Source organism: Devosia sp. Root105, assembly GCF_001424865.1.
Taxonomy (GTDB): domain Bacteria; phylum Pseudomonadota; class Alphaproteobacteria; order Rhizobiales; family Devosiaceae; genus Devosia_A.
The window spans coordinates 45,737-103,407 of sequence record NZ_LMCR01000004.1; the positions used below are offsets into that span (position 1 = coordinate 45,737).

Sequence of the window (57,671 nt, forward strand, 5' to 3'; positions counted from 1 at the left end):
CCTCACCCCGGCCCTCTCCCCAGAGGGGCGAGGGGGCGGTGGGGCACCGCCAGCTCAAGACCCGACATAAAGTGCGAAGGGCTCCTTCCGGAGCCCTTCTTACATTTCATCGTCGCAGCCAGTGCCCTACTTCGCGATAATCATCGCCTCAAGCTTGGTCACATCCGTCGGCAGCTCCGTATCCCCTGCCGGGAGGCCGTTGACCGAGAGGATGTAGGCGACGAGGTCGGCGTAGGTTTCGTCGCCCAGTTCGTCCGGCCGCGAGGGCGGCATGCGGTCGTGGACGTGGGTGTAGAGCGCGGCGACGGTCTGGCCCACCCATTTGCCTTCGAAATAGGGGCCGGCCAGCGGCGGGCCGTAATTGGCGCTCACCAGGTCGGGGCCGTGGCAGGAGACGCAGTTGGCATCGTAAGCGGTCTTGCCGCGCGCCGCCTGCGCGGCGGTGAAGGTCGCCGGTTCGCCGGCCGCAGCAGTGGTGGCCGCCTCGGCAGCCGGAGCCGCCTCGGTGGTGGTCGCTGCCGCCGCGCCGTCACCCTCGCCGGTATAGGTGTAGACGAGGATGGCGCCGGGGTTCTTGAGCGTGGTGCCGGCGCCGCCGTCCATGGTGCCGACGAGGCCGCTGACGTCGGTGGCTACGTACATGGTCTTCATGTCGGGGCTCAGCGCCATGTCGCGCAGCCGGTTCTCGGATTGGAAGTAGCGCTCGATCGGGCCGGCGGCGGTCTTGCCGTCGGGCCCAAGCGGCACGCGATAGATCGAGCCACGCTTCAGCGTGGTGACCAGCAGCGAGTTCTCCCAGCCCGGGATGCCTTCGCCGGCCCCCGGGAAGTAGGCCTGCATCGACGAGGTGGCGACGGTCGGCCAGCAGATGAAGTCGAGGCCGCCGCAGGCCGGGTCGGTGAAATTCCAGTCGCTGGGGACGGTGAAGAGCGTCGCCAGCGGGTCGTGCTGCTGGTCCGGCCAATCGGTTTCGTTCTCGACCGGCACCGAGGGGTCGATGGTGATGTCGGAGAAGGTCAGCTGCGCACACGGCGTGGTGGCCAGATCCCAGCGGGCCATCTGGTAGGCCTTGTCGTCCTTGAAGCCGACGACATGCGGCCAGCCATAATTGTCGCCACCGACCAAAACGTTGACCTCGTCGTCGGTCTTCGGCCCCTGCTCGGAGGCATAGAGCGTGCCGTCCGGGCCGAAGTCGATGCCCTGCATGTTGCGGTGGCCGTAGGTGAAGACGTGGCTTCTGATGCCGCTGATCTCCGGGTTGTCCTCGGGGATCGAGCCGTCGAGGTTCAGCCGCAGCGATTTGCCCTGATAGGCGATCCAGTTGTTGGCGGCGAGCTCATCGGCGGTCGGCAGGCGCTGCGCCTCGATCGGAATGCACCAGTTGCCGAGCTGACCCTTACCGCCATCGCCGATGGTGTAATAGAGCTTGCCGTCGGGGCCGAATTTCAGCCGGCCGGAATTGTGGTCGTTCTGGCCGGGCATGCCGGAGATGATCACCTGCGGATCGCTGAGCGTGCCGGTCGCTTTGTCGTAGGTCAGCCGGACGATCTTGGCGAACAGGAAGGCGTAAGGACTGAACTTGTCCTTGACCCATTCATGCTGCGGCAGGGATTTGTCGACATAGGTGTAGGCGGCGTAGACATAGTCGTTGCCGGTGCCCTGCAGCAGGCCAGGATCGAGCGCCAGGCCGAGCAGGCCGTCCTGGCCGCCGGGGGCAGAGACCTCGCCAATGTCGATCGCCACCTGCTTGGTGCCGTCGGCCGGGTTGACGCGGGTGATCTTGCCGCCGACGCGCTCGGTGACCCACAGCCAGTCATCGGGGCCCCAGGTGATCTCCCAAGGGCCCTCGAAGCCATTGGCGAGTTCCTTCATCTCGAACTGCTTGGTGCCTGTCACGGCGGTGTCCGGCGTACCTTGTGCCAGGGCGGGGGCCGCGGCGCCGGCGATCAGTGCGGCGAGGGCGAACGTTGCGAACAGTCTCATGGCGTTGCTCCAGTGATGAACCGGCCGAACCAACCCGCGGCGAGCAGGTTGGTTCAGGTGTCGACAGATCGTAGCGAAAGCACCGTGTGGCGGGCGTTACCCGCCGAGCGCATCACGGCTGGTCGTGCTTCCAGCCGAGGATGCGCTCGGCCTTTGACGAGTTGAAGAAGGCTTTGCGACCGCTGAGGTCGCCCTTGATCGGGATGCCGGGGAAGTACTTGGCGGCGGCCTCGAGGCTGGGCATGTCGAGGGTAGTGTCGGGGGCGACGATGTAGAACGCCTCGTGCCCCCTGAACTTGCCTTCGAGGCTTAACAGGCAGGCCCGCGCCGCGGCGTCGAAGCGCGTATAGGCGAAGAGGTGCTTTTTGGGCGAGGCCGAGTTGGGGGTGAAGTTGCGGGCGGCGAGCTCGCGTTCCGGCACCACCCAGTGGAAGCGCATCGAGGCGATGGAGATATCCTCCCAGCGGCGGGCGAAGGCGTCGGCCTGGGCTTCGCAGATCCATTTCGAGAGGCTGTAGGGCTCCTCGGAATAGTTGGCGTGCTCCTCGTCGATCGGCAGGTAGTCGTAATGCGGGTCGCGGCTGTAGGAGTGGCCGATGGCATTGACGCTCGAGGCCTGGCAGATGCGCATGATGCCGTTCTCGACGGCCGCCTGCAGCGCGTTGTAGCTGCCCACCACATTGTTGTTGTGCACGACATGATCGGGGTGCCGGCCCGGGGAGGGGATGGCGGCCATGTGGATCACCGCGTCGCAGCCGGCAAAGGCCGAAACGAGCTTGTCATATTCATCCATGTCGGCCTGGATGAAGTGCAGGTCTTTGGTTTCTTCGGTCTCGGGCGCCGCGACGCGGTCGATGCAGACCAGGTCGTGGCCTTGCTTGCGCGCTTCGGTGATGATGGCGCGGCCGACGCCGCCGGACGAACCGGTGAGTGCGATCTTCATTTCGTTCTGTCTCAGCTCGAATAGACGGCTTCGTGGAGGCCGCGGATATAGCCGATGGCGTAGAGCCGGCCGAAGGCGGAATAGCCGGCGTTCTCGTTGCTGTCGCCCTCCACCGTCGGGACATGGTCGGGGCGCAGCACGCCGTCGAAATCGATGTCCTTATAGGCGCGCATGGTGGCGAGCATGTCGGTCTTGCCGGCGTCGTGCCAGGTTTCGTGGAAATTGGTCGGCACGCCCTCGACATCGCGGAAGTGGACGAAGCTGATCTTTTTCTTGCCGAAGCCGCGGATCACCTTGGGCAGATCGTCGGTCATCAGGGTGAAGTTGCCCTGGCAGAGCGTGATGGTGTTGTAGTCGGACGGCAGCATGTCGACGAGCCGCTGGAAGTTCGGCACGGTGCGCATGATGCGGGAGACGCCCTTGATCGGGGTGATCGGCGGATCATCGGGGTGCATGGACAGTTTGACGCCGGCCTTCTCGGCCACCGGCAGCACGCGGCGGAGGAAATACTCCAGCGTCTCCCAGAGCTTTTCCTCCGAGATCGGCGGGTTCGAGGTGATGCTGTCGGGCACGTCGTTGACGTTGAAAGCGGTGACCACCGAACCGCCGCGGCTGGGCAGCGCCATGTTGGTGCGCACCCAGTTGAAATCGGTCATCCACTCGTAGCACCAGACCGGGATGCCGAGCTTGCCCATATTGGTGATCAGCTCGCAGACCACGTCGATCTCGGCGTCGCGGCCCTCGAGGCCACGCTTGGCGAGATTCAGCGGCGGCCGGCTCTCGATGACGCGGATCTCGTAGCCGCCCCTCTCGTACTCGTCCTTCATCCGCTGCAGCGCCGAGAGCGAGGACACGCGCTCATTCGCCTGCAGGCTGTCGAAGGGCAGGCCGGCCACGGCGAGATCGACGCCGCACTGCTTGGCGAGCTTCCAGACGGGGGAGTATTTCGGAGGGATGACCTCAGCGATTTCGAGCATGTCGACACGATCTCAAAAGTTGGTGCGGCAAATATCGGGCCGCGGTGGATGTAACTATGCCGGCCGCTGCGAACGGCCGGCGCTGTGGCTTTACAGCCCCCGCCTTGGCGGGGACGGGCCTTTGAAGGCGCTCCGGGGCGCCGATGCCTAGGCGTGGAACTCGGCTTGCGACTCCTTGGAGCGGACCGAGTGCTGGCCCCATTTCTGATCGAGGTTGGGCCACGGGATCGAGTCGACCAGGAGCCGGGTGTAGGCGTGCTGCGGGTTGCGGATCACTGTCTCGACGTCGCCCTTTTCCACCACGTCGCCGCGATAGAGCACCGTGATGGTGTCGGCAACGTGGTAGGCGGTGGTCAGGTCGTGGGTGATGTAGATGATGGTCACGCCATGGTCGCGGTGCAGGTTCTTCAGCGACTCGAGGATGTTGGCGCGCAACGAGGCGTCCACCATCGATACCGGCTCGTCGGCGATCAGCAGCTTGGGCTTGAGCAGCAGCGCACGGGCGACGTTGATGCGCTGGCGCTGGCCACCCGAGAGCTGATGCGGGAAGCGGCCGAGCACGTCCTCGGGGCGGAGGCCCACGGCGGTTAGCGCCTCGTCCATTTTGTTGCGCGCGTCCTTGCCGGATTTGGCCAGCTTGAACTGCTTGATCGGCACGGTCAGCAGGTGGTCGACGGTGTAGAACGGGTTGAACACCGCGAACGGATCCTGGAACACCGCCTGCACTTCACGGCGATAGGCCATGCGCTCGGCGCCACGGAGCGTCGTGATGTTCTTGCCGCGATAGAGGATCTCGCCTGTCGTGGGGGTGATGAAGCCCAGCACCAGCATGGCGAGGGTGGTCTTGCCCGAGCCGGACTCGCCGGCGACGGTCAGAATGGAGGGATCGTTTTCCGGCAGGATCAGGTTGAACTCTTTGAGCGCAACCTTGGCGTGCGCGGACAACAGCCCGCGCTGGTAGACCTTGGTGACGTTGCGGATTTCCAAGAGGTTGGACACGGGCTCAGCTCTCCTGGTCGTAGATATGGCAGGCGACGAGACGTCCGCCCGGAAGCACATTCACTTTGGGCTTTTCGGAGCGCGAGCGATCCGATGCCAGCGGGCAGCGCGGATGGAAGGCGCAGCCGGACGGCAGGCGGAGCAGCGAGGGGGCGAGCCCCGGAATGCCCTTGAACTGACCGCGGTTTTCGAGGGTGGGCAGGCTGGAGATCAGCGCCTGCGAGTAGGGGTGCTTGGGATCGGTGAACATCTCGCGCACCGTCGCCACCTCGACCAGCCGGCCGGCATACATCACCGCCACCCGGTCCATGGTCTGGGCCATCAGGCCCATGTCGTGGCCGATCAGGATGACGGCCGAGTTCAGCTCGTCCTGCACCTTGTCGATGGTTTCCATCACCTGGCGCTGGGTGACCACGTCGAGCGCGCTGGTCGGCTCGTCCGCGATGATCACCTCGGGCCTGAGCAGGATGCCGATGGCGATACAGACGCGCTGCTTCATGCCGCCCGAGAGCTCGTGGGCGTACATGTGGAAGACGCCGGGATCGAGATCCACCGACTTCAGCGCCCAGACGCAGCGATCGTTGATCGCCTGGCGGCTCTCGCCCGACAGATGCGACTTGATGGCGTCGACCATCTGCTCGCCGATCCGGGTGACCGGGTTGAGCGAGTTCATGGCGCCCTGCGGGATATAGGCGATCTTACTCAGCCGCGCCTTGCGCATGCCTTCGTCGTTGAGCGATTGCAGGTCAGTGCCGCCGACCCACACATGGCCGCCTTCGATCCGCCCGGGGGGCTTGATCATGCGCATCATGGCAAGGGCCAGGGTGGATTTGCCCGAGCCGGACTCTCCCACCATGCCCATCTTCATACCGGCTTCGAGGGTGAAGCTGACGTTGTCGAGGGCGCGGGCGCGACCGAGGTCGGTGTAGTAGGTGACCACCAGGTCCTCAACCCGCAGGATGGGGCCCGCCGCCGCGGCCGCGTTGCGGCTCGAGGCGTTTTCCGTGGTTGCAAGGTTCATCGTCATTACTCCGTCTTGCGCACGCGCGGATTGGCCAGTTCGTCGAGGCCCATATTGATGAGGGCGAGCGAGGCGAGGATCAGGATCATCCCGATGGACGGGGCGATCGGCCACCACCACCAGCCGTTAAAGAAGGCGCCCTGCAACTGCGCCGCCCAGATGATGTTGCCGAGCAGAGGCTCGCGCAGCGGCCCGAGCCCGAGCACGGCGAGGTAGAACGAGGCGAACACCGCCGAGAACACCTGGCCGACGAAGGCCGCAGCGATGAACGGCAAGAGGTTGGGCAGGATCTCCTTGAAGATGATGGCGATATCGCCGACGCCAGAGAGCTTCGCCACCGAGACGAACTGTCGCTCCTTCATGGTCAGCACCTGGGCGCGGATCACCAGCGTTGGCCCCATCCAGGCCAGCATCACCACGATCAGCGCCATGGTGAAGATGGTGACGTCGCGCTTGTCGAGCGAACCGGCGACGACCACCTGGATCAGCAGCACCGGGATCGGCGTGAGGATCTGGCAGACGGTGCGGATGGTCGAGTCGATCCAGCCGCCGAAATAGGCCGAGGTAAAGCCGAGCACGACGCCGATCAAAGTGCCCAGCCCGCCGGCGATGACGCCGATGACAGCGGTCTGCCACATGCCGACGACCATGGCCGCCAACAGGTTACGGCCGAAGAAGTCGGTACCGAAGGGGTACTTCAGGCTAGGCGGTTGCTTGGTCGCCACCGAGAGCGGATAGGCCTGCTTGGGGTTGATGGTGATCAGGCCGATGACGGTGAACAGCACCAGCGCAATCAGAATGACCACGCCGACGGCGAGACCCCGGTTGCGGTTGAGGTAGCGCAGGAACAGCGTGAGGCCGCTCGGCTGCTCCATCGAGGTGTCTGCGGTCGCCGGTGAGGTTGCGGTAACGGTCGTCAATTTTCCGGTTCCTACTGGTTGCGGACGCGGGGGTCGAGCAGCGGATAGATGAACTCGAGCACGGCCATCAGCACGGCGATGGCGATGGTGATGAACAGCACGATCCCGTAGATGACAGGGAAGTCATTGGACCGGATGGCGTTGTTGAGCACTTGCCCCAACCCCGGAAGGCCGAACAGCTGCTCGACGACAAGCGCCGAGGTGACCAGCGTGCCCAACGCCAGCGCGAGACCGGTGACCTGCGGCAGCAGGGTGTTCCTGAGGTAGTAGTCGCGGAAGATACGCCCACCGGTCAGGCCCTTGTGCTCGGCGAAGTTGACGTAGTCCTCGCCCTGGATGGTAACGCCCATGCCGCGCATCGACAGCACCCAGCCGCCGACCGAGCCGAGGATCAGCGCCAGCGCGGGAAGCATCTGGTGGCGCAGCACGTCGAGGGCAAACTCCCAGGACCAGTTGGGGACGATGCCGATCGAATAGGGGCCGCCGAGCGGCAGGAGCTTCAGACGGAAGCCGATGAAGAACAGCAGCAGCACGCCCATGATGACGGGCGGCACGCCGGTCAGCAGCACGAAGGGGGTGGCAATACCGCGCAGCCAGCGTGGCGACTTGGGCCAGGCCGAGATGGCGCCCAGGAGGTTGCCGATGATGAAGCTGAGAATGGTGGTGAACAGTAGGAGGAAGAAGGTCCAGGGCAGAGCCTGGCTGATGATGTCGGTGACAGTCGCGGGATAGCGGTTCAGCGAATAGCCGAAATCCATCCGCACGATGTTGCCGAGATAGGTCCAGTACTGCTCGAGCAGCGGCTTATCGAGGCCGAACTGCTGATTCATGTTGGCGATGAGTTTTTCGATATCGCCCGGAGCAAAACCGCCGGAGCGCGCCAGTTCGGCGAAGCGTTCGCGCAGCGCGTTGCGGGGGCTGAGGCGGGGGACGAAGAATACAATCGTGGATGCGGCCCAGATGACCAGAACCAGGAAGGACAGGCGCTTGGCAATCAGCTTGAAGTTCACTCGGGTCATCTCCGGCACGGTGAGTAGTGGAGGGATGCGCGCGGACGCGCACCCCGATAGCGGAGCTTCAGCTTACTGCGCGCCGGACGGCTGCAGCGAGGTGATGACCAGGAGGCCAGTGTGGGCCCAGAACGCGCCGTTGGTGCCCATTGCGGGGTTCGCGGCGGTCGGCCAGTTCTTCCAGTAGTGCTGGTTGTAGGCGATGCGGTGCAGCCACTGGATGATCGGGATATCGATCTGGTCACGCCAGTAGATGCCCAGAGCCTTGGCGGCGCCTTCCTGGAACTTCGGATCGTCCGACGAGAGCGGGGCGATCGAGTCGAGGATTTCGTCGTACTCGGGGTTCTTGTAGCGCGAGAACCGGTTGTTGCCGGCCGAGGTGCCGATGGCTTCGCTGTACTTGCCGTGGAAGAGGTTCAGAGCCTCGAACGGGTCGTAGAGCGAGGCGCCGTGGCCGAACATGTAGAGGCCGGCCTTGCCGTCCGCCATGTTCTGGTACGCATCGGGACCGAAGTTGATCGCGGCGTCGAAGCCGCCCTGGCGGAGCATTTCAACCAGGATCGGCACGATGTCGGAGTGGATGCCTTCGAAGCCCTGGATGGTGGCGTCGATGGTCTTGCCGTCCTTTTCCCACAGGCCGTCGCCGTTCAGCGTGAAGCCGGCCTCGCCCATGAGCTTGGCGCTCTCTTCAGTGTCGAACTTGCGCGGCTGGTACTGCTCCTCGAGCGCCTTGACGGCGGGCGAGTCAGCAAAGGCCTGCAGGTTCGGGTAGAGCGGGAACGGATAGATCGTCGCGATCGGAGCGCCTTCATACAGGATGTCGTTGATGACATCGCGGTTGATGACGAGGCTCATCGCACGACGGACCTTGGGGTCGCTGTAGGGCTCGAGCTGGGTGTTCATCCAGAGCGAGTTCGGCCACCAGTCGAGGTAACCAAACGGCGATTCCGAACCGGTATGCGTGGTGATTTCCGGGTTCTGGGCAAGGATGTTGCCGATAACCGAGGAACGCATGTCGAGGGCGGAGTCGAACTCGTTGTTCACGACGCGCTGGGCGACGGTGTCCATCGAGACGCCGGTGATGTTGGCGATGATGACGCGCTTGACCGCCGGCTCGGCGATACGGCCGGCCTTAACGGCCCACCAGTCGGGACGGTAGTCGAAGATCTTCTGGTTGCCGTTCCACGCCTTCAGGTCATAGGGACCGGAGTGCGGGATATCGATGGAGCCGGGTTCCATGTTCACGTCGGGCTTGGACGACAGGTAGTCGGCCGGGACGATCGGGATACCGGTATCGAACTTTTCGGTCAGCACTTCGAACTTGAAGCGCGGCGCCGGGGCCTTGAAGTTCACCTTCACGGTCAGGTCGTCGACGATATCGGTCGAGGCGACGAACTGGGTGAAGTGCGCGTTGTAGGGCAGCTTGGAGTTGTTCAGCTGGCCATCGAAGGTGAACTTGACGTCCTTGGAGGTGACGGGAGTACCGTCGGACCACTTGGCGTCCTTGTTCAGCTTGATCTCAAGCGCAGTGAAGGTGTCGTCGGTGTATTCCATGCTGTCGGCCAGCCAAGGAACATACTCGCCCTTGAAGATGGCGAAGTACATCAGCGGCTCCCACATGAAGGCGTTGCCTTCCTGGTGGGTGTAGCCGGGCAGGGCCCACGGGTTGGTGACGCCGATCGGCGAAGACAGCGCAACACCCCAGCCGAGAACGACGGTCTGGTTGCGCGGCACTTCGGGAAGCGGAGTCGCCGGAGCGATTTCCTTTGGTGCTGTGGCAGCAAGCGGGCTTTGCGCCAGCGCTGCCAGCGGCGATGCCATGACGCCAAGCGCCAGCAGTGCCGCTGTGATTGTTCTACGTTTGACCATGTGACAGAGTCTCCCTTGACTGTCGACGAAAGCTGAAGGTCGCCTTGAGGCGACAAATGTTTGAATTGTGGGTCCCATCGACCCGGTTAAGCCCCCACACCTCCCCAAGATAATCTTGTTATCCTGCGATCGCTCTCTGGGTGGTGAGGTTCGCCGGCCGGCGGATGGCAGGCACCAGTGGCGCCATCGATCCACGTTGCTGCGCGACAGGGCTCGAATGTTCGCCGATCTCCTTTCTCGGAAGATCGCGGGCCATACGAGCCTTCGCCATGGACGCCGAGCCGCGATGTCGCGGTTTTCGGCGCGTAGTCGCTCGTCGGCTGCCCGAGGTCAGGAAGCCGTTCCGCCACTCATCGCGTTACGCTGGTACTGCCCATCGGACAGTCAGATCTTGCCCTGCGGCATTGGCTTGGCGTCTCCCCCACCAGAGCCGGCAACTCCCTCCAGAGCGCCCGGCTATTTCTCCCAATATTCTCAAGCGTTAGACGCGCATGGGGGTTGAGTCAACAGCTGGAATGGTAGTTCAGACAGCCCCTGGCGCGGGAAATTCGCTCGACATCTCGAAGCGCTTTGAATGTGCGGGGTTTTTTGGATCGGTGCAAGCTGTGTATCAATCTGCAAAAATAATGTGCGATCGGCAACGACAGCGTGCATCGAGGTGGGAATCTCGTCGTTTGCTGATGGTGGGCGGTCAAACGATCGGCAAAACCGGTCAGGTGAAGCTGACGATGAGCCGCTGTTCGGTGCGTCCGGTGACCTGGCAAGGCCACTCGGCGCCGTCGGAGCGGATCTGCAGGTCGAACGTGTCGGGGATATCGAGGGTCGAGCTCAACGCCAGTTCGGCGCCGTTCTCCCAGAGCGAGCGCACCGTGCAGTCGGTCACGGCGTGGCGGTTCATGAAGATGATGCGGCCGGCCTTCAGCACCCGGCGGCGCTCGGTCTGCATCACGGTGTTAGAGGGCTGCCACAAGGCACTGCGGTTGCGGCCGGCGCGCTTGGCGGCATAGAGCGCTTCGTCGGCCTTCTGCAGCAGGCTGTCGATATCGTCGCCGACCGGATCGAGGGTGGCGACGCCCAGGCTGACGCCCACGGCAATCGGCGGATGGCTGCCGGGGATCTTCAGCGTGCGGATGGCGGTGCGCAGCTTCTCGGCCGCCTCGTGGGCGCGGTGCTGGTCGGTGTGGGGCAGCAGCACGGCGAATTCTTCGCCGCCGAGCCGACCGAACAGGTCGGTGCGACGCAGCTGGCCGGTGACCAGTTGCGACACGGCCGACAGCACCTGGTCGCCGGCGGCGTGGCCATAGGTGTCGTTGACCGATTTGAAGTGGTCGAGGTCGAAGGCGATACAGCTCAGCGCGCTGCGATGCCGGCGGGCGAGGGCGACGAACTTGCCGGCTTCGTCCTTGAAGGCGCGGCGGCTCGAGACCCCGGTCAGCGCGTCGGTAGAAGCAAGACGCCGCAGCTCCAGCTCGTTCATGGCGACATGCGCCAATTCGGTCAGGATGGCCCTCTCGCGCGGTCCGAAATGGCGGGCGGCGGAATCGATGGCGCAGACCGAACCGATATGGAAGCCGTCGCTGGTGGTCAGCGGCGCCCCGGCATAAAAGCGCACATGCGGGTCACCGGTGACGTAGGGGTTGTCGCGGAAGCGGTCGTCGAGCCGTGCATCCGGCACGACGATCGGGGTGGGGTCGGCCAACAGGTAGCGACAGAAGGCGCTCTGCAGCGGCACCTCATCGGTCGAGAAACCGTCGACCGCCTTGTACCACTGCCGGTGCGCATCCATCAGCGAGACGATGCCGACCTCGACGCCGAGGGTCAGCTTGATCAGCCGCGCGATGCGGTCGAACGCCTCCTCGCGCCCGGTATCGAGCACGTCGTAGCGATCGAGGGCCGCGAGCCGCTGGCGGTCCGCAGCGGGTTCGTACTCGTCGTTGAGAAGCGCCTGACCCATAGCGAACCCGTTGCCAGTGACATCGTTATCGAAGGGAGGCGGTTAAGCGTTTCTTAACCCTGGCCATGCGGCGTGATCACATTCTCAAACGAAGAGGGCGCCGGCTATACCGACGCCCCCGTTATGCGTACGTGCGGCGAAGGTCAGCCCTTGATGCCGGCCGACAGCATGATCGCTTCGGTGACCTTGCGCTGGAAGATCAGGTAGACGATCGCCACCGGCAGGCCGGCGAGGATGGCGCTGCCGAGGTCGCGGGCATATTTCACGCCGAAGGCATCGGTGACCTGGGTGATGCCAACGGTGACGTTCATCATCTTCTCGTCGGTGACGGCGAGGAAGGGCCACAGGAACTGGTTCCAGGCGCCGATGAAGGTGATGATCGCCAGCGCAGTGGTGATGCCCCAGTTCATCGGCAGATAGAGCTTGAAGAACATCTGGAACTCGTTGGCGTTGTCGATCTTGGCCGCCTCGCGCAGCTCCTTGGGCACCGAGTCGAAGAACTGCTTGTAGATGATGACGGTCACCGGCCCATAGACCAGCTGCGGCAGGATCACCCCGAGCCAGGTGTTGAACAGCTTGAACTGACTGATCAGGACGAAGTGGTTCACGATCAGCGCCGGGATCGGGATCATGAAGCTCGCAAGGATGATCCACCAGAGGATGCGGCGGCCGGGGAATTTCAGCTGGCTGATGGCGTAGCCGGCGAGCGCCGACATCATCACCACCAGCACCGTCACCGACACCGCAGTCACCAGCGAGTTGATGTACCAGGTGCCGATCTTGGTGTTGAACAGCACGTGGGTATAGGCGTCGAGCGTGAAGCGCCGGGGCCAGAGGTCGATGCCCGGCTGCACGATGTCGTTTTCGACCTTCAGGGTCGTCACCACCGCCCAGTAGAGCGGGAAGGCCCAGAAGATGGCGCCCAGCACGGTGATGACAGTGGCGATCAGCCCGACGATGTCGAGCGTCCTGATGAGCCGCCGTTTGCGCGGGCTCATGCCCACGACTTCGCCGGCAGCCGGGGTGGTGGCGACGGAGCTCATTTTTCACCTCGGGCGCGGAGCATCTGGAACTGCAGCACGGAGAACACCACGATGATGAGGAACAGCACGACCGCGACGGTGGCACCGTAGCCGCCATTGTTCTTCTGGAAGGCGCTCCGGTAGATCAGTTGCACCAGCCCCATGGTGGCGTCCGAACGGCCGCCATTACCGAACAGGTAGACCTGATCGAAGATCTTGAACTGGGCAATCAGCTGGATGGTCAGCACCAGCACGGTCACCGGCCAGATCAGCGGCCAGGTGATGCGCGTGAACTGGCGCCATTTCGAGGTGCCGTCGAGCGCCGCCGCCTCGTAGATCTCGGGCGAGATGTTCCTGAGACCGGCGATGAACAACAGGATGTTGAAGCCGATGGTCCACCACACGGTGATGAAGGCGACCGTCGGCATGAACAGCGGCAGGGTGCGGAACACCGGCACGTTGTCGCCGGCCACCAGCGCGATCAGCGGCTGCAGCACGCCGAACTGGCTGTCGAACATCCAGCCCCAGACGCGGAACACCACCGAGACCGGCAGAATGTAGGGAATGAAGAAACAGGCGAGGATCAGCGACTGCATCCAGCCCTTCAGGCGGTTGACGCCGACGGCGATGGCGAGCGCCGTTAGGGTGGCCGGCACCACGGTGAGCACCACGAAATAGACGGTGTTCCAGAACGCCACGCCGAACAGCTTGTCCTTGAACAGCTTGGCGTAATTATCCAGGCCGATAAAGGTGCCCGGGCCGATCAGCGGCGCCTTGTGGAAGCTGAGCCAGATCATCTGCAGCGTCGGGTAGATGAACAGCACGGCATAGACGACGACAAAGGGCAGAACGAAGATCAGCGCCGCCAGCACCTCGTTGCGGTTGAAGCGTTTCTTGCGCGCCGGTAGCGGCACGTCGGTGGCGGTATCAGTGGCTGACATCGGTTCTGGCCTCCCCAGTGGTGCATTTCACCGTTCGCTGAACGGCGAAATGCGCCAAGCCTTTGAATTGTCGCGCTTTCGAACCGGAAAAGTCTGCAACTTTTCCTGAAAACGCTCCGAGCAAAATCCGGCCGGCGCCCGGGTGGGCGCCGACCGGTTGGATTACTCCACCTGACCCTGCAGATCGTCGCGCATCTGTTCCATGGCGGACTGCGGATCGATTTCACCGTTGACGGCGGGCATCAGGTAATTGCCGGCAGCGTCGTAGACCGGGGAGGCAACGCCGGCGAGCACCGACGAGGGGTCGAACACGGCGGTGTCGGCGAGGATCGAGTAGGTGGCGTTCGGCTGCTTGGTCTTGAACTCTTCGCTGTCGCGGACCGGCGAGTAGGCCGGGATGTGGCCGGCGTCAGCCCAGGCGAGGGAGTTCTTGTTCATCCAGGCAATGACCTGGAGCACGGCGGCGCGGCGGGCGGCCGGGACTTCGTTGCCGACGCGATTGGGAATGGCGAAGGCGTGCGAGTCAGCCCAGGTGGCCGGATGGTCGAAGAAGGTCGGCAGGGCAATCGCGCCCCATTCGAAGCCGAGCTCACCCTTGGCGCTCAGGTCGGTCATGGTCGGGACTTCCCACACGCCATTGATGTGCAGCGGCGCCTTGCCGCCGGTGAACAGCGCGATCGAGGCCGGGTACTCGGTGGCGGCCGGAGCGAGGCCATCCTTCACCCAGTCGGCAACCACAGTGGTCGCCTTGACGGCCTTGTCGAGGTTGTCGCCCGACAGGAAGTTGCCGTCGGCATCGAGGAACTGACCGTCCTGCTGGCCGAGCAGCGAGTAGAAAATGCGCCACTGGCTGTCGCCGGCGGCGGAGTGGATCGAGATGCCGTACTCGGAACCACCATCCTTCAGCTTCTGCAGCGCCGCCTTGAAGTTGTCGACGCCGTCGAGGCCGGTGGGCAGGCCGTTGTCGCCGATCAGACCGGCAGCGGCCAGCTTGTCCTTGTTGTAGTAGAGGACGACCGAGTGGATATCGAACGGCACGGCATACTGCTTGCCGTCGACCTGGGCGGCTTTCCAGTTGGACTCGGCGAAGTCAGCGCCCGAGAGACCGGCGGCGGTCAGCTCGTCGGTGGTGATCTCGCTGAGGGCGCCCGAGGAGACGCCGAGCGGCAGGCGCGACAGATGATAAGTCATCACGTCCGGGCCTTCGCCAATGGCGGCCGAGGTCTGGACCTTGGTGTAGAACGGGGTGCCCCACTCGAGCGTGGTAGCCTGGATTTCGATCTTGCCGGCGTTCTCGGCGTTGAACTTCTCGATCAGCGCCTTCATGCGGACGCCGTCACCGCCGCCGAGGAAGTCCCACCAGGTCACGACTTCCTGGGCCTGCGCCACGGCCGGCATCAGCAGGGCCGTCGACAGCAGCGCCATCTTCAGAAACGATTTCATCATTGCATTTCCTCCCATCGGGTTAGCTCCATGCGCAGGCGTTGCGGATCGGTGCGGACCGTCCCTGTCCCGGGCCCTGCGCATTGAGCAGTGGGGTGGCCGTTCGGGACATTATTGCTGACCTATCTTGTGATATGGATCAGAAATTCGGATGCATAAGGGCGTATCTTCCCTATTGATGGATACGAGTTTCAGCCGGCGCTGTAGGCGACGTCCCTCACGTCAAACAGGTGCGAAGAGGCGCCGTCGAAATCGAGCTTCACCTGGTCGCCGACATTGATGCGCGACTGGCCTTCGTCCTCGGCGATCACCACCGAATTGTCTGACAGACGCACATAGGCGAGGGTGCGCTCGCCCAGCCGCTCGACCACATCGGCCTTGCCGCTGACCGCGCCATTGGCCGACACCTTCACCGATTCCGGCCGGATGCCGAAGGTCACCTGGCCGTCACTGGGCAGGCGGGATGAGGCGATGCCGGTGAGGATTTCCGAGTTGTCGGGAAGCCGGATCAACGCCTTGCCGTCACGATCGGAGAGCTGCTGCACCGGCAGGAAGTTCATCGAGGGTGAGCCGACGAAAGCGGCGACGAAGCGCGAGGCCGGCCGGGAGTAGATCTCCATCGGCGTGCCGATCTGTTCGATCTTGCGATTGTTCATCACCACGATCCGGTCGGCCAGCGTCATGGCCTCGATCTGGTCGTGCGTCACGAAGATCATGGTGGTCTTGAGGCGTTGATGCAGTTGAGCAAATTCGATGCGGGTGCGGGCGCGCAGGCCCGCGTCGAGGTTAGACAGCGGCTCGTCGAACAGGAACGCCTTGGGGTCACGCACGATGGCACGGCCGATGGCGACGCGCTGGCGCTGGCCGCCCGAGAGCTGCCCGGGCTTCCTATCGATCAGGTGTTCGAGCTCGAGGGTTTTGGCCGCGGCGGCGACGCGTTTCGCAATCTCCTGCTTGGGCGTGCGGATGTTCTGCAGCCCGAACGACATGTTCTCGCGCACCGTCATGTGCGGGTAGAGCGCGTAGTTCTGGAACACCATGGCGACGCCGCGCTCGGCGGGCGGCAGCTCGTCGACGCGCCTATCGCCGATATGGATTTCGCCGCCGTCGATGTCCTCGAGGCCCGCGATCATCCGCAGCAGCGTGGACTTGCCGCAACCCGATGGGCCGAGAAAGACCATGAACTCGCCGGAGCCGATGGTCATCGAAACGTTCTCGATGACCCGGACCTGACCGAAGTGCTTGCTGACGTTTACGAGCCTGATATCGGCCAAATCGCGTTCCTCCCGGGTCGTCCCCGGCCCGCGCGTCCCTTGGGGATCTCGCGGACCGGTGCTGATGCTATTGCGGCTGACAATATTGTCAATCCTGTATCAAAAGAAAGCGGAAAATTCATCTTAAGTTTCAGATAGTTAGAGGAAATCATCATCCGATGATGACGCGTTTCCTGTGTTTCCTACCCGAAAAGCTGATTCAGTTTCCTTCAGTCCGTCTCCAGATTTGCCGTGGTGGTGACAAGGCCGTCGAACAGTGCCGCCGCGACCGGATCAACGCCCGGCGCGTCATTGGTCAGGCGGAAGGTGGTGACCACCAGGCCGCCTTTGCCGACGGTGCGGCGGGCGATGGTGGCGGCCGGCTTGTTGATCCAGCCGATGACCACGCCGGCATCGATCAGCCCCTCATATTCCCAGGAGCGGAAGCCGGTCAGCACGTGGTGCGGCACGACGCGATCGAACGAGATATCGAGCAGCGGGCCGCCGGGCAGGTTGGCGAATGCCCCTGTCCGCTTGATCCAGGAGAAGTTGGCGATCCAGTCGCCGCGCCACAGCGTGCCATCGCGCAGCACCAGCCCGATATTGGGGAGCTGGGTTTCCGAGCCGAGATGACGGGCTCGCTCCTTGCCTGCCGGCATGGTCGGCGGCTCGGCGCGGGGTGGGTCGGTGCGGAGGTTCCGGTGCGTCTCGGCCGAACCGTCGGCCAGCACCAGGTAGCGGGCGCCGTGGCGCATCGCTTCGATGTCGTCGGCGCCGAGCGCATGGGTGAGCACCAGGTCAGCGGCAGCGGTATCGGTGGTCACCGTATAGCCGAGACCCTTGGCGAAGGCTGCGAGTTCGGGGCTGGCGGCGGCGATCCTTGCCGGGCCGGCCGTGCGCTTCGAGTAGACCGAGACCTGGATCTCGTTTTTGGCCAGCAGCTTGCCGCCGGCTTCGAGCTTCAGCGCAATACTGGCGACGCGCGCCTCACCGCCCAGCGTGATCGTGGCGGCGCCGAGGTCGGCGACCGCGAGGCCTGCCGTCGCCGGCACGTCGAGCTTGCCGCTCGTGCCCTCGACCGACCAGCTCAGCGTCGCGCCTGCCGGCACCGCCTTGCCGCCGGTCGCCACCTTGAGGCTCAGCGCGATGCTGTCGCCCGAAGTGATGGCGTGATGGGCCAGCTGCGGCACGATCACCGTGTCGTTGTTGATCTCGGCGAAGCGATCGTGGAAGGCGCGCGGGTTGCGGTTGATGTCGAGCAGGCCGTTGGCCTCCCAATGCACGTCCGTCATCTCGGTGATGACGTAGCCCTGGATCGGTGCGTGGGCGCGCATCGACTCGATCTCGTATTTGAGATTGGCGAACTGGTACCACTGCACGTTGGTGATGAAGTCGCCGAAGCTCTGGAACACCTTGTCGAGGTGGTAGGTGGCGAAGCGGTTCTGGATACCGTGCGGATAGGCCGCGCCGTCGCCCCAGTTGCCGCCGGTCTCGGCCCACCAGGGCTCCGCGCCGGCAGGGGTCTTCACCTGGTCGGGATGGGGCAGACCCCAGACGCCGAACTCGGACACCACCAGCGGCTCGTCGCCGCGACGCTCGCCATCGCCAAAGGGCGTCCAGGTCCAGTCGGCGGCGCCGGCGAACTCCTCGGTCAGCTTCTCCCACTCGGCGCGGCGTTCCGGCACCGAGCGGTAATAGTGGTAGTCGTTGATGTCGGTCTTGACGTGGAAGTTCGGGATGCAGGCCGAGTTGTCGACGACAAGCCGGCGCGGGTCCTTCTGCTTCAGCCAGTCATAGGTATCCTTAAGCCACTGGCGGTGATCGGCGTTCTCGATCAGCCGGGTGCCCCAATCCTCGTTGATGATGGTCCAGGCGATGATCGAGGGGTGGTTGCCATCCCTCGCGATAATGCCGGCCATGGTGTCGCGCATGCGCTGCGCGGCGGCGGCAGTGAAGTACTGGACATTGGGGATTTCGGTCCAGATCAGCACACCCAGCCGGTCGGCGACTTCGTAGTAGCGCGGATCCGGCACCTTGATGTGGACGCGCAGCAGGTTGAGGCCGAGATGCTTGGCCTTCTGCAACTGGTCCTCGAGGAATTCCAGCGAGGGCGGGGTGCAGATGCCATCCGGGTAATAATCCTGGTCGAGCGCGCCACGCAGGTAGAGCGGCTGGCCGTTGAGGAAGAACTTGCCGTCGCGGGTCTCGATCTTCCTGAACCCAAAGCTATGCGTGGTGCTGTCGACCACTTCGCCGCTGGCGATCAGTTCGAGCTTCAGGGAATGCAGGTTCGGCGTGTCGGTCGACCACAGGGCCGGGGCGTTGAGCTTCAAAGTGAGCGAAGTGCCGGTGGTCTCGGCGGAAACCCCACCCACCGTGGCGCGCACCGTGGCGCCGGCGCCGGCGGCCGAGCGGGTCAGCGTCAGCGCAACTTCGCCGCTGTCCGGGTTGGCGTCGATCGCCACATGCGCGACGTGCCGCTTATCGCGCGACAAGAGCTTCACCGACTGCCAGATGCCGCCGAGCGGGCCATACCAGCTCTGCTTGCCGTGCGGGATTTCACCGAACGGATAGTCCGGATAGGCCTCGGCGTCGCCGCTGGGCAGGGTCACGTGCACTTCCAGCGCGCTCTCGGCCGGGGTGCCCGCGGGGATGACGAACTCGAAGGGCAGGTAGCCGCCTTCATGGGTGCCGAGCACGCGGCCATTGAGGCGGACTTCGGAGAAATAGTTCACCGCGCCGAAGCGGATGGCGATCTCGCGGCCCTGCCAGGCGGCCGGGATCGACAGCTGGCGGGCGTAGATGGCCTTGCCGGCGGCGTGACGGAGATCGGCGAATTCGGCCTGCCAGGGGCCGGGAACGGTAGCATTGCGCCAGTCGCCATGGCCATCGAGCCGGAAGCGCCAAGCGCCATCGAGCGAGATCTCCTCGCGTGCGTTTGCGCCAGCCTTGGTGGCCGTAGTCTCGCCGATCATATAGTCCTCCCACCACGCTAATAATTATTAGCAGTTTCGTTATGGCTACCGGCTTTCCAGCGGTCTGGCAAGCGTTGCGGTTGCTAATGAGTTTAGCAAGCGAAGTTGCGCACACGGCTCGAAGCCTGATAATGCTGCGCTTTGAAGACGTTAAACGAACGCTTTAGACGTGTTGGGGGAAGTGGTGGCAAAGCGGCCGACCATGATCGAGATCGGTGAGCGTGCGGGGGTCTCGCAGGCCACGGTGTCGCTCGTGTTGAACCGGGTGCCGAATGCGCGTGTCGCCGAAGCGACCCGGGCCAGGGTGCTCGAAGCCGCGGACGCGCTGGGCTATCGCAAGGGGCCACAGCACCACGTGCCCGAGAACAAGACCCGGGTGATCGGCCTGCTCATCGACGAAGTCACCACCACGCCGTTCGCCACGCCGTTCATCGAGGGCGCGCGCGAGGAGGCGGCACTGCAGGATGTGGTGGTCGCGACCTTCTCGACCCGCTCCGATCCCAAGCTCGAAAGCCTGGCGCTCGACATGCTGCTCAGCAACCAGATCATCGGCGTGCTCTATGCCAGCCTCGTCACCCGGCCGGTCGAAGTGCCGGAGCGGCTACGCGACGTGCCGACCGTGCTGCTCAACTGCTACGACAAGCAGCGCTACTACCCCTCGGTGGTGCCGGCCGACGTCACCGGCGGCTATGCCGCCACCGAAGCGCTGCTGAAGGCCGGCCATCGCCGCATCGCGCATCTCGCTGGCGAAAGCTGGATCCAGGCGGCCGACGACCGCGAGCGCGGCTATCGCCAGGCGCTCGCCTCATGGGACGTGCCTGTCGACGAAGAGCTGATCATGCGCGGTGGCTGGACCATCCATGGCGGGCGCGACCTGACCACGCGGCTGCTCGATATGCCCAACCCGCCCACCGGCATCTTCGCCTTCAACGACCGCATGGCCGTGGGCGCCTATGGCGCATTGCAGGCGCGCGGGCTGCGGGTGCCGGACGATATGTCGGTGGTCGGCTTCGATGACGAAGACACCAGCATGTACATGAATCCGCCGCTCTCGACGGTGGTGCTGCCGCACGAGGAGATGGCGCGCTGGGCGGTCGGCACGCTGCTCGACGAACAACTCCCCGCCGCCTCGCCGCGGCGGGTGAAGATCGAGTGCCCGCTGATCAGCCGCGGCTCTATCGGGCCGGTGCCGGTGCGGGCTGCGGCCGAGTAGCTTTCCGCAGCCGCTCCCAAGAGTACCAGCCCGCCGACAGCAGCACGAGCACGCCAACCGTCACCAGCGCCGCGGTCAGCGAGCTGCGCACGGGCTTCCCCATGAAATAGCGGGTGGCGAAGAAGCCGATATTGGAGAGCACGAGGAAGCTCAGCACATGCCGGCCGGGCGTCAGCAGCAGGGCAGGGATACTGACCCGCGCTGCGATGAAGCGGCAGAGCCAGAGGTAGGCGATCAGGATCGCGGCCGGGCCGACGATCCACAGGATGGTCGGGGGGAAGCGGTAGGGGAACTGGCCGGTCTGGAGCGTCACCCAGTAAAGGTAGCCGGTGACCGCCAGCGCTGGCACGAAGTGCCAGGCCCGCACCGGATGGCTGCCGTACCAGATGCCGAGGAGGAACCACGGCAGGTAGCAGAGCAGCGGGAAATTGGCGAAGCCGGTATGGCTGACCAGGGTCGGCAGCAGCGGGACGATCGCGCCGGTGGTGTAGAGGGTCGTAGCGAGGCAGGCGAGCGTCGCGACGACCAGCAGCCACGGGTTGCGGCCGATGGCGAGCAACGCCGGGCGCGCCACCAGCGCCAGCAGCGACAGCATGAAGAAGGTGGCGAGGAACTCGCTCCAGCCGAACAGCCGCTGCATGCTGACCACGTCGAGGATCAGCTGCGGATCGAGCTTCCTGCGGTCGACCAGCAAAGCGAAGGCGAAGGACGACGCATAGACGGCCAGCAACAGCAGCAGCGAGGGCCGCAGCTGCCGCCAGAGGCTGCGCTTTCGCCCCTCCGGGTTGGGCAGGCCGAGACCGATGCCGAAGGCGAACAGGAAGCCCGGGAAGCTGACGAGGTTGGCATACTCGGCGAAGATCGCCGCCTCGGGCCTGGCGCGGAAGGTGATGAGCTGGACGACATGGGCGCCGACCATGCCGATGACCAAGAGGGTCTTGAGCAGGTCGAGGTCGGCGGCGCGGTTGGAACTGGGGTTCTTCATGATTGTTTGCGTTCCTCTAGCCGCTCACCGGCCGTGAGCTCCCCTCCCCCTTGAGGGGAGGGGTTGGGGGTGGGGGTCCATCGGTGATCACAGAACCAACCCCCCCCCCCCCCCCCCCCCCCCCCCCGCGGCCGGCGGCCCGGCCCGCTCTACTCCGGTAATGCATCGAGCTCGGGCCAGCCATCAGCGGTCCATCGGAGGGGCGAGAACTGGAGTTTCGACACGCCGAGGTCGTCACCGTCGTAATAGTGGTAGGCGAGCATCTCGCCCTTTGAGGTGACGATGGCTTCCTGCCCGCCGGGACCGATGAAGCGGCCGGTCTTGCCCAGAAGCAGGGTGCCGCCGCCCGCGAGCATCGGCTTGCCGTCGCGATCGAGATAGGGACCGGTCACTGCGTCGGCGCGGCCGACGCGCATGTTGTAGGTGCTGTCGAGCTGCTTGCAGCACTGGTCGAACGACACGAACAGGTAGAACCGCCCCTCGTGCTCGAGAATGCTGGCCGCTTCGATGCCGGCGCCCTGGCGTGAGGCGAGGTCATGGGTCGGGGTATCCGGCGTGAGCAGCTTGCCAGAGGCCGGATCGAGCTCCCGCATTTTGATGCCGTCCCAGAACGAGCCATAGGCAAGGAAGGCGCGGCCGTCGCTGAGGTCGATGCGCCAGGGGTCGATGGCGTTCCAGCTGTCCTTGCCGTTGGATTTGAGCACCAGGCCCTGATCCTCCCAGCCCTCGCCGGGTTTCTCGAGGTCGAGCGCGGCATTGGTCATCAGCCCGATGGCGCTGGTGTTGATGCCGAACGAGGACACCGAATAGTAGAGGTTCCAGGTCTCGCCGTGCCTGCTGACCGATGGCGCCCAGATGTTGAGCGACTGGTAGCCGAGTTCCTTCCGCTCCCATTTGGGGACGCCCTTGCCGATCGATCCGGCGTCGGTCCAGGCAATGCCATCCGGCGAGGTCTTGGCGCGAATGGCGCCGCGATAGAGCCCGCCCTCCTGTCCGGTCTGGAAGGCGACGAATTTGCCGTCGACCTCGATCACCGTGGGGTCATGGATCCTGATGTCGCCGGTCAGCGTCGGCTGCACATCGGCGGCCAGCGCCGGCGACACGAGGCCGCAGAGCAGCGTGGCCACCGCAAGGGATCGAAACATCGCACTCCTCCGACGCGATGAAAGGGGCGAAGGCATCCCAGAGATTGGCGGCGGGTGTCAACCGATCACGCGATCGGGAACACGTGGGTAACGCGATCTTAATTTCGTTCAGGAGAATAGACGAGAAACCGTCGGCCAATTGTGCCGGCAGATCGGCCCAGCGTTCTATCCGGGCCGCCCCTCTTGTGCAGAGGCGCCTTCATGTACCGCGTAAACAAGCCCATCGAATTCTCTGTTTCCCGTCGTAGTTTCGGTATTGGCGCTGCTGCGCTGATCGCTTCGTCGGCGTTCACGCCGGCCTTTGCCAGCGTCGGTGGCTTCGTCGACCAGACCTGGCAGCGGGCCAAGGCGCGCGGCGTGTCGAAGCGGGTGTTCGACATCGCGATGGGCGATTTCAAGCCGATCGGCTCGGTGCTCGAGCTCAGCAAGAAGCAGCCGGAATTCGTCTCCACCGCCGCCGACTATGTGGTGAAGCGGGTCAGCGACGCGCGCATCGGCACCGGGCACGAGATGCGCGGCGAATGGGCCGAGACGCTGAAGGCAGTGAGCGAGCGCTACGGCGTGCAGGGCGAGATCATCCTCGCCATCTGGGGCATCGAGACCAATTTCGGCGGGTTCCTGGGCGGCACCAACACGGTGCATGCGCTGGCGACGCTGGCCTATGGCGGCTATCGCACCGATTTCTTCGGCTCCGAGCTGATCACCTCGCTCGAGATCCTCGAGGGCGGGCATGTGCGCGCCAAGGACATGGTCGGCTCGTGGGCCGGCGCCATGGGCCTGCCGCAGTTCATGCCGTCGAGCTTCATGAAGTATGCCGTCGACTTCAAGGGCGATGGCCACAAGGACATCTGGGGCTCGGTGCCCGACGCGCAGGCTTCGATCGCCAACTACCTGAAGTCGTTCGGCTGGCGAGCAGGGGAAACCTGGGGTTACGAGGTAAAGCTCGCGCGCGACTTCAACTACCAGAATGTCTGGCAAGGCCTCACCGCGACCCTGGGCGACTGGCGCGGCGTCGGCGTCGTCCGCGCCAACGGCAAGCCGTTCCCGCGCGACAGCGATACCGCCCGGCTCTACATGCCGATGGGCGGCAACGGCCCGGTGTTCGCCGTGCTGCCGAATTTCGGGGTGATCAAGCGCTACAACAATTCCGACAGCTATGCGCTGGCCGTCGGCCACCTCGCCGACCGGATCCTCGGCGGCAAGGGCTTTTCGGTCGCCTGGCCGAAGGACACGGCGCTCAACGCCGATGGCCGGAAGCAGGTGCAGGCGAAGCTCTTGAAGAAGGGCTATGAGATCGGCAAGCCCGATGGCGAGATCGGGCCGAAGACGCGCGCGGCAGTGATCGACTGGCAGACGCGGGCGGGGCTGCTGCCGGATGGGCATGTGTCGGGGAATCTGCTGAACGCGTTGAGCTGAGGCGGTTTTCGACTAGATGGCCGGTGCGGGCTGACCCCCACCCCTGTCCCCTCCCCGCAAGGGGGAGGGTGACCAAAACACTGGCCTAGCAGTCTGCGTCTCCCTCCCCCTTGCGGGGAGGGATTAAGGGTGGGGGTCAGCCCGCGCCGGCCTTTCAGTAAACCCCTCAAATCACCTCAAGATAATCCGGCCCCGGCAGCGCTTCGAACGGCGCCGTCGGCAGGGTCTGGTACCAGAACGCCACCGAGGCGATGTCGTCCTGCAGCGGCAGGTAGCGGCGGGTGTTGCGGTTTTCGGTGCGCCAGCCGAGCGCCTGGATGGTGACCTTCAAATCGCTCTCGAAGCGGATCGGGTCGCTCAGGTGCCAGCGATACATGCCGAAGCGGGTTTGGCTGCGATAGGTGCCGTCGGGCCGCAGCACCTGTGGCAGGCCGGCATAGGGGGTGGAGAACTCGCGATAGCGGCTGTCCATGGTGGCATCGACCACGCCGCCATCGAAATTATAGGCGCCGCAGAAATAGTCCTCGGTGCCGGTGCCGCAGATGGTGGGGAACTGCTTGTCCCCATCCATGAAGAACTTGATCTCGCCTTCACCCCACCAGCCGGAATTGTTCACCCCCCAGGCCATGTAGGTGCCGACATAGTGGCCCCGCCCCTTGATGCCATCGAGGATGGTGTAATCGGTGCCGTAGGGCAGGGGGTTGGTGCGACGGAACTTGGCGTGGAAATAGGCCGCGTCCTCGGGCACCTCGGTCAGGGTGTAGTTGATCTGGTAGTAGATGATGCCGAAATCGTCGGGGTCGGTGTTCTCGATCTCGATGCGCGCGGCCTTGCGGAACGGCATTTCCCAGTAGCAGTTGAAGGCGCGGCCGGGGTTGACGCAGACGGCGAGCGAGTTGATCTGGGCGAACTGGCCCCAGCCCATGCAGAAGAAATCGCCGAGCGGCGCCTCGACCGAGGGGTTCTCCTGATCGTCCCACCACATGCGGATGATGAGGCTCCGCCAGCGCAGGTTCGCCGTGGTCAGCCAGATCTGCTGGATGGCGCCCATGCCCTCGATATCGGCAAGGACGCGGGTTTCGCCCGGTTCGATCCGGATCGAGGGCGATACCTTCCAGCCCTGGCCATTGCCGTCGGGGCCGAGCCCCTTGGCGTGCACGGCGCCGGTGCCTTCGGTGGCCATGCCGCCCTTACCCTTCTCGCCGGTGAAATTCTCGGGCGAGATCGAGCGGGTCCTGGCCGGCGACAGCCGGTAGAGGTTCGAGAGGTTGACGCCAAGTCCGTTGAACGGCGTAGTCATTTTCATTGTCCCTGGAATGGATAGCGGAAATGGGGGATGCGCTCGGCAACCGGGGGTAGCGGATCGAACGGCTTGTGCGGCTCGGCCTGATACCAGAACGCCACCGACGAGATGTCGTCGGAGCGGCCATTGGCGTGGCCGTGCTCGATGCTGACCTTGATGCGCTCCTTGAAGATCAAGGGGTCCTCGATGTGCCAGCGATAGAGCGTCACCGGCTCGGTCCAGTTCGGGCCGCCGGCGGCGATGATGCCGTGATAGGGCGCCGAGTATTCTTCAGTGGGGCACCAGGCGGTGTTGAAATAATCCTCGGTGCCGGTGCCATGCAGGGTCGGCGGCCACTGGTCGTTGGCGCCAGGGGCGCTTTCCGGGCGCGGCTCGATCAGCGCGGCTTTCGAGCCGATGCGCGGATCGGGCTTGCGCACCGTGTCGGGCACCGAGAGGCCGGGGGCGCCGTCGATCCAGATCATGTCGTCGCCTTCGCCGTACCAATCCCAGGACCGCGACAGGCGCTGCGACTGGACCGAGAACAGCACGCCGACATAGTGGCCGTGGCCTTCGGCATCGAGGATCAGGTAGTTGCGCTTGCCGTCGACATTCTCGCCGCCGAACAGATGCTGCTCGTTGGTCTTGCCGGCCTCGCTGACTCCCGCCGGCCGATCCTGCCGATACTGGGCGTGGAAGCGCCCCATGCCGTCTTCGAGCCGATCGTGCAGCTCGAGATCGACATAGTAGTAGAACAGCAGGTCGACCTCGGACTCGTTGGTGATGGTGAGCCGCATCGAGCTGCCGAACGGCATCGGGAAGTAGCAGTTGAAAGCCTTGCCATCCTGAGGGCTCGCCTGCACCGGCAGCGAGGCGAAGTTCCTGGTTTTGGCGTGGCCCATGCCGAAGAAATCGCCGATCGGGGTCTCGACGCTCGGTTCGGTCTCGCCGTCCCAATAGGCGCGCAGCACGATCTTTCTCAGATAGTGGTCGGCCGACGAGGCGAGGGTGGCCCAGATATGGGTGATGATGCCGGCGCCCTGGTGCTCGGCGATCACGACGGTCTTCCCCGGTTCGATATGCAGCCGGTCATCATTGCCGCCGGTGCGGTCGTAGCTCGAAAAGCGCCGGCTCTGCGCCTCGCGCAGCTTGGCTAGTCCCCGTAGCGGCGAGAGGCCCGCATTGGTCATAGAGATCTCCTTGGGACCTATTTGAGGCCGCTGGTCTTGATCGAGTCCATGATCTGCTTCTGGAAGATCACGAACAGCACCAGCATCGGCACCGCGACGATGGTCGAGGCGGCCATGGTGTAGTTCCAGCTGGCGGCGTACTGGCTCTTGAAGTTGGCGATGGCCACCTGCACGACCCACAGGTTCTGGTCGGAGGCGACGGTGAGCGGCCAGAGGAACGAGTTCCAATTGGCGAGGAAGAACAGTATCGCCAGCGCCGCGATGATCGGCCGGCTCAAGGGCAGGATGACGCTGGTGTAGATGCGCCAATAGCCGGCGCCATCGATCACCGCGGCTTCCTCGAGCTCCTTGGGCAGCGACAGGTAGTATTGGCGGAGCAGGAATATGCCGAAGGCGTTGAAGATCGCCGGGACGATCAGCCCGGCATAGGAGTTCAGCATGCCCATCGAGCGCACCAGGATGAACAGCGGCACGATGATCACCGGCAGCGACACGAGGAAGGTCGAGAACATGGCGAGGAACACTGCCTCGCGGCCCGGGAACTTCAGCCGCGCCAGGGCGTAGCCGGCCATGGTGTGGAAGAACAAAGCCACCACCGTCACCACGGCGGAGATGATGAAGGTGTTGATCAGGTAGCGCCAGAACGGCACCTCGGTCAGCACGTAGATGAAGTTGTCGAGCACGGGTTTCGATGGAATGAGGTTCGACTTGAACACCTCGGTCGGGCCCTTGAAGGCGATCGACAGCATGTAGAGCAGCGGGAAGATCGCCATCACGGCGAGCACCACTGTCACCAGCATCCAGACCAGCCGGACGACATTGGCCTGCGAACGGGAAAGGCTTGCGCTACTCATAATCGAACCGTCCGCCCCGGGTGAGGAAGAAGAAGAACACCGTGACCACCATCAGCAGCACCACGAGGAGCGTCGCCAGCGCCGCGGCATAGCCGAAGGCGGAGTACTGGAAGGCCTGCTGGTAGATGTAGCTGATCAGGAGCGCCGTCGAATTGGCCGGCCCGCCCTTGGTCATCACGTAGATCAGGTCGAAGGCCTGCGCGCCGGTGATGGCGGCGACGGCCGAGACCAGCAGCACGAAGAAGCTGGTGGGGCGCAGCAAGGGCAGGGTGATGAACCAGAAGCTCTGCGTGGCGCTCGCGCCATCGATGCGCGCCGCCTCGTAATACTCCTTGGGGATGTCCTGCAGGCCGCCCAAAAAGATCAGCATGTAAAAGCCCATCAGGAACCACACCGCGGCGAGCGTCACGGTGAACAGGGCCAGGTTCGGGTCGCCGAGGAAAGAAATGCCGCCGAGCCCGATCGAGGCGGCGAAGCGGGTGAGGACGCCGAGCTTGTCGACCACCATCAGCTGCCAGACCAGGGCCACGACGACGAGGCTGACCATCTGCGGCGCGAAGAACATCGAGCGCATCACGGTGTTGAACTTGCTGGTGCGCTGCACCAGCAACGCCAGGCCCAGCCCGCTGACATAGAGCAGGGGCACCAGCATGAGGGTGAACTGCCCGGTGACGCGCAGCGACGACCAGAACAGCGGGTCACCCCACATCTTCAAGTAGTTGGCGAGCCCGACGAACTTGAAGCCGCCGAAGCCGTCGACCTCGAACACCGAGATGCCGAGCGCCAGGAGCATCGGCAGGCCGATGAACAGCATCAGGCCGATGGCGTCGGGCGCGACGAACAGCACGCCGGCAATGGCCTCGCGCTGCCTCGTGGTGAGCCGGATGGCAGCGGGCTTGTCGCCCGCCGCCGTAGTTGTGATCTCAGTCACTGGTCACTCCGAACACAGGATCATGTGGCTGTCGCCTCCCTCCCCCCGCGGCGCTACCGCGTCCGCTAGGAGGGGAGGGATTGAGGGAGGGGGTGGTTCAGTGATCACCGATGGACCCCCACCCCCCACCCCTCCCCTCAAGGGGAGGGGAGCGAAGCCGTCGTGGCTTCCCTTACAGGATCGGTGCGCCCGAGTAAGACGCGAGGAAGGCGTCGAGCTGCTGGCTGGCGGCGGTGGCCGTTGCCTGCGGGTCGGCGCCGCCGAGCTGGCTCTGCTGGATGGCGTCGGAGATGATCTTGTAGACCTCCGGCGGCACCCGCGGCTCGGCCCGGGTTCCCGGATGGATCTGGGTGCCGAAGATCCCCATATTGCCCTTGTTGAAGGCATCGCCACCGGCAGCCAGCGCCGAGTTGCGCGGCGGCATGTCGGACTTCGCCACCGTGCACCAATCGACCACGCGCTGCACCGAATCCGGCGCCATCGAGGCCAGCGCCCAGGCGATGAACTTTGCCGCGGCTTCCGGGTTCTTGCCCTTGGAATTGGCGACGAAGGCCCAGCCGCCACCGACCGTGACGTACTTGCCGCCAGTCGGTACCGGCAGCTTGAAGATGCCGTAGGGAACGTCGGGGGCGTTGTTGTCCATCGCCGAGATGCCCCAGATGCCGACATTCTGCATGGCGCAGTAGCCGGAGCCGAGGTTGGCGACGATATCGCCGCCGCCACCGCCGAGCATCTGGCGCGGCGCGGCGCCGGAATTGACCGCATCCTGCCAGAGCTTCAGCGCTGCGACGGTTGCCGGCGAGTCGAAGGCGGACTTGCCTTCAGCCGACTGGAATTCGCCGCCGCCCTGCCACATGAAGGGGTACCAGGTGAAGTTCTGGTAGTAGCCCGGGTTGGTCTCGAACAGCACGCCATAGCGCTCTGCCGTGGTCAGTTTCTTCCCCACTTCGAGCAACTGGTCCCAGGTGGTGGGCACATCGTTCTCGTTGAGCCCGGCCTCCTCGAACGCCTTGACCGAGTAGTAGAAGGCCATCGGCTCGACTTCCATCGGCACGCCGAAGATCTTGCCGTCGACCATGCGGTTGGCGATGACGCTTTCGGGGAAATCGGCGCGGGCCGCTTCCTCGATTGCCGGGGTCAGGTCCTGCAGCACGCCGCCATTGTAGTAGCGCAGGAAATCGCCGGGCGAGATGATGAAGATATCCGGCCCCTGGCCCGAGGCGAACGAGGTCGCGAGCTTGGTGCCGCCGATATATTCGGAGCCCACCACATATTCGAGCGCGACCTGCTCGGATTGGGTGGCGTTCCAATCGGCCACCATCTTCACGAACCAGTCGACTTGTGGCTTCACATCGCCGCCGGGGGCATAGAACTGCCAGAAGCTGAGCGTGTTGTCCTGAGCGAACGCCTTGCCGGCGAACGGCAGGGCAAGGCCGGCAGCGCCCAGTGCGGCGCCGCCCTTGAGGATGGACCGGCGGGACCATCCCGACGGCATGTTGGACGTAAGAGTCATCTCACTCCTCCCTGGAGCTTTGGTGTTGTCGTCCGGGACGCGGCCACCTCCCCCGAAACGGCCGCGCTTGGTTATTCTTCGTCCGGCTAGGCCGACTCGAAGGTGCGCAGCGCACAGGGGATGACCTCGGTGCGCGGCGGGCCGTCGAACTTGCCGTTGAGGCGGTCGAGCAGCATTTCAACGGCGCGCCGAGCCAGCGCGCCTGGGTTTTCGCCGGCTCGGGTGAGGTTGGGCCTCACATATTCGAGCTGCGGCAGGTCGCCGAAAATGGCGACGGCAATATCGTCGGGGACGCGGACGCCCTGGTCGTGGAACTCGGCCAGCGCACCCATCGCCATCAGGTAATTGCCAATGAACACGGCGCTCGGCTTGTCCTCGCCGCTCAGTTGCGCGATCCACTGCGCTGCCTCGCGACCGGAGGGCGGCAGGTAGGTGCCGGTGTAGCGCTGGGCCTTCTTGACCTTGACCTTGTGGTCCCTGAGGGCCTGTTCGAAGCCATCGGCGCGGGCCATGGCGGACTCGAAATTCTCAGGCCCGGTGATCTGCACCACCGTCTTGTGCCCGCGTTCGGCAAAGTGCTTGCCGACCATGTAGCCGCCGCCGTAATCGTCGACTTTGACGCTGTCGACGGCGTGGCTGGCGAGCTGGCCGATGAACACCGTCGGGGTGTCGAGCTTCAAGAGCTCCTCGTTGATGCCGTGCAGGGCGAAATCGCCGACCAGCAGGCCATCGACGCGCTTCTTGTTGAGCTGGCGCAGGTAATCGCGGCCATGCGTCTGCCAGTTTCCGCCCGGCACGTCGGTATTGTAGATCAGCGCGTCGAGCCCGGCCTCCTCGAGTGCCGCCTGCGCCGCCTTCACCATCTCGGTGTAGAACGGGTTGCCGATATCGGGGATCAGCATGGCGATCAGGTTGGTGCGCCCCGTCCGCAAACTCTTGGCCTGCGGATTGGGCGAATAGCCGAGCTCATCGATCGCCGCCTGCACCTTTTCGCGCAGCGGCTTCGACACCCGATTGGCGTGGTTGATCACATGCGAGACCGTGGTCCGCGACACGCCTGCCCGTTCGGCAACCTTTGAGATCGTGCTCATGGCGGCAACGGCTAGCACCAAACGAAAGACGCATGCAAATGGATTTGTGAATGCATTTGCAAATCCATTCACAGCTGTTACGTTCGCTCTCGCCAGAAGACGGGGACAACCCCGCGATGGGAGAAATACCTGAACGATCACAATGGTTTAATCAGCGCACTCTGAAGTCGGACGCCAGTTTTCGGCGGTTTTCCGGGTGCGGATGGCTTTTCAACAGCGGACGCGGTGAAAAACCCGCGATCCAGCGCCGGCGAAGCTTTGTCGAAACGCCGGACAGAGGAGGGACGAGATGAAGAAATTACTGGCGGCTCTGCTGCTCACGGCCGGGCTGGTATCGCCTGCGCTGGCCCAGTCCGATGAAGCGGGCAAGCTGCGGCTGATGACCTTTGGCGGCGAAGCGCAGCTCAAATCGACGCAGGACGCGGTGACCCGCTTCAACGCCAAATACCCCAATGTCGAGGTCGAGATCGGCGTCGATGCAGTGGGTGGCGGCTGGGGCGATTTCGTGTCGCGCGTCTTGCAGCAATACAATGCCGGCGAGCAGTATGATGTCTACCATACGGCGGTGGAGACGCTGCAGAGCTTTGCGGCGCGCGACCTGTTCATTCCGCTCGACGACTATATCGCGACCGGCGACTTCTCCGACTTCGACGCCAAGCTGTTCGACCTGACCAAGTACAAGGGGAAGACCTACTTCATCCCCTCGACCTGGAACAACATCATGACGAACTACAACCGGGCGCTGTTCGCTGAGGCCGGTATCGAAGCGCCCAGCAAGACCTGGACGTGGGACGAGTTCGCCGCCATCGCCGAAAAGCTGACCAAGCGCGACACCAACGGCAATGTCACCCAGTTCGGCTACGAGGTGCCGGCCTTCTTCTTCGGGCTGATGCCGTGGTTCCTCTCCAACGGCACCTCGCCGGTGACCGCGGATTGGTCGGCCTCCAACATGAAGGACCCCAAGGTCGCCGAGACGCTGCAGTTCCTCTACGACCTGATCCACGTCAAGAAGGTGTCGCCGGTGCCGGGGCAGGAGGGCGTCGAGAACCAGTTCTTCGCCGGCCAGATCGCCATGATCTCGCGGGGTCACTGGATCGTGCAGAACGCCATCTCGTCAAAGCTCGACATGGATATCGCCACCCAGCCGGGCAAGGTGAGCAACGACACCGTCATCGGCTTCGGCGCCTATGGCATTTCGTCCAAGGCGCAGAACCCGGAACTGGCCAAGGCGCTGGTCACGGAACTCCTGAGCTACGAGACGCAGGTGGCTGAAGGCGATCTGGGCGGCGCCGTGCCGGGCCGCAAGTCGGCGGCCGAGACCGAGAATTTCCTGAAGTTCCCGCCGTCGGCGCCGCTCTACTACGAGACGCTGCCGACCACCCATGCGGTGCCGTCGCCCGCCAATTTCCAGGAAGTCGACCAGATTTTCATGCGGTATTTCAACGCCATCATGACCGACGAAATGACCATTCCTGATGCCGTCGCCAAGGCGGACCAGGAACTGACCCGCTCGTTCGAGCGCATCAAGCGCGTCACCCAGTAGTCCTCCCCCGGACTGCCCGCGCCGAACCCTCGGGTCCGGCGCGGGCACTTTCACCTGAGCGCTCCAGTTTTCTCCGGCCCGAGATGGTTATGGCGAAGCGACGACTATCCGATCTCCGCAAGGCGCAGATGCAGGCGGGCTACATCTTCGTGTTGCCCTCGATCCTGCTCTACGCGGCGTTCGTGCTGGCGCCGGTGGCCATCACCATCATCCTCAGCTTCACCTATTACGACATCAGCTTCGGCGCCGACTGGGTGGGGTTCGAGAATTATGTGCGCTTCCTCACCGAGCCGCGCTCGCTCGAGATCTTCTGGAACACGCTGCGCTTCGCTTTCCTCGCGGTGAGCTTCAACGTCGCGGTCGGGCTGATCCTGGCGCTGGCGCTGAACCGGGCGATGCCGAAATTCCTGCTCTACTTCTTCCGCCTCGCCTTCTTTTTGCCGGTGATCATCTCGGCGGCGTTCGTCGCGGTGGTGTGGAGCTATTTCTACAGCGTCGATTTCGGCGTCATAAACTACTATCTCGGCCAGATCGGCCTGCCGCAGGTGCCGTGGCTGTCATCGTCGAAATTCGCGATGACCTCGATCGTCATCATGGATGTGTGGAAGAACACCGGTTTCTTCATGATCATCCTGATCGCGGCGCTGCAGGGCGTGCCGAGGCCAATCATGGATGCCGCCTCGATGGATGGCGCCTCCGCCTGGCGCCGCTTCAGCCGCATCACGCTGCCGTTCATCTCGCCGGTGCTGTTCTTCTGCATCGTCTTCGCCTCGATCGGCGCGCTGCAGGTGTTCGAGTCGATCATGATCCTGACCGGCGGCGGCCCCGGGGATTCCACCCGCTCGCTGTCGATCTACCTGGTCGACGAGGCGTTCGGCAGCTTCGAGCTCGGCTACGCCGCGGCGGTCAGCGTCATCATGATGATCCTCGTCCTCATCATCACCATCATCCAGATCATCGGCTCGCGCCGCTGGGTGCGGGAGTAGGCCATGCAAACCAGATCCATGCAGACGCGCGAAGCCAAGAAGTGGGTCGATAGCGCCATCATCGCGGTGCTGCTGCTGATGGGCATCCTGATGCTGATGCCGTTCTTCTGGCTGTTCTCGATGTCGTTCCGGCCGGCGCCGGAAGCCTACAAGATGCCGCCGAGCTTCTTTCCGCCCAGCTTTGATCTGAGCAACTACCAGACGGTGCTCGAGTCCTCGGTGCCGTTCCTCAAGATCTACTGGAACAGCCTTTACGTTGCGGTGCTGGTGACCATCGGCCAGCTCATCACCTGCACGCTCGCCGCCTTCGCTTATGCGCGGCTGAGGTTCCCCGGTCGCGACAGCCTGTTCTTCGTCATGCTGATCGGGCTGATGTTCCCGGCGCAGGTGACGATCCTGCCGATCTATCTCGGCTACGCCAAGCTCGGGCTGCTCAACAACCCGCTCGGCCTCGTGCTGATGGGCCTGACCTCGAGCTTCGGGGTGTTCATGCTGCGCCAGTTCCTGCGCTCGCAACCCAAGGAGCTCGAGGAAGCGGCGCTGATGGATGGCGCCGGCTACTTCAAGATCTTCTGGCGTATCTCGCTGCCGCAGCTGATGCCGGCGCTCGGCGCCCTTGCCATCATCACCTTCACCGGCGCCTGGAACTCCTATTTCCAGCCGCGGGCCCTGATCGAGTCGCAGGCGGCGATGACCCTGCCGATCGCGATGGATCTGCTGCGCGGCTACATGAGCCAGGGAAACCTGTCGGTGGTCATGGCTGCGATGAGCATGGCCATCCTCCCCGTCGTCCTCCTCTTCCTCGTCGCCCAGAAGATGGTGATCGAGGGCGTCACGTTCTCAGGCATCCGGGCCTGACCCATGGATTTTCAGATGACCAAGACCGATCCGCGTTTCATCTACGAAGGCGACCGTACCCGCCACATCGCTTTCCCGCTCGGCGGCATCGGCGCCGGCGGGCTGGCGCTGTCGGGCAGCGGGCGGCTGGTCGACTGGTCGATCCGCAACCGGCCGGGGCTGCAGAGTTTCAACGGCTATAGCCACTTCGCCATCAAGGCCGAGGCAGGGGGCGAACTGCTCGATGCCCGGGTGCTCAACGGCCCCTATGAGGGACTGCCCACCGGCTCGCCGACGACGCGGAAATTCTTCGACGGTTTCGGTTGGGGCGCCAACCGCAACACGCTGGCGGGCGTGCCGCATTTCGAGGCGACGACCTTTACCGGCACTTTCCCGGTGGCTGAGGTGGCGTTCCATGATGCGAGCTTTCCGGGGCAGGTGAAGCTCACCGCCTGGAGCCCGTTCATCCCGACCAACGAGCGCGATTCCTCGCTGCCGGCGGCGATGTTCGAGATCGAGGTGACCAATACCGGCCCGGTGCCGGTCGACTACACCATCGGCGGGACGCTGGGGAACCATGGCTGCCAGAACGGCCGGCACAGCTATGCCGAGGCAGGCGGGGTGAAATCACTGCTGCTGACTGCCGCCGATGAGCTGCCGGATTGGCAGACGGGCGACGTCTCGATTGCCACCGACGCCGGGGATGTCGACCACCTCGACTACCATTTCCGCGGCCAGTGGTTCGACGATCTCAACCTGTTCTGGCGCGAGTTCGCGAGGGCAGGCCGGCTGCCCGAGCGGCACTACGACAAGCCGCGGCTCAACCGCAACATGTTCGACCAGCCCGAACACGGCACGCTCGCCGCCCGGATCAGCGTGGCGCCGGGCGAGACGAAGACCGTGCGCTTCGCCATCGCCTGGCACTTTCCGGTCGGCCAGGTCTATTGGCGGCCGGGGCAGGTGAATGGCGAGACCGGAACCTGGCGCAACTATTATGCCAGCCAGTGGGCGAACTCCGGCGCGGTGCTCGCCGAAGCGTTCGCGCGCTGGGACGAGCTACGCGCCCCGACCTTCGCCTTCCGCGATACGCTGTTCGGCACCAGCCTGCCGGTCGACATCATCGATGCGGTGCAGGGCACCATGAGCATCCTCCGCACCGCCACGGTAATGCGGCTCGAAAACGGTGAGCTCTGGGCCTGGGAGGGCCAGTTCACCAATGAGGGCAGTTGCGAAGGCTCGTGCACCCACGTCTGGAACTACCAGCAGACGCTGCCCTACCTGTTTCCCGGACTCGAGCGCACGCTGCGCGAGACCGACTACACCTATAACCAGCTGCCCAATGGCGGGCTGACCTTCCGGCAGATCATCCCGCTCGGCTCGGCCTTTTTCCCGCTCAACCCCTGCGCCGACGGCCAGTTCGGCTCGATCATCAAGACCTTTCGCGATTGGAAGATCTCCGGCGATACGGAGTGGCTGAAGCGCTACTGGCCCAAGGTGAAGGCGGCGCTCGAATATGCCTGGTCGGCCGACAATCCGGACCAGTGGGATCCGGAACGCACCGGGATCCTGTGGGGGCGACAGCACCATACGCTCGACATGGAACTGTTCGGCCCGAACTCGTGGCTCTCGACCATGTATGTCGCGGCGTTGAAGGCCGGCGCCGAGATGGGGCGCGCTGCAGGCGATGCGGCATTTGCTGCCGAGCTCGAGCGGATGGGGCAGGCGGGGGCCGACTATCTCAACGCCGAGCTGTTCAACGGCGACTACTTCATCCAGAAGACCGACCTGGGCGACAAGGCGCTGATCGAAAAGTTCGATCACGCCAGCGGCAAGGTCGGGGTGATCGCCGACGGTTTCATGGAGACCTACTGGTCGGACGAGTACGGCCAGATGAAGTACCAGTTCAACGATGGCTGTGCGACCGACCAGATCCTCGGCCAGTGGCACGCCGATCTCGCCGGGCTCGGCAGCTTCCTCGACCCCGAAAAGGTGAAGACGGCGCTCGCCTCGGCCTATCGCCACAACTATCGCGCTGACCTCAAGGGCCACTTCAACCCCTGCCGGGTCTATGCCTATGAGGATGAAGGCGGCGTGCTGATCGCCACCTGGCCCGAAGGCACCACCAAGCCGGCGGTGCCGGCGCCCTATTCGGAAGAGGTGTGGACCGGGCTCGAATATATGCTCGCTTCACACCTGATCTTCCGCGGATTGACCGACGAAGGGCTCGCGATCGTCCGCACGGCGCGCGCCCGGCATGACGGGTATCGCCGCAACCCGTGGAACGAGATCGAGTGCGGCAGCTACTACGCCCGCTCGATGTCGAGTTTCGCGCTGGTCAATGCCTGGTCGGGCCTCAGCTACGATCTCACCAAGGGCGAGATCGGCTTTGCGCCGAAGGCTGAGGGTGATGGCAGCTGGTTCTGGTCGGTGGGCGAGGGCTGGGGCGTCGTCAGCCGCAGCGGCAACCGCGTCCGCCTCGAGGTCCGCTATGGCAGCCTCGATCTCACCGCGCTTTCCTTTGCCGGCACCAGTGCCCGCATCGACCGCAAGCTCGGCGCCGGCGACGCCGCAGACCTGACAATCGGAGGCTGAGCATGGCGCAACTTGAGCTGAGACAGGTTCGGAAAAGCTTCCAGACGCTCGAAGTCATTCACGGCATCGACCTTACCGTCGAGGATGGCAGCTTCACGGTGTTCGTCGGACCCTCGGGCTGCGGCAAATCCACTTTGCTGCGGATGATCTCGGGGCTCGAGGAGACCTCGGGTGGAGAGATCTGGCTCGACGGCGTGCGCTGCGACCACCTGCTGCCCTCGGCGCGCGGCATGGCCATGGTGTTCCAGTCCTATGCGCTCTACCCGCATATGAGCGTCGAGGAGAACCTGCGCTTCGGGCTCGAGAACCAGAAGCTCGCGAAGCCCGAGATCGCCACCCGCGTCGACAAGGCGGCGGAGATCCTCCAGATCAAGCACCTGTTGAAGCGCCGGCCCAACCAGCTATCGGGCGGGCAGAGCCAGCGCGTCGCCATCGGCCGGGCCATCGTCAAGGAACCGAAGGTGTTCCTGTTCGATGAACCGCTGTCGAACCTCGACGCGGAACTGCGGGTGAAGATGCGCTCGGAGATTTCGGCGCTGCACCGCCGGCTCGGCACCACCATGATCTACGTCACACATGACCAGGTCGAGGCCATGACCATGGCCGACCGCATCGTGGTGCTGCGCGAAGGGGTGATCGAGCAGGCCGGCGCGCCGATCGAGCTCTATGCCCGGCCACGCAACCAGTTTGTCGCGGGGTTCCTAGGCGCGCCGCAGATGAACTTCTTTTCCGGCAACGTCACCGAGGCGGGCGAACGGCTCGGCGTGGCGCTCAGCGCAGGCGGTCCCACACTCAACCTCGCCCGCCGTGAGGGCGCGGCGAAGCTGGGCGACGCGGTGACCATCGGCATCCGCCCCGAACACCTGATCCTCGCCGCCAACGGCCCGCTGGCGGTGCAACTGGTCTCGACCGAAGTGCTCGGCGCGGAGACGGTGCTGCACGGCAAGACCGCCGGCGGCGAGAGCGTCACCGCCACCATGCGCGGCATCCTCGCAACCAGCCGTGGCGACACGCTGCGCTTCGAGATTGCCGATGCCTTCACCCATGTGTTCGACGCCAATGGGCTGACCCTGCAGCCGACCCGCGCCTGGACCGACGATTACATGAAGAAGATCGCCTGATGCTTACCTCGACAAAAGGCCCCCTCACCCGGCGCTGCGCGCCGACCTCTCCCCCCAGGGAGAGGTGGTCGTGGGGCGCGATCGTGCCGCAGCTTCACCTCTCCCTCTGGGGGAGAGGTCGCCGCGGAGCGGCGGGTGAGGGGGCCTTGGCCGCGGCGCTGGCAATACTCCTCGCCATTACCCCAACCCTTGCCGCCGATTACAGCGTCACCTCCGAAAAAGTGAAGGCCCTGACCGGGCCCAATGCGCCGGCGCCGATGAAGGGCCCGGATATCTGCGGCACCGATCTTGGCACCATGGCCGAGATCGGCGGCAAGATCGTCCTCGCCTTTGGCGATACCTTCGGCTGGAACGAGAATGCCTGCATCCGCTTCGGACCGAACTGGCGCTCCAATGTGGTCGCCTTCACCTCGGACCTCGATGCTTCGGACGGCATCGTCATCGATGACTGGGTGACCGACACGGACGGCAAGGCGGTGGAGATCGCCAAGGGGGCGCACCAGGATGCGTTCAAGGGCGAGCAGACCAAGATCCCGACCGCCATGGTGACGGTCGGCGATACGCTGTACCTCCACTACATGTCGGTGAATGGCTTCTCCTCGATGGGTGGGGTGTGGCTCTGCAGCTGGTCGCGCTTCATCTCGTCCACCGATGGCGGCAAGACCTGGAGCCCGGGGCCGGACGAATTCGGCAGCTTCAAATCGAGCTTCAACATGCTGGCGCTTTCGGCCCAGCCGGGCGCCGGCAACGAGGACGGCAAGTATGTCTATGCCGTGGGCACCCCATGTGGCCGCTTTGCCGGCGCGCGGGTGGCGCGCGTCGCCGCCGACAAGCTGCTCGACACCAGGGCCTGGGAGTATTTCGACGGCAGCGGCTGGGTCAGCGACCGCGCCCAGGCTGCCGAAGTGATCAGGCCGGGCGCCGGCGAGGGCTCGCTGGTGTGGAACCCAGGGATAAAACTCTGGATGTACACGACGCTCAACGAGCTCTCGGAGGCGATCGAGCTGCGCTTCGCCGAGCGGCCGGAAGGGCCGTGGTCGGCGCCCGAGGTGCTGGCGCGCGGCTCCGACTATGCCCAGGCCTACGGCGCCTACATGACGCCGTCGTGGATTTCCGAGGATGGGCTCAGCTTCTGGTTCGTGATGAGCCAGTTCGGGCCGTACAACACCTACGTGATGAAGGCGACGCTAACGCCGGATCAGTAAAACTACCGGACTCTGCGCAGTCCTGTTGGGTCAAGTCGTTAACTCCGGGCCGCGTAGCCTTGGCCCACCATTGTACCCAGGCTGATCCATGCAGAAGCGTGGCGGGCCGTCGCCCACCGACAAGAAGTCGAGCCTCAGACTTGTTGCCGTTGCGTGGCCCTTCATTGCCATCATTGTCACGCAGGCCATCCTCGCCACCTTCAGTTTGCAGATGGTGACCTCGCTGCGCTCCTATGTGACCGGCGAGAGCATGTGGTCGAAGGGCCAGCATGACGCGATCTACTTTCTCAGCCGCTACATCGATACCACCCAATCGAGCTACCTCGAGCGTCACCGGCAGGCGCTCAGCGCGCCGCTGGGCGACCATGAAGCCCGTCTTGCGCTCGAGGCCAACCCGCCGGACCTGGCGGCGGCGGCGGACGGGTTCCGGCGCGGCGGCAACCACCCGGACGACATTCCCGGGCTGATTTGGCTGTTCCAGAACTTCTCCTGGTTCAGCTACATGAGCGCCGCCATCGAGGACTGGCGCAACGCCGAGACGACGCTGTTCCAGATGGAAGACCTGGCCGACGAGATGGCACGGGCAGCGTTGGTGCAGCCCTGGCAGCGCCGCGAATGGGCGGAGCGGCTTGATGCCATCAACGACCAGGTGACGCCGCTGACTCATGCGTTCTCCAACTCGCTGGGGCAGGGGACGCGCTTTGTTCAGGCGGGCCTGCTCATTGCCAACCTCGCCATCGCGGCATTGTTCGTGGCGTTGACGCTGTGGCGGCTCAACAGCTTCCTCAGGCATCGGCGCAACATCGAGCACGAACTCTCCTGGCGGGCCTCGCACGATGCGCTGACCAAGCTGCCCAACCGCGCCAGTTTCGAGCGAGCAGTCGAACAGGCGATCGCCGACAGCTCGGCCACGGCGCTGCTGTTCGTCGATCTCGATCAGTTCAAGGTGGTCAACGATTCCGGCGGGCACGCGGCCGGCGACGAGCTGCTGTGCATGCTGGCCGAACGCCTGCCGGCGATCCTCGGGCCTGGCGTCATGCTGGCGCGCCTCGGCGGCGATGAGTTCGGCGTGCTGCTCAACACCGGCTCGGTCGACGAGGCGCTGATCACCGCGCATCAGCTGCGCACCACGCTGAGCCAGATGCCGTTCGTGTGGAACGACCAGCATTTCACCGTCAGCGCCAGCGTCGGCTTCGTGCGGCTCGACCGCAGCGTCGGCAGCCTCGCGACAGCGCTGCGGGCTGCCGATATTGCCTGCTACATGGCCAAGGAGAAGGGCCGCAACCGCGTGCATGTCTACTCGCCCGACGACGCTGAGCAGGCCGAGATGGCCGGCAATATCGGCTGGGTGCGGCGGCTGCAGCGGGCGCTCGACGAAGACAGTTTCGTGCTCTATGCGCAGGAGATCGTGCCGCTGGCCCGCGACGGCGCGGGCGAGCATTGCGAGATCCTGGTCCGCCTCGCCGATCGCGGCGAACTGATCGGTCCGGGCCGCTTCATTCCGGCCGCCGAGCGCTTCGGGCTGATGCCGCTGCTCGATCGCTGGGTGGTGCGCCACGCCCTCGAGACCATCGCCACCCGCATTGCGCTCGAGCCCAAGCCGCATCGGCGCACCTATGCGATCAATATCAGCGCCCCGGCCATCGGCGACGAAACCTTCCTGCCGTTCCTGAAGCAGCAGTTCCAAACGACCGGGGTGCCGCCCGAACTGATCTGCTTCGAGATCACCGAGACCAGCGCCGTCGCCAATCTCGACCGTGCCGCGGCGTTTATCACGGCGCTCCGGGGGATCGGGTGCAAGTTCGCGCTCGACGATTTCGGCGCCGGCATGTCGTCGTTCCACTACCTCAAACGCCTGCCGGTGGATTTCCTGAAGATCGATGGCGGCTACGTCAAAGGCATGCTGCACGATCGTACCGACCGCGCAGTGGTCGAAACCATCAACCACCTGGGCCATGTCAGCGGCATCAAGACGGTGGCCGAGTTCGTCGAAACGGCGGAGGTGCTCGCCGCGCTCGAGGCGATCGGGGTCGATTACGCGCAGGGGTACTTCATGGGGATCCCCGGGCCGTTCGTGGCTGAGGTGGCGACGGGGATGGAGCGGTTGTCGGCTTAGGTGTTGGGCCAGACTGCTGCGCTGGAGCGGGCTGACCCCCACCCCTGTCCCCTCCCCCTAAGAATGGGGAGGGAGACCAAAACACCAGCTTCCCAGCAAGCGTCTCCCTCCCCTTGTTTAGGGGGAGGGGACAGGGGTGGGGGTCAGCCCACACCAGCCTGTCGGCCAATCACACCGGCACCGGCGCCCCGGCATCGATCAACCCCGCCGCCTTGAGCTCCGCCCAAAACCCTGCCGGGATCGCTTCCTGCAAATACCCGATATTGCTTGTCACTTCCTCCGGCCTCGCCCCGCCGGGGATGACCGAGACCACTGCGGGGTGCGCCAGCGGGAATTGCAGCGCTGCGGCCTGCAGCGACACGCCATGCGTCAAGCACACCGCCTGGATGCGCCGCACCTTGTCCTGCACTTCGTCGGACGCGATGCCGTAGCCGTAGCGGGCATTGGGGCCGGGGCCGGTGGCGAGGATGCCAGAGGCATAGGGGGCGCCGATGATCACCGAGATGTTGTGCTCGAGGCAGCGCTTCAAGCCGGTGCCGAGCGCCGACTGGTCGAGCAGGGTGTAGGGCATGGCGACGATGGAGAAATCGAGCGGTACCTGTGAGGCGAAACTGAGCAGCGACGGGGCGGCGTTGAGCCCCATGCCGATGGCCTTGATCTGGCCCGAGGCCTTCAGCTCCTCGAGCGCCTTGATGCCGCTGCGCACCATGTCTTCCATGCGCGGCCCATCGGGGTTGCTGCCGAGCGAGGCTTCAGGATCGTGGATCAACAGCGCATCGACGCTGTCGAGGCCGAGCCGCAACAGGCTCTGCTCATAGGAACGCATCACCCCGTCATAGGAATAGTCCCAGACGATCTCCATGTTCAGCCCGCCGCCCCACGGCGTGCGGTCGAAGGTCTTGGGGTCGGCGGGGCGCCGGAAGTAGCGACCGACCTTGGTGGTCAGGAGGAACTCAGCGCGCGGCTGGTCGATGAGGAAATCGCCGACCCGATGCTCGCTGAGGCCGCGGCCGTAGAACGGGGCGCTGTCGAAATAGCGCACCCCGCCATCCCAGGCGGCCTTCAGCGTCGCATGTGCGGTCTCGCCGGAAACACGGTGGTACATGCCGCCCAGATGTGCGGCGCCGAACCCCATGGGCGGCAGTTCGAGGGCGGTGGAGCCGACGCGATGCCGGTCGGTGAGTTTGATGGACATGGTCGTGGCAATCGGTTGGGGACGAAAATCAGGGGACAGTAGCGGTGATCGAATGGTTGGGCGGCCGGAACACCGAGGCGACGTCGTCGCTCGCCGAGACCGGCGCGTCGCGATAGAGGAAGCAGGTGGCGAGCCGTTCGCTGTCGGGCACGTATTTGGGCGGCAGGTTGTCCCAGCACATCTCCATGACATGCGGGCAGCGCGGCGCGAACTTGCAGCCGGGGTTGGCGCGCGCCGCCGAAGCTTCCGACACGGGGATCTCCTCGCCGCCCCAGGCCTTACTCAGGTCGGGCAGCGGGATCGAGGAGACCAAGAGCTGCGAGTAGGGGTGCTTGGGCGCCCCGATCACCCGCTCCACCGCGCCGGCCTCCGAGACGTTGCCGCGATAGAGGATCAGGATGTTGTCGCAGATCTGGAAGGCGGTGGTCAGGTCGTGCGTGATGTAGACGATTGAGATGCCGAGCTCGCGGTTCAGTGTCTTCAGCTCGTCGAGAATGGTGGCGCGCAGCGACGCATCGACCATCGAGACCGGCTCGTCGGCGACGATCAGCCGGGGCCTGAGCAGCACGGCGCGGGCCACCATGATGCGCTGGCGCTGGCCACCCGACAGCTCGTGCGGGAAGCGGCCGAGTGTATCCTGCGGCCGCAAACCGACGCGCTTCAGCGCGTCCTCGATCATGGCGCGGGCCTTCGCCTGAGTGTCGGCGAGCTTGTAGCGTTTCACCGGGGTCTCGAGCACGTGGTCGATCCGGTAGAACGGGTTGAAGACGTCGAACGGATCCTGGAACACCGGCTGCACCTCGCGACGGAACTGCCGCTGCTCGGCGCCGGTCATCTTGGCCACATCCTTGCCCTGGTACAGCACCTGGCCATGCGATGGGTTGATGAAGCCCAGCATCATCCGCGCCAAGGTGGTCTTGCCGCTGCCGCTTTCGCCGGCCACGGCGGTCATCGACGGGCTGGTGTCGGACAGCGACAGGGTGACGTCGTTGAGCGCGGTGAAGGCGCCATAGGTTTTGGTGACGCCACGCATTTCAATGAGTGCGGTCACGGGCGGAGCTCCTGGTGGGCACGTGTCATCGGCGGCAGCGGCGGTAGCGCCGCATGTTCCGGATAGAGGTGGCAGGCGGCGCTCTGGCTGGGCGCCACCTGCTGCAGCAGCGGCGTCTCGCGTACGCAGCGATCGAAGGCGAGCGGGCAGCGCGGGTTGAAGCTGCAGCCGGGCGGCAGGTCGACGAGCGGCGGCGGCAGGCCCGGGATGCCGGTGAGCTCGCGCTTCACCTCGATGCCGGGGAGGCTATCGACCAGCAACCTTGTATATGGGTGCTTGGGGCTCTCGATCATCTGCCGGACCGGGCCGATCTCGACAAGCTTGCCTGCATACATCACGCCCACCGTATCGGCGAACTGGGCGATCAACCCCATGTCATGGCCGATCAGCACTACGGCGGCGCCGAGCCCATCCTGCAGGCGGCCGAGCGTCTGCATCACCTGGCGCTGCACCACCACGTCGAGGGCGCTGGTGGGTTCGTCCGCGACGATCACCTTGGGCGCGAGCGAAGTGGCGATGGCCATGGCGGCACGCTGCTTCATGCCGCCCGAGAGTTCATGCGGATAGCGGCGCGCTATTTCCGGGGCGAGGCCGACATTCTTCAACAGTTCCTGCACCCGGGCGTCGAGCTCGGCGCGCCGCATCCCCGGCTTGTGGGCGACGATGGCGTCGATCATCTGCTCTTCGAGCCGCATCACCGGGTTGAGCGAACTCATCGCCCCCTGCGGGATCAGCGCGATGTCGCGCAGCCGGGTCTCGCGCAACTCTTTCACGCTCATCTTCAGAATGTCGCGGCCATCGAGCTTGACCGAGCCGCCGGCGATGCGGCCGGGCGGCCGGGTCAGGCGCATCAGCGCCGTCGCCATGGTGGTCTTGCCCGAACCGCTCTCGCCGATCAGCCCGAGCCGCTCGCCGGGCCGGAGCGAGAACGACACGTCGTTCACGGCCTTGGCCGGACCCTTGCCGGTGTCGTAGTGGACGTTCAGTTCCTCGACGACGAGGATGGGTTTGGCGTCTTGAGCGACAGACATCAGCGCCTCGCCAGCTTGGGGTTGGCAAAGCGGTCGAAGCCGACGGAGGTCAGGAACAGACCGATGAAGATCGCGGCGATCACCACGATCGGCGGCCCCCACCACCACCAGTAGCCGCGCAGCACCGCCGAGGATTGCTGGCTCCAGTAGATGGTATTGCCCAGCGTCATCTCGTCGAGCGCGCCGAGGCCCAGCGCCTCGAGGCCGATGACGGCGAGGATCGAGCCAGACACGGTGCCGACGAAGCTCGCGACGATATAGGGCATCAGGTTGGGCATTATCTCGGTGAAGAGGATTTCCCACTGGCTCTCGCCATTGACCCGCGCCACCTCGACATAGGATTTCTCGCGGATGGTGAGCACCTGCGCGCGCACCGTGCGGGTAGTGAACATCCAGCCGAGCGAGGCGACCACCAGCGCCATCACCAACGTGGTCATGCGGTCGATATTGCCGGCGATGATGACGAGGATGGCGATGGCCGGCACGGTCAGCAGCGCATCAGAGATCACCCGGATCACCGCGTCGATGATGCCGCCGAAATGCCCGGCGATCAGCCCGAGCGCCGTGCCGAAGCCGACGCCGATAAAGCCGGCGATCAGCCCCATCTTCAGCGTGTTGGGGGTGGCGTAGATCAGGAGGGTCCACATGTCGCGGCCCTGCGAATCCGTGCCGAGGAAATACTCGGGGCCGGGGGGCTTGCGTGGCCGCACCGCGCCGACCTGGGCGTTCACCGCATCGACGAAGAACGGACCGATGGCGCTGAACAAGAGGATCGCGGCAAGAATGCCGAGGCCGAGCAGCAGCACGCCGCTGATCCGGCCCTGTTCGTAGTTACGGCGAAGGGAGCTGAGAAGGTTCATCGCCGGATCCTCGGGTCAAGCAGGGGGTAGATCAGGTCAACGAGGAACAGCAGCACCGCCAGGGAGACGATGAGCATCAGCACCACGCCCTGGATGACGAAGTAATCCTGTCCGCGGATCGCCACGTAGAGGAGCGAGCCGAGCCCCGGATAGTTGAAGATCACCTCGACCAGCACGGCGCCGGAAACCACCGAACCGAGCGACAAAGCCAGCGCGGTGACCTGCGCCAAGAGCGCGTTGCGCATGCCGTACCAGACGAAAATCCGGTTCGGGTGGAGGCCCTTGGCCTCGGCGAAGGTGATGTAATCCTCGCCCAGGACCGAGACCATCTGGCTGCGCATGCCGAGGGCCCAGAAGCCGACGTTGCCGAGGATAATGGCAAGGCAGGGCAGGAACGCGTGCCTCAGGATATCCTCGGTGGTGGCCCAGTCGAGGCGCATGATGCGGGTGGTGTCGACGCCGCCGGCGGGCGGGAACCACTTCAGCACCACGGCGAAGAAATAGATCAGGATGATCGCCAGGAGGTAGAACGGGATCGAGGTGAGGATCATCATCAGCGGCACGATCGACTTGATGGTGCGCCCCGAGCGCGGCCAGGCGAGCCGTGCGCCCAGGAGCGAACCGACGCTGAAGGCGATCAAGGTGGCCACGGCCAGCAGCGTCACCGACCAGGGCAGCGCATTGCCGATCATGGTCGAGACTTTTTCGGGGAAGTTGGCGAACGACACGCCGAGATCGAGCCGGAACAGGTCGAGCCAGTAGTTGAGATATTGCTCGAGGATCGGCGCATCGAGCCCGTATTTGGCGCGATAAGCGGCCGAGACCGCCTGGATATCGACGTTCTGCGCGCCGCCGGTCGCCTGCAGCCGGGCCAGGGCCGTCTGTACGGGGTCGCCGGGAAGCAGGCGCGGAATGATGAAGTTGATGCTCACCGCAACGAAGACGATCAGCAGCAGCTGGCCGAAACGGGTGAGCAGGTAGCGGACGAGTTCGCGGCTCATCGGGACACCTCGATCGTGGCTTTCCCCTCATCCGGCGCTACGCGCCACCTTCTCCCCGACGGGGATAAGAATCCGGAGAGTGCCGTGGCCCCCACTTTTCCTCTCCCCGCCGGGGAGAGGGTGGATCGGCCGAAGGCCGAGACGGGTGAGGGGTTTAGCCACCGACCTATCCTACCGGTGGGTGGGGCAACGCTTGGTGTCACGGGCAAAGTCCTGGTGGAGAGTGGTTGCGGATGGCAGCCATGTGCCGCCATCCGCGCGATCAGTGCCCGGTGCTTACGGCGCGCCGGTCGGCTTCAGGTTGTGGATGACGACGTTGAACGCTTCCCACGGGGTGTACGGGGCAACGTACGGGTCAGCTGCGGACGGCCAGCCGGTCCAGTAGGTGTTGTTGAAGGTCACCACATGGTACTCCTCGAGCAGGTCGATCTGCGGCAGGTCGCGCAGGGCGATATCGAGGGCCGCGACGGCGTTCTTCATGTACTCGGAGTTTGGATCGGTATCGGCCGGGACGGCGTCCATGGCGTCGATCAGCTTGTCGTATTCCGGGTTCATGTAACGCGAGGCGGCGACGGCGTTCGGGATGTTCTCGCCGAGCGGCCGGGCGAACTTCGAATGGTAGTGCTGCAAGGTCTCCAGCGGTTCCGACAGCGAGCCGCAATGGACGAAGATCATGGTGTCGAAGTTGCCCGACTGGATGTCGGGTAGCCAGGTATCGTCCACCGGAGCCTGCACCGCATCGAACCCGGCGTTCTTGAACTGCTGGGTCAGCGGGGCCAGCGTCGGCTGGATGAAGGCCGGGGTGCGCACCGTCACGGTGAGCGGCTTGCCGTCCTTGGCCCACAGGCCATTGGCGTCCTTTGCGTAGCCGGCCTTCCCCATATACTCCTCGACCTTGGCCGGATCGGGATTGTCGAGATTGTACTTGTCGAGCACGGCCTTGAGCGGGCTGCCCTCGCCGAGCCAGGTGCCGGCCATGTAGTTGGAGAAGGCGAAGGTCACCGGCTTCTGGCCGCCTTCGTAGCCGATATCGTTGATGGCGGCGCGGTCAATGGCGTAGTTCAGCGCGTAGCGCACGTTCACGTCGTTCCACGGCTCACGCATCTGGTTGAACACCAGCGAGTAGTCGCAGCCATCGGGAGCGCCCCAGTTCGGGCCTTCTGGGTTCCACGAGCTGAGCTTGTCGTTCTGGGCGCGGGCGGCCTCGAACGTGCCGATCAGCAGCTGGCGGCCGCCATCGATCTGGTTGGCGATGTGCAGCTGGCCCATCGCGTCGTCGCTCGATACCGGCACGAGGGTGATGCGCTTGGGTGCCGGCAGATCCTGGAAGCCGACCTTGGCGCCCCACCAGTCGTCGCGGCGATCGAAGATCTCCTGCTGGTTGGTGGTCGAGACCAGCTTGTAGGCGCCAGTGCCGACCGGCCAGCCCTTGGCCGGATCGTAGTTGGTGAAGGTCGCGATATCCTGGCCTTCCCAGATGTGCTTGGGCAGGATCGGGTAGTGGTTCTCGTGCCCGAGCGCCAGGAAATCGCGGACGAACCGCGGCGCCGCCTTGTTGAAGTTGATGGTGACGTTCAGCGGATCGACGACGGTGACATCCTTGATCCACTCCTTGAACGCCGCGGAGCCACCGATTTCCGGCGGCGCGTCGCGCACCGCTTCGAGGGTGAACTTCACGTCGTCGGCGGTGAACTTGGTGCCATCCGACCACTCGACGCCGTCACGCAGCTTGATCGAGGCGCTCATGAAGTCGGGCGCGTATTCGAAGCTTTCGGCCTGCCACGGGATCAGCGTGCCGTCGTTGAGGTTGGTATAGAACAGCGCCTCGTTGATGGTGATCTGCATCACGTCGCGCTGGTGGGTGATCGAACTCAGGTACGGGTGCCAGTTCTCGGTATTGGCGAACTGCGCCGGCTGGTCGCCCCACGGGGTCAGCACCAGGGTTTCGTTGCGCGGCATGTCGGCCACCTGGGCAAAGGCAGTCGATGCCAGGAGCGGCGCTGCCAGCAGCGCGATGGCGCCGCCGAGCAGATGCTGCCTCAGGGATCTACGGTTCATGATGGTCCTCCTCCGGCCGGTTCCGGCCACTCGTTGATTTCTTCCGAGGCGGGGCAGGGCCTCGCCACCTGGCTTTGGTCGCCGGTGCTGCCCCACCCGCCGGGTCATCCCCGCGAAAGCGGGCATCTCCGTTTGCGGTGGTGCAACCTGCGAGAAAACCGAGGTTCCCGCTTTCGCGGGAATGACCCGGTGGGTGGGCGGGGACATCGGGCCTCCCAGCTCCGTCCCGCCCCGTCCGTTACAGCGCCATCTTCTCGATGGCGTCCTTGCTCAGTCCGTGGCCAAAGCCGGGCTCGTCGCTGACCACGACGTAGCCGTCCTTGGGGACGGCCATGCCGGGGTAGTTGTTGGTGTGCTTGAGCGGGATGCCGGGGGCGCCGCCGACGAAATACTCGCCCCAACGCGAGTTGGGCGCCGAGTAGTTGAAGTGCTGGCCATAGGGCGTGTTCATGCCGGCATGGCAGATCACTTCGAGGCCCGAGGCATCGGCGATGGCGGTGATCTTCTGCACCGCGGTGAAGCCGCCGACCCAGTTGATATCGGGCTGGAAGATATCGACGACGCGATCCTTGGCCGCCTCGAAGAAGGTGTAGGGCGTGTACCAGTGCTCGCCGGTGGCCAAGGTCTGCCAGGGCAGGCGCTCGCGCAGCGCCTTGTGCGAGGTGTGATCCTCGGGGATCAGGCAATCTTCCATCCATTTGAGGTTGAACGGCTTCAGCCGGTGGGCGAGGCGCACCGCGAACTCGACGTCGAAGGCCATCCAGCAATCGAGCATCAGTTCGACATGCGGGCCGATCAGCTCGCGCGCCTTGCCGACAAAGGCTTCGTTCTTGTCGAGCGCCTCGAGCCCATCGGCAGTGCCGTAGGGGCAGGCGAGCTTGGTGGCCTTGAAGCCGAGCTCCATGTGCCAGTCGGTGTCGTTGCCGGTGGCGTAGCAGAACTGCTTGTCGCGGGCGGCGCCGCCGGCAAGTTCATAGACCGGCAGCTTCAGCACCTTGCCCTTCAGATCCCACAGCGCCAGGTCGATGCCGCTGATGGCATAGGAGGCGAGACCCGAAGAGGAGTAGGGCGAGGTGATGCGCATCATCATGTCCCACAGCTTCTCGGTGGCGAGAGCGTTCTCGTCGGTGAGCAGCGGGCCGATATGGTCGTTGATCAGGCTGATGGTGGGCTGGCCGTAGCCGGTGACGCCAAAACCCCAGGAGCCGTCATCGGCGGTGACGATGACGCCGACTGCCGGGAAGGCGTTGTTCCAGCTCGAGCGCAGCGCCTTGTAGCGTGGGTAGCGCGACATCGGGTTCGCCACTTCGGCGTCCTTGGTCCAGGGCGGCCGGCGCGCCGTCACCTTGTCCTTGCCCTCGTCGTAAATGCCGCCGGCAATCGGGTTGGTGATGGCAAAGGCTTCGATACTCTTGATCTTCAATCAAAATCTCCTGGTCGTCTTATGCGGTCGGTCGGGCGGCCTCAGCCCGGGATGCGGTAGAATTTTTGGGCGTTTTCACGGAACAACCCGGCGCGCTCGGCTGCCGAGGCGCCTTCGGTGATTTTGGCGAAGGCCTTCCACAAGGTCGGGAAATCGCTGGTCAGCTTGTCGACCGGGAAGTTCGAAGCGAACATCGCCCGCTCCGGACCGAAGATCTCGAGTGTCTCCAGCACCAGCGGGCGGAAGCTTTCGGTGGTCCATTGGCGATCGAGCATGCCGAGGCCGCTGATCTTGACCGCGATATTGGGGCGGGCGGCGAGTTCGCGCATCCCTGCCTTCCAGGCTTTCCAGCCCGCGAGGTCGCGGTCGGCCCACATGCCGGCGTGGTTGAGGATGATCTGGGTGTCCGAGGCAACGCCGGCGAGTTTCGCTGCCTGCGCCATCTGGTGCGGGTAGAGCTGCAGGTCGAAGCTCAGGCCGCGGCGGCCCAGTTCCTGCAACCCGCCGATCCAGCCCGGCTCATCCATCAGGTCGCGGGCGATGTAGTTGAGCTTGGGATCGGCGTGCCGGTTCACCACCTGGCGGATGCCGCGCATGATCGGGAAGCCGGAATGGCGGTCGAGCAGGGCGCCGAAATCCGGCGACGCGAGGTCGCCGTGGGCGACGAGCACGATCGGCACGGGGCTGCGATCGGCCACCGCCTGCAGGGTTTCGCTCTCCTTCACCGGGTCGGTGGGGAAGGCCTCGACATGCACCGCGCCGGTGATCTCGACCTCGTCGGCGCCTTCCTCGAGATATTCCTCGAGCAGGTAGCTGCGTGAGATCGCGGCATTGGCGCCGCCTTTGCCGGGCTTTTCGAAATGCGGGTAGATGCGGGTCCAGAGGTCCCACAGGTGGATATGCGGATCGACGACTTTCAGCATCTTGCCCTCAATCCAGCCGGAACATTTCTTCGACCGGCCAGGCTTTCGGCCGGGCGTCCTCATGGGTCTCCATGTGCGGCTCCATCCATTCCCACCACTTGAGCACCACCGGGTCGACGCCCTCGGTCTGGCTCGGAGCGTTGTCTGGCTTTTCGAGATAGGCGAAGAGCAACAGGTCGTAGCGGTAGATGGTGTAGTTGGAGACGCCCTGGCTCTTCAGCAGCGCCACCATCTCGGGCCAGATCTCGTCGTGCTTGCGCTTGTACTCGGCTTCCTGGCCGGGCTTCAGCTTCATCACCCATGCGGAGCGCATCGTCGTAAAATCCTCAGTCAGGTTGTTGATGTGGCCAGCGCCCGTTCGCCGGCCTGCTGTGGCGGCCACTGGCCGCCATAGCCGAGCCGCTTGCTGACGGTGCTCGCTGCTTCGTTCAGGAGATCCACCTGCGGCTGGATCGCCGTGCCGGGTGCCTTGGGAGCGGGGCCGGAGATCGACATGGCGCCGACCGGACGGCCGAGCCGATCGACGATCGGCACGCCGACGCAGAACACCCCGACCACCACTTCCTGGTTGTCGATCGAGTAGCCGCGCTTGCGGATGCGGGCGAGCTCGGCCCGCAGCTCGGTGGGGTCGGTGATGGTGTAGCGGGTGAAGGTGGTCATCGGCTGTTCCAGCACGCGCTGCTGGTCGGCCTCGCCGAGGAAGGCGAGGATCGCCTTGGCGCTGCCGCCGCAATAAAGCGGGCCGCGCGAACCGATGCGCCAGTCGAGCTGCATCCCCTCATTGCCGCGCACTTTGTCGATGCAGACGCACCCTTCGCCGCTCAGCACATTGACGTTTACCGTTTCACGGGTCTTTTCGGCGATGGATTCACAGAACGGCCGGGCCAGCCGCGGGAAGGCGACGCCATCGAGCTGCAGGTCGGTGATCGCCAGCAGCCGGTAGGACAGCTGCCAGGCGCCCTCGGCATTGCGCTCCACCACGCCCTCATCGGCGAGATCGATCAGCAGCCGATGCACCGAGCCCACCGGCAGGGCCAGTTGCTGGGCCACCGCACGCACCCCGAGCCCACCCTTGCGGGCAAGCAGGTCGAGAACCTGGATGGCGCGCTTGATGCTCGACATCTAGCGCACCGTGCCGTCGCCGGTGTCGTCGATACATCGCTCGAGCAGCGTGTTCACAGTCGTGCCTACCGGACGTCAGGCAAACCTCCGGCGTTCACGCCCCCGCTCCCGCAGATGCGTGCTGAACCGCACGGCTTGCCGCTGACCGGCCTCCCTCTCCTCAAAGCCGCACACCCCCGATTTTTGTTCCATGGGTGGAATGCAGCGTTCCAATAGTGAACGCCTTAGCTTGGGGTGAGTCAACCGAGAACGGGCTACGACTTAGGTCGGGATGCGAGTTAAGATCATGATCTTATTGTATTATCTAAGTTGCGACGGAGCGTGCGTTCGGCGATGTGGAACGCTTGTCTGATAAGCGGGTGCGACGGGCGCGGCACTTGCAGTCAGTACGCCTCTGCCGCTTCGGCGCCACTGGCGTTGGCGCCACGGAAGCAGGACCGCGCGCAGGATCGTGGCTCGGAGTTGCCTGCGCTCGTTACAGGAGGGCTTTCAACGGACGGGATGGATCGGCCAGATAGCTGGCATCGATCATGGCGCGGCTGGCGATCAGACGGCTGGCGATCTTGATGCCGCGCGATGCCGATGTGCCCACCCCCAGCGATGCTGCGCCCACCAGCCGTCCCGACGGATCAAGCTGGAACTGCGTGACGAGGCCATCCTCGATCCGGTCCACCACCGTCGTGGCGGCTGCCGGCAGCCCCGCCATGTAGAGGCCCAGGTCATACTGGTCGCTCCACATCCACGGCACGGCGCCGATCGGCTCGGCCTGTCCCGCCATGTTGCGTCCAGCCACCGCCCCGTGGTCGCCAGCGCTCTGCCAGCTTTCGAGGCGCACCGCGGCGTTGCCGAAGAGCGGATGGACGGTGACGGCGCAGTCGCCGGCCGCGAATATTCCATCGGTCACCCGAAGCATGCTGTCCGTGACGATGCCGCCGGCAACAGCGAGCTCGGCCGCTTCCGCAAGAGATGTCCTGGGCGAGACACCGATGGCGGCGACGATGGTGTCGGCCTCGACGGTCCGGCCGTCGCTGAGCGCCACACCGGCCGACGACACCGAAACCGGCGCAGTGCCGGTAAGGATGGTTACGCCGCTGCTGCGATGCCTGTCGGCCAGCACTGCGGCCAAGGCGTGCGGAACGCCGCGACCGAGGATGCGGGGGCCAGCTTCGATCACCGTCGTCGTAATACCGCGCTGGCGGGCGGCCGCAGCCAATTCCAGGCCGATCAGCCCACCGCCGACAATTGCCAGCCGCCGCGCCTCTGCGAAGGCAGGCTGCAGCCGCCCCAGGTCGCGTTTGTCGCGCAAGGTGTAGATGGTCACCGCATCACTGCCTGGCAGATCGAGGCGGCGCGGAGCGGCACCCGTCGCCAGCAGCAACTGGTCATAGGCCAGGGCGCGCCCGGTGGAAAGTTCCACCCGCCAGCGTTTCCGATCGATGCCGAGCGCGGCGGCACCCGTCGCCAGCTCGATGCCTGCGGCGGCATAATCCGACGCCTGCCGGATCGGCACCAAGCCCGATTGGCTCCCATTCAACAGGCCCTTGGATAGCGGTGGTCGCTCATAGGGCAGATGGGCCTCGTCTCCGACGATCGTTATCGGGCCGAGATGGCCCGCCTCGCGAAGCGCGAAGGCTGCCGACACGCCGGCAAAACCGGCGCCGATGATTATCGCTGCCTGGGGTGCCATCGTCAGGGGCCGAGTTCGATCAGAACGTGATCGCCGTCGACCCGGACCGGATAGGTGTTGAGGTTCACGCAGACCGGCGCACCTTCGGCGGCGCCGGTGCGATAGTCGAACCGACCATTGTGCTTGGGGCACTCGATGATGGAGTCCATCACGAAGCCATCTGCGAGATGAGCAAGTTCATGCGTGCAGAGCCCGTCGGTGGCGTAGAACTTGTCGTCAGGGCTGCGGTAGATGGCGTAGGTACGCCCACCGTGGTCAAAGCGAACGACATCCTCGGTGTCGATGTCGTCAACGCCGCAGGCCTGGATCCACTCAGCCATGGTTTGTCCCCGCGCGCTCGGCCAGTTGTCCTGCGCCGGGCGGCAACTGCTTCCTGGTGAAATGCGTCGGGTCGCCCAGCTGCCTCAGGATTGTCGGCAGGATCTCGCGCCACGCCGCCATGACGCTCGGAGTGGCGGGCGGACAGTCCGCCTTGACTTCCTCATGCAACGCCCTGAGCGCATGATAGGGAACCATCGGGTACATGTGGTGCTCCACGTGGTAGTTCATGTTCCAGTAGAGGAAGCGGAACACCGGGTTCATGTAGACAGTGCGCGCGTCGAGCCGGTGATCCAGCACATCCTCCGCCAGCCCCAGGTGCTGGGTGTTCGCCACCCACCACAGGAACCAGATGCCGTAGATGTTCGGCCCGCCGATCAACACCACCGGCAGCAGGCTCCAGGTCGCAACGGCCAGGGCCGCCGCCCCGACATGTACTCCGAGGATGATGATCGCCTCGACCTGCACCCGCCAGCGCTCGATCTCGGGGATGTAGTCCAGCTCCTCGGCGTTGAGCCGGCCGACGCTGTAACGCGCCAGCGTCGCCAGCGACTGCGGCACATTCACCAGTCCGAATATGTTAAGCACCATGATGATCAGCTGCGGTGGCCGCATGCCGGCGATCTCGGGGTCGCGCCCGACGATGATCGTGTCGGTATGGTGCCGCGTGTGGCTCCAGCGCCAGGCGGTCGGGCTGCGCAACAGCAGGAACGAGGCCAGCGCATAGACGGCATCGTTGATCCAGACGGTTCGGAACGCCGTACGGTGCCCGCATTCGTGCCAGCGGGAGTCGGCCGCCGAGGCGTAGAGTACGCCATAGACGGCAAAGACCGGCACCGCCCACCAGGTTCCCCAAAGCCAGATGCCGAGGCCGCCAAAGGCGAGGATCAGCCCGAGCCAGATTGCCGTATCGCGCAGCGCCGGCCCATCTGACCGCGCCATCAGCTCCTTCAGCCGCTTGCGCGGTATGGGCGACTTGTACCACTCGCCATTGGCGAGCCCCTTCTCGATCGCCTTGGCCGCTTCGGGCCCAACCAGGGAGTAGTCGCGGTTGGTTGCAAAGCGCAGCAACGAACTCATCTTCATTGCACAGACCCCGCCATGCGCGGCTTGTGCAGCGACATCAGGAAGTCGGTGAGTTCGGTGTAGGTCATCGACGAGGTCGGGGCATCGAGGGCGATTTCGCCGCGGTCGAGCACCACCAGCCGGTCGCACACTTCGTGCACGTGGTGGATGTTGTGTTCGATATAGATGCAGCTGCGGCCGCCCGCCTTGATCGAGCGGATGAAGTCCAGCACCTTGTTCACTTCCTTCAGCGCCAGCGCCACCGTGGGCTCGTCGAGCACGATCAGGTCGCTGTCGAAATGCATGGCGCGGCCGATGGCGACGCCCTGGCGCTCGCCGCCTGACAGCCGGCTCACCGGGGTGTCGACATCGATGCCGACGCCGCGGAAGCCGATGGTCGAGCGCATGATCTGATCCGCGACCCGCTTTTCCGCCTTCACGTCGATGAAGCCGAGCCAGTTGGTGATCGGACGCCCTACGAAGAAATTGCGCCACAGCGGCTGCTTCTCGCCGAGCGAGGAGTCTTGGTAGACCGTCTCGATCTTGAGCTTGTGCGCCTGCTTGACCGAGTAGCTTAAGGCATCGATCTTCTGGCCGCGGACATAGATCGTGCCGCTCGTGGGCTGCTCCACCCCGGTCAGCACCTTGATCAACGTAGACTTGCCGGCTCCGTTGTCGCCGATCAGCCCGACGATCTCGTTCGAACCGATCTCAAGCGTTACGTCCTTGAGGCTGACGACCTTGCCGTATTGCTTGCGGACATTCTCGAGCCGGACGATAGGAGCGGTGGTCATTTGTAGTGGTCCAGTCGTGTTGGTTGAGGAACGTGGCGCCGCCGCGCAGAGTGCGGCGCCACCGAGGATCGCCTCAGGGTCAGGTGTGACGATCCGTTCGTCCGTGGCTCAGCGGATGCCGGTCTTCACCAGCGCTTCGAGGGCCTCGACATTGGCCTGGGTCAGCGAACCGCCACCCGTATTGAGGTCGAGACCGCCAAGGCCGTACTTCTTCTCGAGCACGGCAGCGAGCACGGGCATGAAGCCCTGCAGATAGGGCTGCTGGTCGAGCACCGCGGTGACGTAGCCGTCCTTCACGCCTTGGATCGCCGCAGTCGAGATGTCGAAACCCGAGGTGACGATCTCGCCCGGCTGCTTGCCTGCATCCTTGAGCACGCGGTCGAGCACCGCCGTGATGCCGCCATGGCCCGGCACGATGATCGCCTTGGTCTCGGGGTTGGCCTCGAGATAAGCCACCAGCACCGGCACCGAGAGCGAGGGATCGGCGACTGCTTCGTTCGACCACTGCAGCTTGTCGTAGCTGATCTTCTTCTCGTCCAGCACTTCGCCCACCGCGGTGGCGATGTCATAGCCCGGTGCGCCTTCGATGAAGGTGCCGTAGACCACGACCTTGTCGCCCTCGACGAGGTTGCCGCTACTGATGGTCATGGCGGCGAGGTTCTTGCCCGCGCCGTAGTTGTCGAGGCCGAAATAGCTGAGGCCCGTGCCCGGCAGGTTGGTGTTGTTGACGATCACCACGATGCCCTCGACCCTGGCCTTGTCGACGAACGAGGTCATAGCGTCGGTGCCCGGATGGCCCATCACCACGATGGCATCGGGCAGTGCGGCCAGCGCTTCGTTGGCCTGGGTCAGCATGCGCTGCGGATCCCAGCCGGAGTGCTGCTCGATAAGGTTGACCTTGAGGACACGCGCTGCATCACGAGCGCCCAGTTCACGGGCCAGCGTGGCCGTGTCGCCGGGGTTGCCGCCCATCTGGAAGTAGATCGTCATGCCGCTATCGACGGCTTCCTGCGCCGTGACGGCGACGGGGGCGGCGACCATCGCAGCACCCAGCGCCAGCCCGGCGAGGCTCTTGAACAATGATTTCATTTGGTTCCCTTTCCCTTGTTGTGGACCGCCGGCAGGATATGAATCCCCTGCCCCGCCGGCGGTGGCTTCATGATCGCATGCGCGAGCGCATGGATTTGATCAGAGGCACCTTGTCGGGGTCCTCGATGGCCGCGTTCATCACCACCGAGATGATGAAGACCAGTCCGATGAAGAAGCGCGTCCAGAAGCCCTGTATGCCGCTCGCGACGAGCCCCGCCTCGATCACGGCGACGATCAGCGATGCAAAGACCGTTCCTGCCACCTTGCCCGAACCACCGAAGATCGAGGTGCCGCCGATGAACACCGCAGCAATCACGGTCAGCAGGTAGCCGGTACCCTGCGAATTGAAGTAGGTCGTCGTCTCGACCGTGAGGAACACACCGGCCAGCGCCGACAGGAAGCCCATGAGCGTGAAGAGCTTGATCTTCTCGCGGTCGATCGGGATGCCGACCACCTTGGCCACCTTGGCGCTGTCGCCGATGAACAGGATGTTCTCTCCGAACCGGTGGCGGTTCAGGATCATCCAGATCACCACGGAAATGCCGATTGCCCACAGCATCTGCACCGGGAATACGCCGCCTATGCGTCCCACCATGATGGTGTGGATCAGTGAGCCCTGGATGTCGGGGATGGCGATCGAGATGCCGTTGGACACTACCGTCACCAGCCCGCCCCACAGGAACATCATGGCCAGCGTGGCGATCATTGAGGGGATGCCCAGCTT

Annotated in this window: 47 protein-coding genes (1 of these 47 cut by a window edge); 9 read left to right on the forward strand and 38 right to left on the reverse strand. The window is 64.6% G+C overall.

Annotated elements, in window-relative coordinates:
* Positions 1-126: 126 nt before the first annotated feature.
* From ASC68_RS06965 to ASC68_RS07030, 14 genes are all read right to left on the reverse strand, one after another.
* Positions 127-1,983, reverse strand: a complete 1,857-nt coding sequence (locus ASC68_RS06965; protein WP_082527977.1) for a glucose/sorbosone family PQQ-dependent dehydrogenase — start codon at positions 1,981-1,983, stop codon at positions 127-129.
* Positions 1,984-2,095: 112 nt separating this feature from the next.
* Positions 2,096-2,926: an NAD(P)-dependent oxidoreductase gene (locus ASC68_RS06970; RefSeq protein ID WP_055876922.1), complete on the reverse strand. Its 831-nt coding sequence runs from the start codon at positions 2,924-2,926 to the stop codon at positions 2,096-2,098.
* A gap of 11 nt (positions 2,927-2,937) precedes the next feature.
* On the reverse strand, positions 2,938-3,903 hold the full coding sequence (locus ASC68_RS06975) for a mannonate dehydratase (RefSeq protein ID WP_055876925.1): 966 nt from the start codon (positions 3,901-3,903) through the stop codon (positions 2,938-2,940).
* A gap of 147 nt (positions 3,904-4,050) precedes the next feature.
* Positions 4,051-4,902 (reverse strand): ATP-binding cassette domain-containing protein, encoded by an 852-nt coding sequence (locus ASC68_RS06980; protein WP_055876928.1) that lies wholly within the window; start codon positions 4,900-4,902, stop codon positions 4,051-4,053.
* Positions 4,903-4,906: 4 nt separating this feature from the next.
* Positions 4,907-5,923 carry an ABC transporter ATP-binding protein gene (locus ASC68_RS06985; RefSeq protein WP_055877050.1) on the reverse strand — a complete coding sequence of 339 codons (1,017 nt, stop codon included), beginning with the start codon at positions 5,921-5,923 and terminating at the stop codon, positions 4,907-4,909.
* A 5-nt stretch (positions 5,924-5,928) separates the two neighbouring features.
* A complete protein-coding gene (locus tag ASC68_RS06990) occupies positions 5,929-6,843 on the reverse strand; it encodes an ABC transporter permease (RefSeq protein ID WP_055876929.1) in 915 nt (304 codons plus the stop codon).
* An 11-nt stretch (positions 6,844-6,854) separates the two neighbouring features.
* Positions 6,855-7,853, reverse strand: coding sequence for an ABC transporter permease (locus tag ASC68_RS06995; RefSeq protein WP_244488484.1), 999 nt, complete (start codon positions 7,851-7,853; stop codon positions 6,855-6,857).
* A gap of 72 nt (positions 7,854-7,925) precedes the next feature.
* The gene (locus tag ASC68_RS07000; protein WP_055876934.1) at positions 7,926-9,722 is read right to left on the reverse strand and encodes an ABC transporter substrate-binding protein; all 1,797 of its coding nucleotides are present in this window, start codon (positions 9,720-9,722) and stop codon (positions 7,926-7,928) included.
* Between the two features lie 712 nt (positions 9,723-10,434).
* Entirely contained in the window at positions 10,435-11,676 is a 1,242-nt protein-coding gene (locus ASC68_RS07005; protein ID WP_055876936.1) for a sensor domain-containing diguanylate cyclase, read from the reverse strand.
* Positions 11,677-11,819: 143 nt separating this feature from the next.
* Entirely contained in the window at positions 11,820-12,674 is an 855-nt protein-coding gene (locus ASC68_RS07010) for a carbohydrate ABC transporter permease (RefSeq protein WP_055877052.1), read from the reverse strand.
* A 41-nt stretch (positions 12,675-12,715) separates the two neighbouring features.
* Positions 12,716-13,639, reverse strand: a complete 924-nt coding sequence (locus tag ASC68_RS07015) for a sugar ABC transporter permease (protein WP_055876939.1) — start codon at positions 13,637-13,639, stop codon at positions 12,716-12,718.
* A gap of 162 nt (positions 13,640-13,801) precedes the next feature.
* Positions 13,802-15,082, reverse strand: coding sequence for an extracellular solute-binding protein (locus ASC68_RS07020; protein WP_055877055.1), 1,281 nt, complete (start codon positions 15,080-15,082; stop codon positions 13,802-13,804).
* 191 nt (positions 15,083-15,273) lie between these two features.
* Positions 15,274-16,356: a sn-glycerol-3-phosphate ABC transporter ATP-binding protein UgpC gene (ugpC, locus tag ASC68_RS07025; protein ID WP_055876942.1), complete on the reverse strand. Its 1,083-nt coding sequence runs from the start codon at positions 16,354-16,356 to the stop codon at positions 15,274-15,276.
* 209 nt (positions 16,357-16,565) lie between these two features.
* A complete protein-coding gene (locus ASC68_RS07030; RefSeq protein WP_055876945.1) occupies positions 16,566-19,310 on the reverse strand; it encodes a glycoside hydrolase family 2 in 2,745 nt (914 codons plus the stop codon).
* A 184-nt stretch (positions 19,311-19,494) separates the two neighbouring features.
* Between ASC68_RS07030 and ASC68_RS07035 the strand changes: the two genes are divergently transcribed.
* Positions 19,495-20,523 carry a LacI family DNA-binding transcriptional regulator gene (locus ASC68_RS07035; protein WP_156387273.1) on the forward strand — a complete coding sequence of 343 codons (1,029 nt, stop codon included), beginning with the start codon at positions 19,495-19,497 and terminating at the stop codon, positions 20,521-20,523.
* On the opposite strand, the gene ASC68_RS07040 is transcribed toward ASC68_RS07035, so the two are convergent.
* Together ASC68_RS07040 and ASC68_RS07045 are read right to left on the reverse strand one after the other, a co-directional pair.
* The gene (locus ASC68_RS07040; protein WP_055876948.1) at positions 20,486-21,508 is read right to left on the reverse strand and encodes a hypothetical protein; all 1,023 of its coding nucleotides are present in this window, start codon (positions 21,506-21,508) and stop codon (positions 20,486-20,488) included. The two genes, ASC68_RS07035 and ASC68_RS07040, sit on opposite strands and share 38 nt — an antisense overlap.
* Positions 21,509-21,657: 149 nt before the next feature.
* Complete coding sequence (locus tag ASC68_RS07045; RefSeq protein WP_055876951.1) at positions 21,658-22,653, reverse strand: arabinan endo-1,5-alpha-L-arabinosidase; 996 nt, start codon at positions 22,651-22,653, stop codon at positions 21,658-21,660.
* A 201-nt stretch (positions 22,654-22,854) separates the two neighbouring features.
* Between ASC68_RS07045 and ASC68_RS07050 the strand changes: the two genes are divergently transcribed.
* The gene (locus ASC68_RS07050) at positions 22,855-24,069 is read left to right on the forward strand and encodes a lytic murein transglycosylase (RefSeq protein WP_055876954.1); all 1,215 of its coding nucleotides are present in this window, start codon (positions 22,855-22,857) and stop codon (positions 24,067-24,069) included.
* Between the two features lie 166 nt (positions 24,070-24,235).
* Here ASC68_RS07050 and ASC68_RS07055 read toward each other — a convergent pair whose 3' ends face one another.
* The 6 genes from ASC68_RS07055 to ASC68_RS07080 all read right to left on the reverse strand — a co-directional run bounded on the left by ASC68_RS07055 (position 24,236) and on the right by ASC68_RS07080 (position 30,930).
* Positions 24,236-25,369, reverse strand: coding sequence for a glycoside hydrolase family 172 protein (locus tag ASC68_RS07055; protein ID WP_055876957.1), 1,134 nt, complete (start codon positions 25,367-25,369; stop codon positions 24,236-24,238).
* A gap of 2 nt (positions 25,370-25,371) precedes the next feature.
* Entirely contained in the window at positions 25,372-26,541 is a 1,170-nt protein-coding gene (locus ASC68_RS07060) for a glycoside hydrolase family 172 protein (protein WP_055876959.1), read from the reverse strand.
* 17 nt (positions 26,542-26,558) lie between these two features.
* A complete protein-coding gene (locus tag ASC68_RS07065) occupies positions 26,559-27,395 on the reverse strand; it encodes a carbohydrate ABC transporter permease (protein WP_055876962.1) in 837 nt (278 codons plus the stop codon).
* Positions 27,388-28,326 carry a sugar ABC transporter permease gene (locus tag ASC68_RS07070; protein ID WP_055876965.1) on the reverse strand — a complete coding sequence of 313 codons (939 nt, stop codon included), beginning with the start codon at positions 28,324-28,326 and terminating at the stop codon, positions 27,388-27,390. The genes ASC68_RS07065 and ASC68_RS07070 overlap by 8 nt, the downstream gene beginning before the upstream one ends.
* Positions 28,327-28,498: 172 nt before the next feature.
* Complete coding sequence (locus ASC68_RS07075) at positions 28,499-29,839, reverse strand: sugar ABC transporter substrate-binding protein (protein ID WP_055876968.1); 1,341 nt, start codon at positions 29,837-29,839, stop codon at positions 28,499-28,501.
* An 86-nt stretch (positions 29,840-29,925) separates the two neighbouring features.
* Positions 29,926-30,930: a LacI family DNA-binding transcriptional regulator gene (locus ASC68_RS07080; protein WP_055876970.1), complete on the reverse strand. Its 1,005-nt coding sequence runs from the start codon at positions 30,928-30,930 to the stop codon at positions 29,926-29,928.
* A gap of 289 nt (positions 30,931-31,219) precedes the next feature.
* On the opposite strand from ASC68_RS07080, the gene ASC68_RS07085 reads away from it, so the two are divergent.
* From ASC68_RS07085 to ASC68_RS07115, 7 genes are all read left to right on the forward strand, one after another.
* Positions 31,220-32,473, forward strand: a complete 1,254-nt coding sequence (locus ASC68_RS07085) for a sugar ABC transporter substrate-binding protein (protein WP_055876975.1) — start codon at positions 31,220-31,222, stop codon at positions 32,471-32,473.
* 89 nt (positions 32,474-32,562) lie between these two features.
* Positions 32,563-33,459 (forward strand): sugar ABC transporter permease, encoded by an 897-nt coding sequence (locus ASC68_RS07090; RefSeq protein WP_248310505.1) that lies wholly within the window; start codon positions 32,563-32,565, stop codon positions 33,457-33,459.
* Positions 33,460-33,462: 3 nt separating this feature from the next.
* Positions 33,463-34,317, forward strand: a complete 855-nt coding sequence (locus ASC68_RS07095) for a carbohydrate ABC transporter permease (protein ID WP_248310506.1) — start codon at positions 33,463-33,465, stop codon at positions 34,315-34,317.
* Positions 34,318-34,332: 15 nt separating this feature from the next.
* Entirely contained in the window at positions 34,333-36,888 is a 2,556-nt protein-coding gene (locus ASC68_RS07100; protein ID WP_248310507.1) for a GH116 family glycosyl-hydrolase, read from the forward strand.
* A gap of 2 nt (positions 36,889-36,890) precedes the next feature.
* Positions 36,891-38,009, forward strand: a complete 1,119-nt coding sequence (gene ugpC, locus ASC68_RS07105; RefSeq protein WP_055876986.1) for a sn-glycerol-3-phosphate ABC transporter ATP-binding protein UgpC — start codon at positions 36,891-36,893, stop codon at positions 38,007-38,009.
* Positions 38,010-38,155: 146 nt separating this feature from the next.
* The gene (locus ASC68_RS07110; protein WP_055876989.1) at positions 38,156-39,214 is read left to right on the forward strand and encodes a DUF4185 domain-containing protein; all 1,059 of its coding nucleotides are present in this window, start codon (positions 38,156-38,158) and stop codon (positions 39,212-39,214) included.
* Positions 39,215-39,302: 88 nt separating this feature from the next.
* Positions 39,303-41,330, forward strand: a complete 2,028-nt coding sequence (locus ASC68_RS07115; RefSeq protein WP_055876992.1) for an EAL domain-containing protein — start codon at positions 39,303-39,305, stop codon at positions 41,328-41,330.
* A gap of 169 nt (positions 41,331-41,499) precedes the next feature.
* Here the strand turns inward: ASC68_RS07115 and ASC68_RS07120 are convergent, their stop codons facing one another.
* From ASC68_RS07120 to ASC68_RS07195, 16 genes are all read right to left on the reverse strand, one after another.
* A complete protein-coding gene (locus ASC68_RS07120) occupies positions 41,500-42,525 on the reverse strand; it encodes an aldo/keto reductase (protein WP_055876995.1) in 1,026 nt (341 codons plus the stop codon).
* 28 nt (positions 42,526-42,553) lie between these two features.
* Positions 42,554-43,576, reverse strand: coding sequence for an ABC transporter ATP-binding protein (locus ASC68_RS07125; RefSeq protein WP_197421110.1), 1,023 nt, complete (start codon positions 43,574-43,576; stop codon positions 42,554-42,556).
* Positions 43,573-44,607 carry an ABC transporter ATP-binding protein gene (locus tag ASC68_RS07130; RefSeq protein WP_197421112.1) on the reverse strand — a complete coding sequence of 345 codons (1,035 nt, stop codon included), beginning with the start codon at positions 44,605-44,607 and terminating at the stop codon, positions 43,573-43,575. Before ASC68_RS07130 ends, ASC68_RS07125 begins: the two co-directional genes overlap by 4 nt.
* Complete coding sequence (locus ASC68_RS07135; protein ID WP_055876996.1) at positions 44,607-45,467, reverse strand: ABC transporter permease; 861 nt, start codon at positions 45,465-45,467, stop codon at positions 44,607-44,609. The genes ASC68_RS07130 and ASC68_RS07135 overlap by 1 nt, the downstream gene beginning before the upstream one ends.
* On the reverse strand, positions 45,464-46,468 hold the full coding sequence (locus ASC68_RS07140) for an ABC transporter permease (RefSeq protein ID WP_055876999.1): 1,005 nt from the start codon (positions 46,466-46,468) through the stop codon (positions 45,464-45,466). The genes ASC68_RS07135 and ASC68_RS07140 overlap by 4 nt, the downstream gene beginning before the upstream one ends.
* A 276-nt stretch (positions 46,469-46,744) precedes the next feature.
* Positions 46,745-48,526, reverse strand: coding sequence for an ABC transporter substrate-binding protein (locus tag ASC68_RS07145; RefSeq protein WP_055877002.1), 1,782 nt, complete (start codon positions 48,524-48,526; stop codon positions 46,745-46,747).
* A gap of 238 nt (positions 48,527-48,764) precedes the next feature.
* Positions 48,765-49,949, reverse strand: coding sequence for an enolase C-terminal domain-like protein (locus tag ASC68_RS07150; protein WP_055877005.1), 1,185 nt, complete (start codon positions 49,947-49,949; stop codon positions 48,765-48,767).
* A gap of 41 nt (positions 49,950-49,990) precedes the next feature.
* Complete coding sequence (locus tag ASC68_RS07155) at positions 49,991-50,872, reverse strand: amidohydrolase family protein (protein ID WP_197421115.1); 882 nt, start codon at positions 50,870-50,872, stop codon at positions 49,991-49,993.
* A gap of 7 nt (positions 50,873-50,879) precedes the next feature.
* On the reverse strand, positions 50,880-51,185 hold the full coding sequence (locus ASC68_RS07160) for an L-rhamnose mutarotase (protein ID WP_055877009.1): 306 nt from the start codon (positions 51,183-51,185) through the stop codon (positions 50,880-50,882).
* 17 nt (positions 51,186-51,202) lie between these two features.
* Entirely contained in the window at positions 51,203-51,994 is a 792-nt protein-coding gene (locus tag ASC68_RS07165; RefSeq protein ID WP_055877012.1) for an IclR family transcriptional regulator, read from the reverse strand.
* 475 nt (positions 51,995-52,469) lie between these two features.
* Positions 52,470-53,681 (reverse strand): FAD-dependent oxidoreductase, encoded by a 1,212-nt coding sequence (locus tag ASC68_RS07170; protein ID WP_055877015.1) that lies wholly within the window; start codon positions 53,679-53,681, stop codon positions 52,470-52,472.
* Positions 53,682-53,683: 2 nt separating this feature from the next.
* The gene (locus tag ASC68_RS07175; RefSeq protein WP_055877018.1) at positions 53,684-54,001 is read right to left on the reverse strand and encodes a MocE family 2Fe-2S type ferredoxin; all 318 of its coding nucleotides are present in this window, start codon (positions 53,999-54,001) and stop codon (positions 53,684-53,686) included.
* Positions 53,994-55,070, reverse strand: a complete 1,077-nt coding sequence (locus ASC68_RS07180) for a fatty acid desaturase family protein (protein WP_197421119.1) — start codon at positions 55,068-55,070, stop codon at positions 53,994-53,996. Before ASC68_RS07180 ends, ASC68_RS07175 begins: the two co-directional genes overlap by 8 nt.
* A gap of 11 nt (positions 55,071-55,081) precedes the next feature.
* A complete protein-coding gene (locus ASC68_RS07185; RefSeq protein ID WP_055877021.1) occupies positions 55,082-55,858 on the reverse strand; it encodes an ATP-binding cassette domain-containing protein in 777 nt (258 codons plus the stop codon).
* A gap of 108 nt (positions 55,859-55,966) precedes the next feature.
* The gene (locus ASC68_RS07190) at positions 55,967-56,947 is read right to left on the reverse strand and encodes a substrate-binding domain-containing protein (protein ID WP_055877024.1); all 981 of its coding nucleotides are present in this window, start codon (positions 56,945-56,947) and stop codon (positions 55,967-55,969) included.
* Between the two features lie 67 nt (positions 56,948-57,014).
* On the reverse strand, positions 57,015-57,671 hold the 3' portion of the coding sequence (locus ASC68_RS07195; protein ID WP_082527983.1) for an ABC transporter permease. Its footprint extends 378 nt past the window's final position; 657 of the gene's 1,035 nt are visible here — the last part of the coding sequence; the start codon falls outside the window, past its right edge — the gene reads right to left on this strand; its stop codon occupies positions 57,015-57,017.

Coding starts and splice junctions, on each gene's coding strand:
- ASC68_RS06965 (WP_082527977.1), bottom strand. CDS start 1,983: ATGAGACTGTTCGCAACGTTCGCCCTCGCCGCACTGATCGCCGGCGCC.
- ASC68_RS06970 (WP_055876922.1), bottom strand. CDS start 2,926: ATGAAGATCGCACTCACCGGTTCGTCCGGCGGCGTCGGCCGCGCCATC.
- ASC68_RS06975 (WP_055876925.1), bottom strand. CDS start 3,903: ATGCTCGAAATCGCTGAGGTCATCCCTCCGAAATACTCCCCCGTCTGG.
- ASC68_RS06985 (WP_055877050.1), bottom strand. CDS start 5,923: ATGAACCTTGCAACCACGGAAAACGCCTCGAGCCGCAACGCGGCCGCG.
- ASC68_RS07000 (WP_055876934.1), bottom strand. CDS start 9,722: ATGGTCAAACGTAGAACAATCACAGCGGCACTGCTGGCGCTTGGCGTC.
- ASC68_RS07005 (WP_055876936.1), bottom strand. CDS start 11,676: ATGGGTCAGGCGCTTCTCAACGACGAGTACGAACCCGCTGCGGACCGC.
- ASC68_RS07010 (WP_055877052.1), bottom strand. CDS start 12,674: ATGAGCCCGCGCAAACGGCGGCTCATCAGGACGCTCGACATCGTCGGG.
- ASC68_RS07015 (WP_055876939.1), bottom strand. CDS start 13,639: ATGTCAGCCACTGATACCGCCACCGACGTGCCGCTACCGGCGCGCAAG.
- ASC68_RS07020 (WP_055877055.1), bottom strand. CDS start 15,082: ATGAAATCGTTTCTGAAGATGGCGCTGCTGTCGACGGCCCTGCTGATG.
- ASC68_RS07030 (WP_055876945.1), bottom strand. CDS start 19,310: ATGATCGGCGAGACTACGGCCACCAAGGCTGGCGCAAACGCACGCGAG.
- ASC68_RS07040 (WP_055876948.1), bottom strand. CDS start 21,508: ATGAAGAACCCCAGTTCCAACCGCGCCGCCGACCTCGACCTGCTCAAG.
- ASC68_RS07045 (WP_055876951.1), bottom strand. CDS start 22,653: ATGTTTCGATCCCTTGCGGTGGCCACGCTGCTCTGCGGCCTCGTGTCG.
- ASC68_RS07050 (WP_055876954.1), top strand. CDS start 22,855: ATGTACCGCGTAAACAAGCCCATCGAATTCTCTGTTTCCCGTCGTAGT.
- ASC68_RS07055 (WP_055876957.1), bottom strand. CDS start 25,369: ATGACTACGCCGTTCAACGGACTTGGCGTCAACCTCTCGAACCTCTAC.
- ASC68_RS07060 (WP_055876959.1), bottom strand. CDS start 26,541: ATGACCAATGCGGGCCTCTCGCCGCTACGGGGACTAGCCAAGCTGCGC.
- ASC68_RS07065 (WP_055876962.1), bottom strand. CDS start 27,395: ATGAGTAGCGCAAGCCTTTCCCGTTCGCAGGCCAATGTCGTCCGGCTG.
- ASC68_RS07075 (WP_055876968.1), bottom strand. CDS start 29,839: ATGACTCTTACGTCCAACATGCCGTCGGGATGGTCCCGCCGGTCCATC.
- ASC68_RS07080 (WP_055876970.1), bottom strand. CDS start 30,930: ATGAGCACGATCTCAAAGGTTGCCGAACGGGCAGGCGTGTCGCGGACC.
- ASC68_RS07085 (WP_055876975.1), top strand. CDS start 31,220: ATGAAGAAATTACTGGCGGCTCTGCTGCTCACGGCCGGGCTGGTATCG.
- ASC68_RS07090 (WP_248310505.1), top strand. CDS start 32,563: ATGGCGAAGCGACGACTATCCGATCTCCGCAAGGCGCAGATGCAGGCG.
- ASC68_RS07095 (WP_248310506.1), top strand. CDS start 33,463: ATGCAAACCAGATCCATGCAGACGCGCGAAGCCAAGAAGTGGGTCGAT.
- ASC68_RS07100 (WP_248310507.1), top strand. CDS start 34,333: ATGACCAAGACCGATCCGCGTTTCATCTACGAAGGCGACCGTACCCGC.
- ugpC (WP_055876986.1), top strand. CDS start 36,891: ATGGCGCAACTTGAGCTGAGACAGGTTCGGAAAAGCTTCCAGACGCTC.
- ASC68_RS07115 (WP_055876992.1), top strand. CDS start 39,303: ATGCAGAAGCGTGGCGGGCCGTCGCCCACCGACAAGAAGTCGAGCCTC.
- ASC68_RS07120 (WP_055876995.1), bottom strand. CDS start 42,525: ATGTCCATCAAACTCACCGACCGGCATCGCGTCGGCTCCACCGCCCTC.
- ASC68_RS07130 (WP_197421112.1), bottom strand. CDS start 44,607: ATGTCTGTCGCTCAAGACGCCAAACCCATCCTCGTCGTCGAGGAACTG.
- ASC68_RS07135 (WP_055876996.1), bottom strand. CDS start 45,467: ATGAACCTTCTCAGCTCCCTTCGCCGTAACTACGAACAGGGCCGGATC.
- ASC68_RS07140 (WP_055876999.1), bottom strand. CDS start 46,468: ATGAGCCGCGAACTCGTCCGCTACCTGCTCACCCGTTTCGGCCAGCTG.
- ASC68_RS07145 (WP_055877002.1), bottom strand. CDS start 48,526: ATGAACCGTAGATCCCTGAGGCAGCATCTGCTCGGCGGCGCCATCGCG.
- ASC68_RS07155 (WP_197421115.1), bottom strand. CDS start 50,872: ATGCTGAAAGTCGTCGATCCGCATATCCACCTGTGGGACCTCTGGACC.
- ASC68_RS07160 (WP_055877009.1), bottom strand. CDS start 51,185: ATGCGCTCCGCATGGGTGATGAAGCTGAAGCCCGGCCAGGAAGCCGAG.
- ASC68_RS07165 (WP_055877012.1), bottom strand. CDS start 51,994: ATGTCGAGCATCAAGCGCGCCATCCAGGTTCTCGACCTGCTTGCCCGC.
- ASC68_RS07170 (WP_055877015.1), bottom strand. CDS start 53,681: ATGGCACCCCAGGCAGCGATAATCATCGGCGCCGGTTTTGCCGGCGTG.
- ASC68_RS07175 (WP_055877018.1), bottom strand. CDS start 54,001: ATGGCTGAGTGGATCCAGGCCTGCGGCGTTGACGACATCGACACCGAG.
- ASC68_RS07185 (WP_055877021.1), bottom strand. CDS start 55,858: ATGACCACCGCTCCTATCGTCCGGCTCGAGAATGTCCGCAAGCAATAC.
- ASC68_RS07190 (WP_055877024.1), bottom strand. CDS start 56,947: ATGAAATCATTGTTCAAGAGCCTCGCCGGGCTGGCGCTGGGTGCTGCG.